Raw genomic sequence first — 57671 nt, forward strand, 5'->3', positions numbered from 1 at the left:
CTCACTCATACTGCATTTAGCCCCCCCAACCCCCCAAATTTGGGGGGAGCAGGAAGTTCAAAGTCCCCCAGAATTGGGGGATTTAGGGGGCTGAACAACCTTAAATGCTAACGGACAAGACTTGTGTGTACACTGTAGCCCTTTTGAAGGGGGACGGAAGGGGGATCAGGGGGACTTTAAACCCTCAACCCTGAACTACATAAAACTCGGTTGATGGCGAATCAAATTGAGAAACTCTTCACGAGTTTTCTGTTCCTCTTGGAACACACCCACCATGGCGCTGGTTACTGTCCAGGAACCGGGTTTCTGTACCCCCCGCATCACCATACACATGTGAGTGGCTTCCATGACTACAGCCACTCCTTGGGGTTCTAAAATGGTTTGAATGGCTTCGGCAATCTGACGGGTTAGGCGTTCCTGAACTTGTAGCCGCCGTGCATACATTTCCACAACACGCGCTAACTTACTTAGTCCCACAACTTTCTCATTAGGAATATAAGCAACATGCGCCCGTCCCATAAATGGCAACATGTGGTGTTCACACAGGCTAAAAAAGTTAATATCCCGCACTAACACCATTTCATTGTGACCTTCATCAAAAATCGCCCCATTTACTAATTCTTCTAGGGACTGATTGTAGCCACCCGTCAAGAAGCGCATGGCTTCCGCGACTCGTTTTGGGGTTTTCAGTAATCCCTCACGTTCTGGATCTTCGCCAACGCCTAAAAGTAGCGTCCGCACCGCGTCCATCATGTCTTCGGTTGAGGCTTCCCCAGGAATCTTTAACTTAGGTTCTTGACCATTCTGGGTATTGCGATCGGGTCGGGTTTCTACTTGAGGGGTGGACGGGTTAGGAGTCACAGGTGTCATAGAGTCAGAGCGATTCAAACCATTGGAGGAAGCAATAGTCATAATTGGGTAGTATTGATAATCTTGACAAGGTTGGATGGGAGAGTCGGATAGTGTCGTTCTAGAGAGTTCCGGCACTGGGCATTAGAGTCAGGGAATCGATAACAGCCGCTTGGGGGATTAAGGCGACGTGCAAAAGAGATTGGGCAACAATTTCGGGGGTTAACATGGCTGACCGATTCAAGTCGGCTTTTACGGTGTCTGTATCCCAGATTGGCGTATTCACTGCCCCTGGACATACCGTCACCACCCGAATACCATTGTCGCGTTCTTCAGCCGCTAGGGTTTTGGATAGGGCAATCAACCCGGCTTTGCTGACGCTATAAGCACCCCAACCGGGAAAGGGTTGTTGACCCGCAATGGATGCCACGTTAATAATTGTGCCGTGTTGCTGCTGACGCATGGTGGGTAAAACACCAAGAATGCATTGCCATACGCTGGTAAGATTGAGATCCATTACCTGCTGCCAGTCCGCTAAAGGGGTTTCCGTCAGCGTTCCGGTATAGCCCATACCCGCATTGTTGACCAAAATATCCAGGGAGGCAAATTCAACCGCGATCGCTTCGATCTTGGTTTTAACCTGATCGAGTTGACTCAGATCCAGGTGATAGGATTGAGCATTGACGCCAGCGTCTCGGGCGGCGGTGGCTACTGCCTCTAATTTGTCTTGGGAACGGCTGACTAATGCCAGATCAATTCCGGCTTTGGCAAAGGCTAAAGCCGTAGCTTTGCCAATACCACTACTTGCGCCAGTAATCAAGGCACGTTTTTTAACCGAAGATGTCATAAAATTTTCCAACTTGGATGCGGTAAGGGTTCCCCAGTTAACTTATATGGATTATGGATCTAACTGGATCTAACGGGAACAAAGAGTCCGCCGACAAACAATTGAATTAAGTGACAGCGAATCATTTCTTGCGGCTACATTCTCACTAAAAAACCTAGATACACCAGTTTTCCTCTGTTTGACTGAACATTTATCCCCGATGGAAGGGTGACTAGGGAAGACAATGGTATACCTCATGCGATCGCCAACCGCTATGGTAAGCGGCTAATGATTGGAATCTAAGTATTTGATTCAACGACAGCCGCCGATAGACAATATCGAACACAACAAACGTTCTCCGAGTTTCTTTGTCCCACAGACACTAAACCAGAAAGTTTGACGGTTAATCCCGAATGGCTAGGTTTAGATTTGGATCAAACTAGGGTTGACTTGTCGATGGATTAACGTCCTGACGCTAAGTTGTGAAGAATTGTTACAGATCTAATTATACGACTATCTGGGTTCCATTGACAAAAGGGCAGAAGTCGGAAGGATAATTCAGCCCTTATCCTTCTTACTTAAGTTAGATGCCAAATTCCCCTTAATTATTGTAGCGCTCAAACCGTCTTCAGGCATTTAGCTCAGTAAAAACCCCAATATGGCGAAACTTCTGATAGCGTAACTCCCGACGTTCCTTGGGACTCAACCGAGATAAATCTTCCAGATTTTGCAGGAGGGCAGCTTTAAGGGTTGCGGCAGCAGTTAAGGGGTCAGAATGAGCGCTGCCTAAGGGTTCAGGCACTAATTGATCCAAAATTCCTAAATCTTTGAGATCCCAGGCGGTTATCCGCAGCGCAGTGGCAGCTTGGGGGGCTTTTGCCGCATCTTTCCAGAGAATCGCGGCACAGGCTTCGGGAGTAGCCACCGTATAAACGGCTTGTTCTAGCATGAGAATGCGATCGCCTACGCCAATCCCCAAAGCACCACCCGATCCGCCTTCGCCAATCACCGTACAGATAATTGGCACATCCAGGCGAAACATTTCCCGCAGATTATAGGCGATCGCTTCCCCTTGACCTAATTTTTCCGCATCAACACCAGCCCAAGCCCCCGGTGTATCAATAAACGTTAAAATCGGCATCCCGAAGCGATTCGCATGGTCCATCAGCCGCATCGCCTTACGGTAACCACCGGGCGACGCCATGCCAAAGTTCCGCGCCACATTATCTTTGGTATCCCGTCCCTTTTGATGCCCTAACATCACCACCGGACGTCCCCCTAAGCGCCCAATCCCACCGACTAATGCTGGATCATCATAGCCGCCGCGATCGCCGTGTAATTCCATCCATTCATCACTAATCGCCTGAATATAATCCAGCGTACTCGGACGCCGGGGATGACGGGCTAACTGAAGCCGTTGGGCTGGCGATAAACTACTAAAAATTTCTTGACGTAGTTGTACCGCCCGTGCTTCTAACTGGCGAATTTGGTCAGAGACATCGACATTGTTTTCCTGGGCGAGTTCGCGAATTTGGTTAATTCGGGTCTCTAATTCATACAGGGGCTTCTCAAAGTCCAGCAGAAAAATCCGGTTTGCAGTGGTCATGGGTCAGTCGTTTTATCCCTTAAACGTTCAGCAGCGGTCTAAATCCATGTTTAATTGACACCTGTCCAATTTTGTCCATCTTTTCTACCGTAATCTGATTCCGTCCCCAGGAAAAGTTGGTATACCATTTTTCAAATTCTAAGAGCATCGACTCGGCGAAGCAGGCAAATAGCTGACGCCCTGGATCTTTCATTTCCACGATTTGCATAATTTTCCAGTCGATATCCAATGAATGCTCAACAATGCCTCCATTGAGAACATAAATGTCGGGATGTTGTAACTTAGTGGCTAAATTCTTGGGATACCCCCCATCAATCAGCAGACAGGGCTTCTTTAACACCGAGGCATCAATGTCAATGCCCTTGGACATACTCGCTACCCAGACAATAATATCCGCTTGGGGTAGCGCCTCCTCCAATCCCATGATCTTGCCGCGCCCTAATTGATCTTGTAAGGCTTGCAATCGTTCCTGGTTACGGGCGGTTAAGAGAATCTCGGCGACATCGGTGCGGGTATTGAGCCAACGACAAACGGCACTACCAATATCGCCGGTTGCCCCACAAACCGCCACAGTAGCTTTTGACAGGTCAATCCCTAGCTTTTGCGCCCCTTGTTCGACTTGGGCGCACAGGATGTATGCTGTGTGGGTGTTACCTGTGGTGAAGCGCTCAAACTCTAACTTGATATTGCGAACCTGGCTTTTCTCATATAAGTGGAATTCTTCAAAAATAATTGACGAAAAGCCACCTAATGCGGTAATGTCAATACCGTTTTTTTGGGCATGAGCCATCGCATTGAGAACTTTACGGATAGCGGCTTTGATGCGGCGCGTGGCTAGCATCTCTGGCAAAAAACACGATTCCACATACCGTCCTTCTATCGTCTCCCCGGTTAGGCTAGTCACCTTAATGGTGTCCACGATTTGGGGAGGGGCGCTGCACCAAAAATCTAACCCTTGGTCAGCATATTCTGGGTAGCCTAGATCTCTGGCGACGGCTTGGGCGTGTTGCAAACTGGTGAGGTGACCGATAAGACCAAACATTTACTGCTCGCTGGTAAGGCTGTTAATCAGGGGAAAATGGGAAATTAGGCTAAGAATTTGTTAAGGACATTTAAAAATATTATCAGGAAGATAGGGAAGATGGGGGTGATGGTTTAAGTTTTGACCCTTCGCTTTGCTTGAGGGCATGGCGCGTGATGTTTGTAGGGGCGGGTTTCACTACTATCGTTTCTTGCCTCACCCGGATGTGACTAAACCCGCCCTGACTGAGGTGTAGAGACGCGCCATGGCGCGTCTCTACATTCGACGATTACATCTAGGTGGAGCTAGGCTGCTGTCAATCCGTAGGCGGACATCCGCATGATGTCACGGGTGGTAAAGCCGATGTTGCTGAGGGCTTCACCGTAGGCGATCATGAAGTCTTCGACGAGAGCATCTTTTTCCATTCCCAGGATATGAGCATCCTTCTCAACTTGGTTGAGCATCCGCCAAACTAGGGGCAAGTTTTGCTTATTGGCTTGTTCGAGTTCGGTTTTCGAGGCTTCAAAGTTCTCCTTGAGCCACTCTTCGCCAAAATTCAGGTGGGTGTACTCGTCTTTGACCACACCTTCGGTGATTTTTCGGGCAAATGGATCAGCGACGGGAATGTAAATGTTGTAAGCAGCGATCGCGAAACATTCAATAATCAACGATTGGATCAGCAAGCAGGTGACGATATTCCCTGAGGCGGCGGCGGTTTGGAAGTTTTGGTGTAAATCGCTGAAATACTCCTTGGCAAACTCCATATCCGCTGTGACACTCAAGTTACGACCACAGGCTTGAAACCCCTTCTTATGGCGGTTTTCCATCTTTGCTAGGCTGGTTAGCTCATCCTTTTGGTCGGGTAGCAGTTCAGCCAGTTGGATGTAGTTCTGATGAGCTTCTTGTTCCCCTTCGATCACGATCGCGTTGATGCGGCTATAGGCGTCCTTGTACGTTTCACTGTTGAAATCTAGCTCTTGACTGACTGTAAGCTGCTGCATCAGTAGATTTTCTCCTGTTTGCATGAGTAGACGTGTTTCAAAAAAGCTTTGAACCTAATCCTAGACCGTTGGCTCAAAACCGCTATATCAAACTTAACCCATCAATGATATATGGTGAGAGGTATTGCCCAATAGTGCTTTAGACAGAAAATTTTTCCCTCAATCATCAGTATTCACTTATTAAAAGCATAGGATTAAACAAAGATAAATGTCTAAATCGCTACAGATTGTATGGTCATTTGTCATTTGTCATTTGTCCTTTGCTCCCCCAGCTTCCCCAGCTCCCTCTGCTCCCCCAGCTTCCCCAGCTCCCCATCACGACGGAACGAAACGCTAGAATGTGGAATCGAATGCTTATTCATCTCTTACTTGCTTATCCATGTTTGATTGGATCTGGTTATCTCGCGTCGCAGGGCTAGGATTAGTAGGAACCGCTGCTGGATCTGCCTTATTCTTTGGTATATTAGGGCGAACCTTCCTCTTGGAACCCAATACTCGTCACCTGAACTCAGAAGCCGCGATCGCACCGGGTAAGACTCAAGCTGTAACGTTACCCCCGCAACCGTTACCCTTGCTAACTTTACCCAAATCCCCTCCCGCCTCGGAGGTATCCCAGAAATCTCTTCCGGTTCTTTCGCGTCCATTCGATCTCAAGCAAAGCCTCAGCACCTATCAGCCTCTGTTTGCGGCACCAACCTCTTTAGGAATGGTGGCTATTGGGGTAGCCGAGGGGAATTATCGCCTGTTTATTGAAAATGGCAATCTCTATGTTCAGCAAACCCGGTTCTACTTTGGACATACTGATCCGGGTAACTTATCCTGGGGGGATGTAGTCACGAATTATGGACCCTGTAGTGATCAAGGACGCAGTAAGGGAGATATTACCTTAGCCGAACAACTGTGTTTAGAGCGATCGCGATCGCGACTACCCACTCATCTAGTTGATTTGAATGCGGCAGGTATTGACCCAGAACGGGATTTAGAGGCTTTACTCAATGTAGCTGATTTATACAATCAGGCAATGCCTATCCATTCTCGCCACTTTCCCCAAGCCCTCGCCATCGCTAAAAAAGGCGGGTTAAAGGGTATTGATGCCCTAGCATGGGCAAGAACAGCATCCTTTTACCTTAATGTCAATAACGAGTTGGATTTAGAAACAGGTTCCAACAAAGCCACAGGACTCTTAGGCATCTGCGCTAGAGAAAACCTACCCATAACTGAATGGGATTGTGTCTACAAAGATCAATTGCGACGAGTCAAAGCCATTGCCTCGGTTGTTGATAAATATCGCCAAATCTATCAATCAAACGCGAATTAGGGGTTGCTGAATTGGTGACGATAGGCAACGGGGAACAGGGATCGATTGTTGTAGTGCGAGCGTCTCGCTCGCTATTTTGTATGAGTTTTTATCTATCGAGGCAAATTTGCTGGCACTAAATGAACTTGAGTTTCTAGCGGATGAGTTTGCCTATAAGTCTAAGCTTTCAATCGTTTGATGCAGCACCTGAGCCGAATGGTTAAGTTGCTTTTTTTCATCCGGGGTTAGTTCTAAATTTAATATCCGAGTGACACCTTGACGGTTAACTACCGCAGGCGAACTCAAACAGACATCGTGGATATCATAGCGCCCATCTAGCAAAGTGCTGACCGTCAAAACTTGGTTTTGATCGCGCAACACTGCCTGCACAATCTGAGTTACACCCAAACCAATAGCATAGCAAGTTGCTCCCTTGCGCTGGATGATTTCGTAAGCCGCATTCTTAACTTGTTCAAAAATGTGTTTAGGATAGTCACTATTGCTTACATTTCCATCCTCTAAGTATTCCTCAAACAAGTGCATACCCGATATATTTACCTTACTCCACACCGGAACTTCACTATCGCCATGCTCACCAATAATATAAGCATGAATACTGCGAGGATCAAGTTTAATTTTATCAGCTAATAAGGAAAGAAAACGAGCAGTGTCTAGCACCGTTCCTGAGCCAAATACGCGATTTTTAGGCAATCCAGATAGCTTTAATGTCACGTAAGTCATAATATCTACTGGGTTAGTAACCACTAGTAAAATTGCATTCGGACAATGTTCCACGACTTCCGGAATTAAATCCTTGAAAATCTTAACATTACGATGAACCAAATCTAAACGACTTTCCCCAGGTTTTTGTTTTGATCCAGCCGTAATAACTACAATATCTGGATCATTACTATCTTTTAGTGTTCCGGCACGTACTCCTGTTGGTTCAACGAAGGGTAATCCATGGTTTAAATCCATCACTTCTCCTTTCAGTTTCTCCTGATTTTTATCAACAATCAGCAAGTCATTCAAGGTATTTTGAATCACCATGGAGTACGCACAAGCCATACCAACTTGACCTGCACCAATCACTACACCCTTAAGAGGAGGACGTTTTTCCAGAGAAGCATAATTAGTTTCACTGATAGTTGTAAAGAATTGTTCCAGCATTGGTGGTGTTCACAAATTCAAATCTCTTGAGAGAATAATAAGGGGTTGATCAAGAAACACCATCCCTATCTAGACATAAATAGAGCTGGAATTGATTATGTCTTAAGGTAGAACCAATGAATTTTAGATTTAAGAGTTTTCAGGATTTGAGCGGTAGCTCTACGGTAAAAGTAGCTCCCTTTCCGTCTCCATCGCTTTCGCACCACACAGTTCCCCCATGCAGTTCAACTAAGTGACGCACAATTGCCAATCCTAGTCCTAATCCGCCATGGGAACGAGTTATTGAGCCTTCGGCTTGGCGAAAGCGGTCAAAAATGTAAGGCGCAATGTCAACAGACACACCCTTACCCGTGTCTTGCACCCGAATTTTTACCGCATTTTCTAACCATTCCAAATAAATCTTGACTTGTCCGTGAGTTGGGGTAAACTTAATCGCATTAGACAAAAGATTCCATACAATTTGTTGTAAGCGATCGCTATCGCCCTTAATCACAGTCTGACTCGGTTCTAAAACTGAGTCAATCTGAATACTTTTAGCGTCTGCGGCGGGTTGTAAGGTATCAATTGCGGCGTTGATAACCTGCTGCAAGTCAACCGGGATCACAGTTAAGCGCAAGTTACCCCGAATAATCCGCGATACATCCAGCAAGTCATCAATAAGCTGGGCTTGAGACTTAGCATTGCGTTCAATTACTTCTAACGCCCGCTCTACTTTGTCTTGACTCAGTTGCTTTCTTCGCAAGAGTCCCGCCCATCCTAGAATTGCGTTTAGGGGTGTTCTCAATTCATGGGATAGGGTGGCTAAAAATTCATCTTTTAAGCGATTCGCGGTTTCGGCTTCAGCCCGGGCGGCTTGTTCACTCTTGAGCAATTGAGTCCGTTCTGCTTCCGCTTGCTTGCGCTGGGTGACATCTTCAATCGCGCCCTCATAGTACATCACTTCGCCCTGAGCATTGCGAATAGCACGAGCATTATAGCGTACCCAAATCATGGTATTATCACACCGACGCATCGGTATTTCCAAGTTTCGGACTACTCCTTCGCAGTCTATCTGACTCTGCCATAAACGATTGGCTTGGGTATCAACAAGGTGCTTGGATATATTTGTGTCCAGCAAGGCTTTTAGACTGGGATATCCTAACAGTTGCAACAGGGTTGGATTGGCTTCAATAATTTGACCCGTTGGTGTCATCCGGTAAAGTCCAATGGGTACGCTTTCAAAGAGTTGTTGATATCGCTGTTGCATCTCTTTGAAGGCTTGATGTTGCTTAGAGCGCTCCCAGGCTGCTCGCACGGCAGCAGCAAGACGAGTATAATGCTGAGGGGATTTAATAATATAATCGTCAAGTCCTGACTTCATCGCTTCGACAGCAACTTCTTCGTTTCCTGTTCCGGTAAACATGACTACAGGGCAATCTGGATACTGTTGCTTGACTTGGTGCAGTACATTTAAACCATTGCTCCAACGCAAGCTATAATCAGTGACGACGATATCAAACTTTCGCTCGGCTAATACCTGCTGGAGTTGCTTGATATCGGTAATCTCTTTAGACTGTAATTGTTCAAACTCCTGCTCTAGTCGGCGTAGCGCTAACATGCGATCGTCGGGGTTATCGTCAATTAGCAGGATTCTTACGGGATTGTCATTTGTCATTTGTCATTTGTCATTGTTCAGGGAACAGGGAACAGGGAATTGAAAATTAAGTAATTCACAATACAATTCAGACTAACGGTTTTTCGTTGAACATTAACCAATATAGGTCAAGAGTACGAATCATTTCTAAAAAATCATGAAAGCTTACAGGTTTCACTAAATAAGAATTAGCGCCCATATCATACGCTTTATTAATGTCTGGCGTTTCTCTGGATGCCGTTAATACCACAACTAATAGACGTTTTAACTGAGATTGCTGTCGAATCCAAGCTAAAACTTCTAAACCGGATTTACGAGGCAGTTTTAAATCCAGTAAGATAAGAGTTGGAATAGGATGGGATTTTAGGTTATTATAAGGTGCTTTGCGGTCTAGGTAATTGATTGCCTCCTCTCCATTTGTGACAACTTGCAGTGAATGAGGTAAATCGAGGCGTTTAAATGCACGCTGAATTAAAAAAACGTCATTATCATCATCTTCAACGAGTAAAATATCAGCAGGTTTGCTACTCATAATCTTCTCCATAAAACTTACTCCAAACCTCAAAGACTGAGGAGAACACGTTTAGTTGCTTATCTGTTTACAGCCAAACCTGATCGGTAAAACTCGCCCCTATTCCATAACAGAGATGTCATGACACGTCTCTACTTTTTGCGCCTCAATCCAAAATCGGCTTCCCTGATGGAGTGATGATTCAACGCCCGAACGCCCTCCTAGACGTTCCATACCTTTACGGACAAGGGCTAAACCAATACCACTACCATGATAGTGTTCACGACCATGTAAGCGTTCAAATACCAGGAAAATCTTTTCTTGGTATTCCGGTTCAATGCCAATTCCATTATCCTCGATCCAGAGTCGTATCCATGTAGTACCATTAACGTCTTTTCGTTCTTCTGCCCACACCTGTATCTGAGGCTGTACTTTTTCCGGGATAAACTTGATCGCATTAGCCATCAAATTTGATACAACTTGCATAAGTGTAGCACGATGACCCAAAACCTCTGGTAGAGGTATTACCCCTTTCTCGGCTACCTTAATTTGGGTATTTGTGTTTTTAATCAGTTCTTGGAGTTGGAAGAGGACTTCTGACACAATGGAGTCTAAACTAATCGGTTTTAGGGGAAATTCTAGACGCCCTAAACGACTATATTCGAGTAAATCTTGGATCATTGTATCCAAACGCTGGGCAGCCGTAGTAATCCGTTGAGTATAGTCTAAACCGATTGAATCTAATTGGGAACCACAGTCTTCAACTAAGGCATTAGCAAACCCTTGCATTGCCCGTAACGGCGCTCTGAGATCGTGAGAAACGGTGTAGGAAAATGCTTCGAGTTCCGCATTGATGGCTTGCAATTCCTGAGTTCGTTCAGTGATCCGTTCTTCGAGTTCGATGGTATAGCGTTTAAGCTGCTGTTGTAATCGGGATTGAGCAATCGCGATCGCGAGTTGATTTGCCACTTCTTGGACAATCGTTCTATATTCCTCATTATCGTCATTTTCTCCATGACAGTCTAGGTTGATTGTCCCGATTAATTCCTGCTTACTTCTGAGTGGAAGAATCTGGAAACAGTTCGCGTTTCTTGAGAGCAATGCTTGGACAATAGGTCGCAATAAATTCACCGTTTCTGACGGTTTAAGTTGATGAATTTTACCGTCATTTAATTGGGCAATTTCTTCGGCAAAATGTTTTATGTCAATTGTTGTTCCAGCTAGGGTTTCCATCTCACCGTCAGTGGCAAGGATAGTGGCTTGCGACAAGTCCCAATCAAACACCACGACACTCAGATGGCGACACGATAGCAGGGATTTTAAACCTGTTAACGCCACTTGCGCGATCGCAGGCGGCGGTTGTTCAGCGAGAATGGCTTGGTCAAGGGTTTGTAAGGTTTGCAGGCGGTCAATCGTTTGTCGCAATTGAATTTCTAGCTGCTTGCGCTGAGTAATGTCAAACGTAAAGCCAAGGATTTGCACAATTTGCCCTAGCTCGTTCAACATCGGCACATACTTAATTACGGTGGTGAAGGGGTTAGTATTCGGTAAGGTAATTGTGGCTTCTACCGTCTGGGGAGTGCGGGTTTCTATCACCCGCTTGAGTGTCGGTAAATACCGATCAGTAACCTCCGGCGACCAGATTTCTTCATCCCTGTGTCCCAGATAATCCGTTGATGACTTGCCTGTGCGTTCAAGGGTGGTCGTATTCACAAAAATAAACCGTCGTTGAGCATCATAGATGACCAACATATCCGGACTATGATTTACCGCCAACCGGAATCGTTGTTCACTCTGACGCAGGGCTTTCTCGGTGCGTTTGTATGCGCTAATATTATGATTAACTTCTAAGATAGCTAATGGGTTACCTTGATGATCTCGCTGTAATGTCCAACGACTTGCCACGGTAATTTGAGTCCCATCCTGTGTCGTTTGAATTAACTCACCGGGCCAATATTCTTGATGCCATAATTGAGTCTGAATGTCGCTTAACGCCTGGGGAAAAATCGTGTGCAGCAATTGGTGAGCATTTTGTCCAATAACTTCCTGACTACTCCAACCATACAACCGTTGCGCTCCCTGATTCCAGTAGGTAATTCTGTCCTCCAGATCCCGCACGATAATCGCATCATTGGCTAAATCCAGTAGTTGAGCTTGTTGGCGCAGTCGTTCTAGGGCTAATTTTTGGGCGGTGACATCGGTTTGTACTCCCAGAAAGTGAGTCAATTTTCCCTGGGAATTTCGCACGGGTGAGATATAGAGATCGTTCCAGAACACAGAACCATCTTTACGATAGTTCCGCAAGGTTACTTTACACTCTCTTTGTGTTGCAATCGCCTGTCGTAATTCCTCAAGTTGGACTTGATTGGAGTCATCTCCATGCAAGAAACGACAGTTACGACCGAGTATTTCTGAAGCGCTGTAACCTGAGAGTCGTTCAAACCCAGAATTGACAAAAATAATTGGGTTATCCGATTGATGAGGATCACTAATTAAAATCCCATTGCTACTTGCATTAACTGCACTCTCCAATATCCGCAATCGTTCCGCTTGTTGACAACGGTCAATTGCTGCACCGAGAATATTCGCGATCGCTTGCAAAAAGTTAATGTCATCTTGACTAAACTGGCGGGAACCTGTACTATGAATACCCAAAATACCAAAGGGTTGACTATCGGAGGTGGGCATCGTATCCCAATGTTTAAGAGTCCCAGGCTTCGCCAATGAGAGTCCCGGAATAATCACACTCATCCCACTGACAACCCCATGGTTCCGTAATAGAGGCGGAGCCGAAAATCGCGATTCTGTTCGCAAATCTTCGACCACGATTGCTTCTTGAGACAGGAGAGTATAGCCGGCTTGAGAATTGGTTTCCGTATCCACAGTAGCTTGACCGACTAAACCAACCTGCCAACCTACACCCGCCCGTAACAATAAGGCTTTACCATGAGGAAGTAATTCCAGCACTTTGGCATAGTCTACGTCGAGAGTTTTTGCCAAAAGAGTCACCGCACAATTCATTAACGCATCAATGTCAATCCCCCTTAAGGCATATTGACTAAACCGCACAATTGTTGTTTGCTGAGTGACCCTAGCTTGGAGTGTCGCGATCAGTTGCAGGTTCTGGGAAATGGTGATCGGTGGAGTCGCTTCCAGCCGAGAAGATTTAGACTTTAGCTTAGGCGCTAACGCAGAACGAACGGCTGTCACCAATTTTTTATAATGGGACGGCGATTTGATAATATAGTCATCTATACCCGCTTTCATTGCCATTACAGCGAGTTCTACACTGTCTTGACTGGTGAACATAATAAATGGACAAGTGGGTTGCAGGCGTTTAACCTGCTTAAAGACCGCTATACCTGTTGTCCAAGGAAGTTCATCGTCCGCGATCGCGATATCGAAATGACCCTCTAAGAGTACCTGATTTAGGTCTTTAGCATTGGTCGGCTGGGCGACGTGCAGTGCGGAAAACTCTTGCTGCAATTGACGAATGATTAAGGCTCGTTCATCTGGGTCCTCATCAATGAGGAGCAGATGCACAGGAGTGTTAATCACAATTTGTCTAACTTTATTTAGAGTAGAGACGTACCATGGCACGTCTGGGAGCAGGAGAGATATATTATATATTACTATAGAGGAACCCTGTCGCCACTGGAAACTAAAGAGACTCTCATCGCCGCATCGCATTATCATCTCAGTCTTAACCAGCAAAGCATTGAGTTCACCCACCAGGAAAATCGATAAAATCAGCCCGTGTTTGACTTATGAATAAGGGCGGGTTTTGTTGTTCGGTTATCGGCTTCTTATTGAGTTTTAGTCCCTAAACCCGCCCCTACAATTGACAGACGTGCCATGTCGCGTCTCTACTTCCCCTACTCCTGTGTATGTAAGAAAAAGCATGATCTATCCCAAGTAGGAGAATTCCCCGGAAAAGTTTAGGTAAACTTCACAGCAGACGAATACCGCTACCAACGCCAGTCAAAATTTCCAAATTTCCTGTAATTTGAATTTTATAAATTATGACAATAACCACTTCAACACCCAAAGCGTCCTTCTCTCAACCGGACATTCCCGTTACCCAAGTCCGGCAAAATCAGGGATCAGAACTTGACGCGATCGCAAAATATCGCCGTGCGGCTAACTACCTAGCCGCGACTCAAATTTATCTCAAAGATAATGTTCTCTTACGCGAACCCTTAAAACCGGAACATATCAAAGATCGTTTACTCGGTCATTGGGGGACTTGTCCCGGCATTAACCTAGTCTATGCCCATCTCAACCGACTAATCCGGCGTTACGATGCCAATATGTTTCTGGTGACTGGACCCGGACATGGTGCGCCCGCGAACCTGGCTAACCTTTACCTGGAAGGATCGTTACAGGATTACTATGATGACCTTAGCTTCGATGAAGCTGGGGTATATCGGTTAGTCAAGCAATTTTCTTGGCCCGGTGGCTTTCCCTCTCACCTGTATCCGGGGATTCCTGGCACCATTCACGAAGGCGGAGAATTGGGCTACGCCTTGGCGACAGCGTTTGGGGCGGTAATGGATAACCCGGATCTAGTCGTCGCTTGTATCGTTGGCGATGGCGAGTCAGAAACTGGACCTACCGCTACAGCATGGCATGGGACAAAATTCATTGATCCGGCTGAATCTGGCGCAGTTTTACCGATTTTGCATCTGAATGGGTACAAAATTGCCAGCCCCTCTATTTTTGGCACGATGAGTGATGAAGAATTACTGCATTTGTTTACCGGGTACGGCTACCAAGTGCGAATTGTCGAAGATGTGGACTTGGATGCTGATATGTATGCTTCCATGGATTGGGCATATCAAGAAATCTGTCGGATTCAACAAGCCGCCCGTTCCGGGAACCGCCTCAGTAAACCCCGTTGGCCCCTACTCATCTTGCGATCGCCAAAAGGATGGACAGGGATTAAAGAAGCTGACGGCGTACCGATTGAAGGGAATTTCCGGTCTCACCAAGTTCCCCTCAAAGGGGTTAAAAGTAATCCCGAACATCTAGAACTGCTAGAAAATTGGTTCCGTTCCTACCATCCAGAGGAACTCTTTGACGAACAAGGGCAACCCTTACCCGACATTTTAGACCAATGTCCCCAAGGGGAACGGCGCATGGGCAGCAATCCTCACACCTTCGGTGGGCGTATGCGTCAACCCTTGGAGTTACCGAATATTTTTAACTATGCGGTTCCCGTAGAACATCCCGAAGCTGGCGAAGGGTGTAAACGGGGTGAAAGGAGTGTGAGTAATACCTACAGAGTCGGAGAATACCTGCGGGATGTGATTCAGGAAAATCCCAGCAACTTCCGTATTTTCTGCCCCGACGAACTCGAATCCAACCGTCTTTACAAAGTCCTCGACGTGACTCAGCGTAACTATCAGTGGCCCACCGAAGCCTTTGATGGCGAGATTGGACCCGATGGGGGACGGATTATTGAATTGCTGAGTGAACATACTTGTCAGGCATTCTTACAAGGGTATCTCCTCACCGGACGACATGGTTTATTCCCCTCCTACGAGGCATTTTTGGGCATTGTCACCACGATGATGGATCAATATGCCAAGTTCTTAAAATACTCCAAAGAATTCCCTTGGCGTTCGCCTGTATCGTCCCTGAATTACTTAGAGACTTCAACCCTGTGGCGACAGGAACATAATGGGTTTTCTCACCAAAATCCGGGCTTTATTAATAGTGTCTTAGATCAGCAAGCCGACTATGCGCGGGTGTATTTACCCCCCGATGCCAACTGTCTTTTAAGTACAATTGACCACTGCTTGCAGAGTACAGGCTATGTCAATTTAGTCATCGCCAACAAAAATCCTCTGCCGCAATGGTTATCCATGGAAGACGCGATCGCACATTGTCGGGCAGGGGGTTCAGTGTGGCAATGGGCAAGTATCGATGATGGGGTTGATCCGGATGTGGTAATCGTGGGAATTGGCGATTGTCCCATGTTAGAAGTCATGGCAGCCGCGCAAATCCTCAGACAGGAATTACCGGAGTTACGGGTGCGAGTGGTTAATGTGACGGATTTATTAATTCTCGAACAAAATTCCACTCATCCCCATGGGTTAGATGATGATATGTTTACTGCCCTATTCACCCCGGATAAACCCGTGATTATCAACTTCCATGGTTATCCATCGTTGATTAAACAAATGCTGTTTGGGCGTCCCACAATTGAGCGATTCCAGATTAATGGCTATCAGGAAGAAGGGACAACTACAACACCCTTTGATATGCAAGTCCGTAATGGTACGAGTCGGTATCATTTAATTATGCAAGCGATTCGTTTAGCGGCACAGAACAATCCGCGTGTGTCTGCACGGGCAAATGATCGGGTGCGTCATTATGAATATGTGTTAGCGGCTCATGGGCAGTATATCTGTGAAAATGGCGAAGATCCTGAAGAAATTACCAATTGGCAGTGGTGTTAATTTGGTCATTTGTCATTTGTCATTTGTCATTGGTTAGGGAATGGGGAACACCTCGGCTTCGCTCGGTGTGGAATAGGCAATAGGATTAAGATTCATCTGTAGGGGCGGGTTTCAACTTATGTTACAGCCCTCACCCCCAGCCCCTCTCCCAAGCTTGGGAGAGGGGAGCAAGAGGGAAGCTGTGTAGCAATAGGCAATAGGCAATAGGCAATAGGCAATAGGGTTAATATTCGTCTGTAGGGGCGGGTTTCACTATTATCCTTTTTGGCGCACCTAGATTGGATTAAACCCGCCCCCGTCCCACCCTCCATTTAATTTGTTATCAGAATCACCGATGAAAGTTTTAGTATTAAACGCGGGTTCTAGTACCCAAAAAAGTTGTTTGTATGAGATTGGCGAATCTTTACCCAATTCTCCGCCAGAACCAATATGGGAAGCTAAGATTGAATGGACGGGACAATCCGATACAGAACTTTTAAAGGTTAAAACGTCTCAAGGACGATCGATAGAGGAACGCCTACCCACCGATAATCGAATTAAGGCGATCGCTCAAATGTTGAATACCCTTTGGCGCGGTCAAACTCAAGTCATTTCCCAACTGAGTGATATTGATGTGGTGGGACATCGGGTGGTTCATGGCGGTGATAAATACCATCAACCGACGTTGATTAATGCTGAAGTGAAAAAGGCGATCGCGTCTCTGTCTCCATTAGCGCCATCCCACAATCCAGTCAATCTAGAAGGAATTGAGGCGATTGAGAATATCTTACCCGATATACCCCAAGTAGCGGTATTTGATACCTCATTTCATGCTCGAATGCCCTTACCTGCTGCGATTTATCCGGGTGGCAAAGATTGGCTGGATCAAGGAATACGTCGTTATGGTTTTCATGGGATAAGTCATCACTATTGCCTGGAACGAGTTGCCCAGTTATTGGCAAAAGAGGCTAAATCATTACGAGTGATTACCTGTCATTTAGGCAATGGGTGTTCCTTAGCGGCAATTCGGGATGGTATCAGTATTAATACAACCATGGGTTATACACCTTTAGAAGGATTAATGATGGGTTCACGTTCCGGTTCAATTGACCCTTCAATTCTGATTCAACTGATGCGACAGGGGTATAATGCGGATCAATTAGAGCATTTATTAAACAAAGAATCAGGATTAAAAGGGTTATCGGGTGTAAGTAGTGATATGCGCCAAATCAATGACGCGATCGCGGCGGGTAATGAACAAGCTAAACTCGCCTTGGATGTTTATATCCACCGCTTGCGCTTCTATTTAGGGGCAATGTTAACCTCCTTGGGCGGATTAGATGTATTAGTCTTTGCAGGCGGGGTTGGCGAACATCAAGCTACTGTGAGAGCCGCCGCCTGTGACGCCTTAGCGTTTTTGGGACTTAAAATCGACTCAGACAAGAATGAAACAAATCCCGTAGATACAGATATTTCCACAGAGGATTCAAGCGTGCGCGTTTTCGTGATTCATACCCAAGAAGATTGGGCGATCGCGCAATCCTGTTGGAACATGGTTAAAGCGTCGGCTAAGTAATCAAAATCTGTAGGGGCGGGTTTAGCCACTAAAACGACTTGTCACCAATAACTTCTCAACAAAACCCGCCCTGGCTTGGTATTATCTTGTAAGCGGCAACTACTTCGTTCGGGAGTGGTAAATTTAGCTTGTTAGGATTTAGCGGTCTGTCAAGCCAATTTTGACGGCTAATAGATTTGTATATCTACCAATCCATAAGCTATGCCAGCCAAGCAATATATTGTCTCCCTACTCCAGCACAATTATTGTTGCTTGAAAAAAGCAATTATCGCTCTTTTGTGCTTACCGTAACTGCTCCAACCAATCCACTAAATCCGACACCTCCGAAAAATCCAATAGCGCTTCTGCTAACGCTTCCAACTGTGCGATAGGTAATCTCCTAACTCGCTCAATCAATACTGGCTCAACCTCACCCAACCGCCGCTTAAGCTGACGGATAATCAGATTCACCTCTCCTGCTCGTGGCTGCTGCTGATCCAACCACGCCGCTAAATCAGTAGTTGCCGAAAAATCCAATAGCGCTACTCCTAACGCCTCTAACTGCTCAGGAGGTAACTCTCTAACCCGCTCAATTAATGCTGGCTCAACCTTACCCAGTCGCCGCTCAATCAAACGCCTAATCAAGCTAAATATCCCTTGTTGCAGAATATCTTGATAAATCACAGATCCGCGCATCATATCCTCCCGCAAAAACCGACGAATCAAATCTTTCTCAAACCGCAACCCCGCCAGAATTTCTGTACAACCAGAAATATTTTGTCGCTGCTCCCTATTAGGAATTCTAGCGACTTGTTCCGCTACCTGCGCCAACAATCCTTGAGGCTCCTCTGTTCGCGCCAATGTCGCCAAAGGTAATAGTGTCGGATTAGCTAGAAATGGTGCTGGTTCTTGTTCCCATAAGCGAACCACTCGATAGCGGTGAATCGTTGTGTCATCTCGATATTCCTCAGTAAAAGCCACTTCATTCGTTGTCTCCTGCAAAAAGATAACCACCTGCACTACAGCACACCGATATTGTCGCTTCAACCTTACCGAGTAATCCAGCATTCGGAATGGAATCGGTTGGTTAGAGTAGGGTAATGTTTGAAACTCAATATGCAAGATTTGATTAGCGATTCGCAAGAAGCTGACAGCATCCGCACGAATAGGCTCTAAAGTTAACTCGGTTTTGAGTACCTCAACCTCCTGATATTCAACGTCAAGTAGCCAGTCGGCAAATGCGACTGGATATTGTTCAGCCAAATACTTACATACATTGTCGTAACTCAATTTGTTGCTTTTCTCCTCACTCCAGCACAATCCACAGTTTAGCTACATCTTTCTATTTCAGGACTTACGCAGGTACATCATATATGGTGGCAATGGTGCGTTACGCTGCGCTAACGCACCCTACAGGTAGATGCTCGGCGTAAAATTAACTCTAATCATCATAACTAAACTTCAACGTTACAAACTTATCACTAGAACCTGGGCGCTGACAAAAGACTTCTTGTGACCGATCGCGTTCATCTTTTACACAACTCACCATCCGTTTAAATTGTTCGACATTATTTTTATACTGTCCTGGATTGATGCGGAGTTTTTGGCGGAATTGCCCCCAAGTAACATCAACAATATCATTTCCACATACCATTTCTACTTCACCCCGTTCTATGTCAACATCGCCCACATCTACTTCAAATTCAGCATCTTCAATTTCCAAGATGTTGCACGTCTCCAGTTGGGCGCGATCGCCACAAGCGGCTAATCCACCAACGGTGATCGTAATAACACTACTGAGAGCGAGAGAAATAATCTTATTCATATCTGTTCCCTGAATTGTGAGCATAATTATGGACAAAGGAAAAAATGACCTAAATTAACTATAAATGACTACTAAACATCATCGCTGACGCCTGATTCAGTTTTGCCACTCTTGACACCGCCTGACGCCAATTCTGTTGGTCTTGCTTCCGGGTTTCTAATTCCTTGAATTCTAACCAAACCTTTGAACGAATATCCTCATCACTCAGGAAAATTTCCCACTCCCGCTTCATGTCCCTGGCATAAATAACCAAATCGATAAATTCCTGCACCATATAATAACGAGCTTGACTGGGTGCCGTCAGCCAACTATTTAATGTTTCCTGGCAAGACGCCACCGCTTGCTCATGCAATTTTTCCAGATTCCTGAGTACCTCTGAAGCATTGGATGGATCAGGTAAAATACCGACAACTTCCGCCAGACTTAAATCAATATCTGATTGCAATATCTCATCAAGCTGTTTGCGAATTAAATGTAATAGAACACTCCCATAAGAAAACTCGAACTCCCAAAGCGTTCTAAACCCTAACTCTAGTTGATTTCCCCGTTGTCCTAATAAATCTGCCATGTCTTTGAGAAACTCAGCTCCTCTGGTTGAGGTTAATTCGCCCAACTGACCTTGAGTAACTAAAACCTCAGTCACCAACGATTTCACTTTATCAATTGATAGTCTTAAGCCTTTATCGACTTGTAAAAAATGCCGGGATAGATGAATTCGTAGTTCCCGAATGTAAACTCGGTAGATAGCTTGATAGGATTCTTTAAACTCAAATTCACAACTGCGGCTGATAATCTCCTGATCCGTCTCTGGAATCCCTTTATCCGTTTGACAGTTTTTCAATGCGGCTTGCACCGCCACCTGAAAGTCTGGATCAATGGCTTCACATTGCTCTTTCAGTTGATTTCTCAGGTCTAAAAGTCCTTGGATCAGTTCCTGAGACAGTTGCTCAAATAGTCGTCTAAATTGGCGAGATTCGCCCGAATTGTATCCCAAGGCTTGAGCCGATTTTTCCAGTGCTTGCTGAATCTGCTGATGCAATTGTTGCAGGTTACTTTGGCAACGACTCGCATATCGTTTATCCAAGTCTTGAATATTCACCGTGAGATAGTCTAAAACCTGATTAAAGACTCGGTTCGCATCATCTGGGTCAGAACAATCCGCTATTTCGGTCTGTACTACCTGAATCGTATCAATATTTTGTTTAAGACGTTGACACGCTCGGAGATTCTCTGTTCTGCGACTATAGTTTAAAATCATAAATGACCGTTTTTCTAGATCATTCAGAGCTTGTGCTGCTTTATCATATAACTGATTATCTAGGCGTTGCCATTGATAACGTTGCGGATCAGGTCGTTTGATAAACAAAACTACATCCACTTCATTACCCAAGGTTTCTAACATCAGCGTTTCATCGCCTAACTTGGAGTCGCCTAAACCCGGAACATCGACCAGCGCAATTTTGCCCACATCAGGATTTTGAAACGGACAAACTATTTTCACCTCTTTCACTGCCAAGTGTTTGAACGTAGTTAAATGATTCTGCTGAGTACCATCCCGTTTTTGCATCACATAATCGGTAATTTCTGCCGCCTGAATTTTTAGCGATCGCGGATTTCCAGATCGAATCAATGATCGATACTGACTAAGATTCCGATGGTAGTCATCACACAGGCGTTTGTACATTTCTTCATGGCTCGCTCCGGCTACTCCTTGTTCGGGAAATACCTGGCTAGCAAACTCATCTAAACTATAAGGTTTTTCCGCCAAACTCAGTTCATCGTAATAGGGATAAATGACTTCATTTAAAAAGGATGATTCTGAATGTAGCGTGACTTTGACATGAACAGATGGATTAGCTTTAGGTAAAACCATCTGCTCTTGAATGCCATATAAACTGGAACTTACACCATTAAATTGAGTCGTATTTTCCCTATAATTATTGTGATCATAGAATTGCTCTTGACGATTTTCGATTGTACTGCGAACTGCCGTACAAGCTCCTCCTTCTAATGCCGGAATTTCCTTATCGGTGAGTCCACTTAAGGTTTTCAGTAATGTACTTTTTCCCTGTCCCATCAGTCCAACAACACCAATATTTAAAGTTGGACGTGAGAATCGTTTTTGCAGACTGTTCAGATGCTCGGATTCAACTTGAAGCTGTTGCAATAAATAGGAGAGATGAATGGTATTGAATTGCTCGCGAATTTCACTCTCACCGAACGATACATCCAGCTGTTGGCGATACCGTTCTAATTCGCGCAGGGCGGTGGCAAGTTCTGCGAGATGGTTTTCTACCCGTTGTATTTCCTGGGCTAGAGGTTGACGCTGTTCGATAATATGGTCAATCCGTTGCGCTCTTGTCTGGGGGGGTTGGCTGGTATTCATGAAACCAGAAACGTTATTGTTAATCTCTTAGATTACTCCAAAGTCTAATGGCACTGAAATTATTATACTTATGTGAGCAAGTTCAAGTTGAAGGTTAATCTTAAGTAGTCGGACAAAAGACAACCACAGGCTCAAGCTTGCTTGTTTTGTCAACAAGCCTCAAACCCTTACGAATGACGAATGACGATCGTAACCGTTCACGTTAATTATGTCCACCTACTTACAGCATTGATATTGTGTAATAATTCTTAACTTTTCGAGTATTGTTTTCGGTGTTATTACCGTTCTAAACTTAAAAAGTTAAAAATAATAAATTAAGGCTTAAAAACCAGTGCTTTTACAAAAAGAAAAACTACAATACCTTAACAGCATTGCCCACGAAGGCAAAGTAGTGGTATTCGCCACTGATGCTGAAGGTCAGATCCACTACACGATTAAGCAAGATGGGTTTGAGGATAGTTACCTGAACACTCCACCAGACCAACGCACTGGCTGGGAACAGTGGAAACTCCTTGAATTTCCCAACGAGTCCACCGATGATGCATCCGTCGTCGCACTGGAAACCGAAGAATTCACCCGCCAAGATAACGGCTCCTTTTTGGTGCGATCGCGCTACCAAACCCAGGATGAAGCCGCCGTTGCCCCGGTACAGTTGGTTTCTGGAGTCGGACATATCTATGTATTTCGGCAGTCCAAAGAAAACACTCTATTGTGCGATCGCTTCGTCCTCGATGGCATGACCAACGAACTCACCCGCAAGCTAGAAGTGCGGTTTAAGCGTTCTCGCCAAAAACATAAACCCACCGAAGATATGAGAATGGGGGCATCGGGACTGCAAAACGTAGACTCTCTCGACTATCGAGACACCGATAACAACTTCTTCTACGAACCCACCACCGAACTCAAATGTATCAATAACCTTCATAACGGGTGGTTTTCCGTTGTTCAAGTTGCCACCAACGAACACGACAAATATCGCTGGCACATTTTTGCCTACAATCGCGCCACCCAAAAAGTCCAACTCATCACCATTCGCACCTCCGATGAAGGACTATTTGATCTGAAAGATTACACAGTCTTAGAACCCATCTCCGATACTGACGATACCCTTGTCCCCCGTAGCATTCCGGGCATTATTCAACGCACCTTAGATATTAATGGAGTTAGCGTTACCCACGGGTTAGCGGTCACCAAATACGACATTCAGCAGGAACAAGAAACCAAAGCCGGTCCTCAGTTGATGCGAATGTCCAGCAAAGTGATGTTGGTGATTCCCACCGATAAGGGGACAGCCGCATTAAGTTTTGGCATTGCTGGGGATGGCACGCTGTCGCAAATTGACGAACAGCCTCAAAACGATGTGTTGCGCAGCACCCAACGGGATGTGCTGTTGCCGTTGAATACCCTCGAACAAATTAAAGCCTTTGGCGATACGACCCCACCGGAAATTGGGAGTATTACGGGTTTTTCAGTGGGAACCGAGGCAGACGGCGCCGAAGATTTAGTCAAAATTACCTCCCCCGAAGCGGCTAACTTAGTCAGTGGTGACATGGTAGAAATCCAGAACACCAACGACTATAACGGTTTATACGCTGCCACTCGGATCGATGAAGATACGTTTACGATCGACCTTCCGGCCAATGAAGAGATGGGAACTTGGGAAGCTGTCGAAGAAGAAGGTGGCTTAATCTTTGATGGCATGGTGACGGGATACCAAAAAACTGCCGATGGGAAATTACAAGTTACTGCTTCCAATCATGGATTAGAAGATGGGGATGAGGTGCTATTGGTTGGCACTCAAGGCTATGACAACACCTATCAAATCCAAAAAGTTGACGATGCCAACTTTGTCATTCAACGGCAGTGGCCAGGTAGCGAAGCCGTTAATGTGAAGTTGGAGTCTCGCAAGCGTCGCGGCATTGTCCTCGATGGCAAGCAGGATTATGTTGACTGCGATCGAGAAATTAATTTGGCCGAACAGAGTTTTACCATCGAACTTTGGGCAAAACGAAATGAATTGCAACGTCAACAATGCTTAATCGGACAAGGAGAGGGAAAGCCAAACCACGCTCTGTTAATTGGCTTCCGCAGTAGCAACAACTTTTTTATGGCTTTTTGGGAAAATGCCATTGATACGCAAACCCAGTATGACGATCGCAACTGGCATCACTGGGCTTGTACCTACGACAGCGAGACCAAAACCCAAACGCTTTACTGCGATGGCAAGTTAGCGAGATCTCGGACGGCGACTTCCGATACCTTTGCGATCGGAAATTTCTATATTGGTAGCCGCTTTGATTTCCAGGATAAATTTAACGGCTGCATTGCCAATGTGCGGATTTGGGAGACTGCCCGCACGGCAAAAGAAGTCAAAGACAGTATGTATCTGCAACTAACTGGCAAAGAAGTCGGTTTAGTTGGGTATTGGCGTTTGGGTGCGATTTCTGAAGGCAAAGAACGTAAAGTTGTTGATTTCTCAGTAAATGGCAATGATGGCATTGTGTATGGTGATCCCTATGTGGGAGGTGTCACTCTCGATCACACTTTGCGCGATGGAATGCCTGCGGTGAAATATAGCAATGATGATTTGTTTGCTGTCAGTCAACGGGCAACCTATATTGAAGAGTTTGAGTTTAAGGTTAATCCGGCAGTTGATGTAAATAATGCCGATGGCAATGGCAACCAGATTTTCCAATTTTATTATTGGGGCAAAACTAGCCGCAGTGCAGACGAGAAAATTACTATTTCGGCTCAACAAGATGACTTTGAAAGTTTGGGCAATAGCTGGTATCGGGCTACTTGTCGCTTCACCATTCCCGATGGGGTGGCGATGTTACGCACTTTTGAAATTGCTGATGTTCGGGGAAACTGGACCAGTTTAGAGATTCGCAAGCATTATATTCGGATGGTGTCTGATGCGATTACGGAAGCGAAATATGGTGACTATATTTCTCTGGCAACTTTGGCTGATAATTCATCCAGTTTAAAAGATGAGTTAAGGACATTAGAAGAAAAAGAACGGCAAGAATCTATCCTTCTTGAAGAAAAATCAGAGATTGAAAAGCTACTTGCTTTACTGGCAGATGCGGCCAAACTAGATGCCGCGATCGCAGCCAAGCAATCTGAGATTAATACGCAACAAAGTAAAATCGACAACTTGCTAATAGCAGTCAATAACGCTTACAACCATTATCAAAAGGAAATCAACAATACTTTGAATTATTGGTGTAAATTCGTTTGCCGCCATCGTGAAGATTGGATTGTTCGAGTTTATACCCAGAATAATCAATTACTCTACGCAGATCTTGGTGCTAATGGCAATTCATATTACTCCAACAATAAATTCAAATTCGAGCAAGTTGATGGTGGTTATTATCGGATTGTTTGTATGTCCGGGAATAAAATTCCTATATGGACAGAGAACAAAGGTAAACTTTATGCTAAAAGTACCGCAGAGATAGAATTATTAGCTAGTCAGCCAGGTTGGGCATGGTTCATTAAAAAATGCCAAGAATGGAAGTTGAAGAAGCGGAGTGATGGGTATTATATCATCGAAAATAGATTAAATTTTGAAGTCTGGAATTGGGCAACCAGTGAACATAGTATTTTAGTTTGGCCAGAATATGGGGGAACTAATCAACACTGGAAAATTGTAAAAATAGGAGGAGAGACTAATAACAATATTTCCCAGGCTCGACAAACTTGGGAACAAAAGAAAAACGAGTTACAAAACGCTGAGAAAAAACTGGTTCAACTACAAGAAGAGTTAGAGAAACTGAAGTCACAAAAGACTAATATTTCTGGGAATAAGGCAGAACTCGAACAACGCATCCAAATTGTGATTGCCGAAATTCAACAGATTCGTAATGAGTTAAATATTGCCAATACTAACTTCATCACAGGCGTTAAACAGAACCAGCAAACTGCTCTAGCAATGAGCCAACTAGCTCAAGATAGCCGTGATTTAACCACGCAGGGGGCCCTGGTCGGTTTTGTTCATCCTGCTGGCCGACTCAATGCCATTGAAACCTGCGAAGGCAATGTGCAACTCAGCTATTTTGACGATCAAGGACGGATGCGGCAAACCCTATATGACGCCACATCTGACCGTCTGAATACGGCGTTTGAACAGTGGATACCTGATAGTCTGCGGACTTGCATCAATTTCAATAATGGCAGTAGTTTGGTCAAATTAAATGACCCACTTTACTTCTTAGGTGAGAACTTCACTGTGGAAGCGTGGTTTGCTTATCCTTTTTCCGAGAAATTACAGTGGCACGTCTTAGCCAGTTCTCAAGATAACGAACAGCAAATTGTTGTTTACAACAGCCAATATTTAGGGCTATGCATCAATGGGGTGTTCTTTGATTGCGGCTACGATTTAGAAAAGCTTTCTGATGGTTGGCATCATCTGGCCATTGCCGCCAAACGGGAACCGCAAAGCAGTGTTTTTGCCCATTTCTATATTGATGGTGAAAAAGTCGGAGAAACCCAAGCTAAACCGGCAGTGCAACTCGATGGCAATGACGACTTCATTTCATTGCCAGCGATGAATGTAGATTATTCCGTTGGCTTCACGATTGAAGCCTGGGTGCATTATGCCAGCTTTAATACTTGGTCGCGGATTATTGATTTCGGCATTGGTTTTAGTGCCGGGGATATTATTTTGGGGAATGAAGCAAATACCGATACATTATTTATCTCAGTCGGGGGAATATATCTACGCGCCCCAAATGTACTAGAAACTAAACAATGGATGCACCTAGCCGCAACAGTTGATATTGTTGGGAATGTGACCATTTATAAAAATGGTTTACCAGTTGCCACAGGGAAAGCATCAGTTCCTGCCAGTATCAATCGTACCAATAATTTTATTGGTAAGAGTAATTGGCAAAATGATGGCAATTGGGACGGTGAAATTGCTGAGGTTCGTCTCTGGAAATTGCCCCGGACTCAAACCGAGATTCAAGGGAATTTAGGCAAAACTCTGAAAGGAGAAGAAACAGGTTTAGTGGGTTACTGGCAATTGGCTGGAGGTGCGGCTAACGATAGTTCATTGAAAGGCTATAACGGTACAATTCAGGGGACACCCAAAGCCGTAACCTTACCCGCAAAAATTACCGGTGATATTTATACGATTGGCAATCTTGCTTCGGATGATAGCACCAGTTCAAACAATACAGCACTCGAATTTGATGGAACGGACGATTATATTGAATTTGCCCAGGGTCTCCCCTCAGTTCAAACTGCGATCACCATTGAATTTTGGTCAAAAGGAGCCAGCAGTTTACCAAAGGCAACCAGTATTATCGAAGGTTATAACAGCCAAAACCAGCGCGTCTTAAACATCCATTTACCCTGGATTAATCAAACTATTTACTGGGATGCGGGGAATCAAAACGGGTGCGATCGCATAGAAAAATTAGCCCAAGCCAGTGAATATAAGGATAGTTGGACACATTGGGCTTTTGTCAAAGATGCCTCTACCGGACAGATGTTAATCTACCACAATGGAGCAATCTGGTATCAGGGAAGTGGAAAAACTAAAACCTTATCTGGTATTGAGAAATTTGTGATCGGGGCTTATGTCAATAAGATCAATAAATGGAGTGGTTCTCTAGGAGAATTCCGCATCTGGAATAAAGCCCGAACTCAAGCAGAAATTCAAGGGGATATGGGCAAAACCCTCACAGGTGGCGAGTCGGGTTTAGTCGGTTATTGGCCTTTGCGGGATGGTTCTGCCAAAGACTATTCCCCGAATGGAAACAATGGCACCCTGAATGGCAATCCTCAAACGGTGCCATTTGACCAAGTACAACTGCAAAAGCAGAACACCAATCAGTTCGGCAAACTGGCAGAAGTCCGCATTTGGGGCATTAGCCTCAGCGATGAAGAAATTGCCGTCAACAGCAAAACCCTCCTCAGTGGCAACGAACCAGGGTTACTCGCTTACTACCCGATGACCGAAGCCACGGGTAATGAAGTGCGCGACTATTCTGGCAACAACCGTCATGGCACCATGCAAGGGGCATCCTGGTGGGGTTGTGCTGCACCCATCGGCAACCTGGGTCATACAGTAATGAAGTTTGACGGGAAAAATGATTATATCGCCACCGAAACACCCCTGTTGAATAATCGCTCTGCTTTTACCTTAGAAGGGTGGGTGAAAGCTTCGTCCCTTCCTGCTGGTATGATTAGTCTATTCGGACAAAATGATGTTGTTGAATTTGGCATTCACAAACAACAACTGTCTGTCTGGACTGCTGGAGGTGCAGGCGCAGCTGCTGATACTTCCTATCCTTTGCATGAGTGGCATCATGTTGCTGTTGTCGGCAATGGCAAAAATTTAATCCTTTACCTGGATGGTACAGCTATCAGAAAAGGGGGTTCTGCAACCAGTAATTATGGTAATTCCTCCGACCCATTTAAAATTGCTGCGGGAGTATGGTCTGGAGGAGCTCAGAATCCATTCTGTGGTCAAATGGCCGAAGTTCGCATTTGGAAGCAAGCCCGCACCCCTGCAGAAATCCGGGCAACCATGAACCAACGCCTAAGCGGTAATGAAGCAGGTTTATTAGGTTACTGGCCTTTGAACACCATTACACCCGAAGGTACAACAGTTAAAACCCCTGACCTCACAGGCAATTATCCTGGCACTGTCCACGAAGCCATTACGACCAAAGACAATACCCTGCCTATTGGTGGGGATGCCCTTGTCAGCAGCGAGTACAGCACTATCACTGTTGACCCAAGCACTCAGCGCAAGTCAGCCATGATGCGGCGTTTCTTTGCCAGTCCGGTTCTCAATGGTGCCGAAATGCTGCCAGAAAAACGCATCGAACAATTGCAACTGCAATGGATTGGCAATGCCCAATTTGCCCCCACCCTGCTGGGTTACATCGAAGGTGCGCCCCCCATTCCTAGCGAAAACCTGACTGAAAGCGATGATTACAATGGTGCTACCTCCGTGGAACTCGCCATGTCTGAAGATGTAGACTTTAGCTGGAGTCGCGCTCAGGATTCTGGTTTAGGAGCAAGTGCGGAAATCTTTGCTGGTATCGCTAATGAGGCGGCTGGAGGTCTGGGTTATGAGGTCAAACTAATAGAAGGAAGACTAGGATTTAAAGGTGCATTAGATTTCAGCTATCAATTTATCAACGAGAGTAACATTACCTCTAGTTCATCGAACAGTATGACTGATAGCCTACAGTTGCGAGGAACCCCTGAAAAAACACCCAAATTCCCTCATTTGGGTACACGGTTTATTCCTAAAAATGTTGGCTATGCTTTGGTGATTTCTAGTTTGGCAGATGTCTTTATCAGCAAATTGGCTCGCAGTGGCAAAATGGTGGGCTACCAAGTGCAGCCTGTGGATGGCATTCCTCCCGATGTGAATACCATCACCTTCTTGATGAATCCCGCCTACAGTATGAATGGTAGTTTAGACGGGATGACCGGAAGTTCTGCGACGAGCGATCGCTTCTTCCGCCATGTTCCAGAAATGCGCTCTCAGTATGGTTCCCTTTATCCTGCCAGTTACTACCGCTTGCAAGAAGCCTACAACCTGAAACAGGCGATCGAACGGGAAGATAAACGGCGTGAGTCTTATTTCCAACAGTTTAACGCCCGCTTATTGGATGAAGCCTCCCTCAGCCGGGAAGCAAATAGTGGTGTTGCACCGGGTAGCATATCCGTGGAACGGGAAGAAGACCAAGCCAATACCAATCTAACGGAGGAGGAACAGAAAGCTGCTGAGGAGGCGAAAATGGAGCAAATGAAAGAAGAGATAGAAGCCTCCCAAGATCAACAGTCAGCCGCCGTCAAGCAAAAACAAGCGGAAATAGACGCTAAGATTGCAGATCAAGAAAAACGCGCCCATGCCACAGAAAGTTTTGCGGGTTGGCAGAAGAAGATGGAAAATATCTTGATTCGCGCTGGCAAACGCAATATTGTCAATACCTATGTTTGGGATGCCGATGGTGGGTTACGTGCAGAAGCCCAAAGTTTCGCGACTACTGCAGAACATACCATTGGCGGTTCGTTTAGCCTGGGTGCTGGCTTAGGGGTGGACACAATGTTTATGGCGTTGGGAGGACAAGTCGAATTAACAGCCCTAGCTACAGTTAACATGACTCAAACGATGACCAAAACCGAAGCCCGTAGTAAAGGCTTTGAGTTAAATGTCGATTTGAGTGGTGTAGAGAGTATTGGCATCACCGATTACAATGACTACCCCATCATGCCAGGGGAAAAGGTTGATCGCTATCGGTTTATGAGCTTCTACCTGGAAAACAGTACCGATAATTTCTACGACTTCTTCAACTATGTGGTCGATCCAGAGTGGTTACGCAGTAACGACGAAGAAGCCCGCGCCTTACGTCAAGCAATGGGCAAAGCCAACAAGACTTGGCGAGTGCTGCACCGTGTCACCTATGTGGAACGTCCCGCATTGATGGGCTTTGGTCGGGATGTTCGCAAACTGGTGGGTGAAGAGGATGAGTTAAACCAACGGCTTTATTCCAAAGTCGAACAGTTGGAGGAAGAGAACAAACAACTGAAGCAGCAGTTAGATGAAATTATGCAATATCTGAAAACAAAATTGCCCTAATTTCCGGCTGGTTTGACAAATATTTATGCGTAGAAAAAAGGGGTGCCAAGTAGCGCCTCTTTTTTCTATAAAAATTATGGTCATTACAGCGCTTTCCTTTGCTATGAGGTACAACATGAATCTAGCCGTTTCAGGGATAGCGGGCTAATACTGTACTCCATAAGAGCGCGAAGCGCTGTATCGCGATCGCATAAAGTAACGATAGGCAATAAATCTCCTAGGACTTACGCAACCACATTATATTATGATAGGAAAGGTGCGTTACGCTTCGCTCTCCTCTCCTTACACATAGAGGCTTTGCGTAAGTCCTATCTCCAATCATCTAGAATCCTTCAGGAATAAATAGTACAGGTATCCATTCCCGCCAATGACTCCAGCGCGATCGCCTGCGAGAACTCCTGTCCCCATAAAGATATCTACTCGTCCGGGTCCTTTAATTGCACTTCCTGTATCTTGATCCAACACATAGCGACTCACCCAATGGGATTCGAGTTGTCTTTGGGCATTAGGATAGGGGATGCGAGTTTGAATCAACGCTAATGCGCCGGGAGGCATTAAGGATTTATCTGTAGCAATGGATCGTTCGGCTGTTACAGGTACACCTAGGCTTCCCGTCGCGGGTGCGCCATTGGTTTCCCGGAAGAAGACAAAACTTTGATTCCGAGGTAAATAGTGATCCAATTCACTGGGAAATTGACGGAAATAATCCATTAACACAGGTAAGGTTAACCCTTCCAGAGGCAACTTGCCATCTTTGACCAATTCTCGCCCCACACTGGTATAAGGATAATCCGTCTTCCCCGCATACCCAACCGTCATTAGACTCCCATCGGGTAATTGCAGACGGGCAGAACCCTGAACATGAATCAAAAATGCCTGAAGGCGATCGCGCAACCAGACGAGTTCTAATCCATACAGGGGGCTATTTTCACCAAACCCATCCACGCCTTCTAAATCAGCACGAGTCGGGTGAGGCGTTTTCCAGGTATTAAAGTTTGTCGGTAAACGGTAAAGAGGATACCGATACTCGGCGCTAGGGGTACGACTGGCAGGATAAATGGGTTCAAAGTAACCCGTAAATAAAACCGTTCCCTGATCATCATGTCCCACCGACTGATAAACCTCAAACTCACGATTCACCGCCGCTTGCAGTTCAGCCGGGGAATTGGAGGTGAGCAAAAGTTGACGAAATCGCACCAGGGAACGGCGCACTCGTTCCAGAGTTATCCCTGGGATGGGATAGTTTTGGTACGTCGCCGCTGCTGTCGGTGTCGCCAGATAGCGCAGGCTATGGTCAATTGACTTGAGTAAAGCTTGGCGATCGCCTGGTTGTTCAGGAGTCCCCCAGAGTTGCTCATCGAAGCCGAGGGAGTCCAGTGTCACCGCTTCAGTATCGGGATTGATTCGTTCCAGAGGAACATCGGGAACAGCCAAACTGCTGCCACTGAACAACAATATGCCTAAACTCAGGGAGAGACTCGTCAGTTGTTTTCTCATGCTTGTTCAAACTGTGACGTCGTATCATCAATCATTAGCCATTGGATGGTGTACCAATGACCAATGACAAAGACTAAAAGCGCTCGACGCTACCCCCGAAGATGGGTTCCACCCGAATCGCTAAAACGCTGGAGGGGCGTACCACCATATATTCGCCCTGAATATTTTTAATCGGGACGTTGATAAAGTCCTTAGACTCAGATTTGGGTACGAGTTCACCACTGTACCATTTCTGAAACTCTTGAATCGTGGTAAAACGCACCTCTTCTCGGTGTCCGCCAGCCATAAGAATGTGAACGGCAAACTCATCTGGAGTTCTAGGCATAAAATTTTCTCCTCAATCCATCCCAATTATTATCTGTGACGATGAGGGATAAATCACGTCCATAGATTAAACCGTTGCAGTAATGTTTCCAATACCACAGGCAAGGTCTTTTGTAAATCCTCAGGTTGACGAAATGATAGCTGCTGGTGCTGGGGAACCTCAAAGGGAAACTGTCCCGGTAAATCGGGGCGTTCCATCTGTACCAGTAAAATTTGTTCTCGGCGCTTGCTGATGAGGGCGTAACCAATTTCGACACAGACTTGGGGATTGGGGATCACGAGGGGTGTCTGTTCTCTGTCCACTTTCGCGATCGCGGTACCATCGGCGATAAATAGCAAACTCTTACGGATGCGACGCATCTGGGTACTGCTGAGGCGCATGGGTTCACCCGCAGGGCGACGAGACTGTTCTAGGGTTAGGGGAAGACGCGATCGCTGATTGAAGTCCTCCAGGGTGTTATTGAGGCTATCCCGTAGCGCTTCACTGGCACGAGAACATTCATTTTGATAACTCAAAAAGATAATTGGATCAAGTTGCGCCATCACCTCTTGCTTGGTGAAGTAAATCTCATGAGAGATCAAATCAATATTGGAAATGGCATAGCCACCACTACCTTCAATGTAAAACTCCACCGTTTCCCCATCCAGGTAGCGCCCAAACCATTCTGATTGTTTGACATCCTGACTATCGTCTAAGAAGTCAGCCCTTAACCCTGATTTGAGCAAGCTGTTTTTGCTTAACCGCAAATCGTGAGGGCGTTTCTCCAATTCTCTAATTGGTTCGTAGTCCTGGAGATACCAGGCTTTCAGAGCAATGATTGCCATGCTGTGTGATCAAGGATTCCGCACCTAACATTAAAATTCCCAGTCTTGGAATTTTAGCAGTAAGCGGAGATATCTTCACCACATTCATCGGCTAAATAGCACAACGCCCGGAAGCGTAATCCGACTACTTCGTCATAGAAGGGATTCAGCTTACACAAGGGGGGAATGTGAAACAGAGTATGCCCAAATAGGTTAATGTCTCGCTCAAAGGGGCATTGGGCGGGGATCAGATTGCAGATCAAGTGCGCCAGTTGGGGATTATGGACTTCAATCCCATCAATCCACCGTTTCATGGGTTTGAGCAAATCGAATCGTTTTTTCGGTTGGGGAGGTTGGGTTGGGGTTGAGGACGGCTGTTTCGGCTCTATCCAAAACCATTTCGTAAGAATTGGGTTCTTCGTTGTAAAATCAGATACACTCATAAATCTGTTCCTGTACTATCAACAAACCAACTAAACCACTTGTTATCCACCTACAACTACTCTGGCATTTACACCGGATGAATGTCCGTAAAGGTTTAGTGAAGTTTCAGCGTGAATCTTGCACGTTCTGTAAACTTCTTCACGAGCAAAAGCGAGTGGATTCAAGCTGTTTCGGTTCTGTTGGTGATCCCCCAGATATTAAGAAAACTGGGTTATATAGGCTGCTCTAATCAAGGAGCAGCGCATCTTAAAAGTAGAATTTATAAAACGTGACTAGATTGTCAGTCAATAGACTAAGACAATTGATAAAAAAGCTGATAATTGTTGCTTTGTCCCCATTATTAAAGCTAGAGTACTGATTTTCATGTTGCCAGAGGCTGAACTTGGGGGCATCCGTAATCTAACTGAAGTTCAGTTCACTCGCAGTAGCGGTGTCCGTGACACCACTTATAAGAATAACTCATTGAGGTGATTAAGTTAACTGATATATGAGGAAGCGATCGCAAAATCTTCGGGATTACTCTGGCTATCGGCGATTCATCGGTATCCGCTCCATGGGGTCAGGTTGTCTCTGCTCAATCCCCTGTCTGGTAGTCAGTCATCTGCGATCGGCAAAGGAATGCGATCTTTTGCATAAACCTGAAATCGAGAGGCAATAAGCACGATGGCTACACCGATACAGACACTGAGGAAGAATGAATCTAAAATCAGTAGGTTTGGATCGCCGAAACCTTTGATATACCGTAGGGTGGGCAGTGTCCACCAGCCTTAACCATGAAATCGACTAACGCCGTTGTTCTGATCACAAGTGTATTCATGTTCAGTGTCTGGGGATGGGGAATCACTCAAGCCGCCGAACCTAGTCTGGGGAGTTCTTTTCGGGATTTTTGTCTTCAGAAAACCCGATTGTCAGCCGAGACGAGAAAAACAGTAGAGGTACTGTTAGAAGCTGCAGGCACGAGTGATTGTGAGTTAGCTGCCGAGAATCTGTCAAGTCGTACTGAGCTTTACCTAGACAGAACAGGAATCAGTGACCTGAGTCCTTTATCGGGACTGACGAATCTAAATTGGCTTCAACTTATTAACAATCAAATCACCGATATCAATCCTCTAGCCAGACTCACTAACTTGGAGGTGCTTTACCTAGATTACAACCAAATTACGGATATCAATCCTCTAGCCGGACTCACTAACCTGGATACACTTGTCCTTAATCAAAACCAAATTACTGATATTAGTCCTCTCGCCGAACTCACTAACCTTCAGACACTTCAACTCATCAACAACCAAGTGAAAGATATTCGTCCTTTAGTCGGACTAACCAGCCTGAGTTGGCTTCTACTCGATGACAACCAAATCACCGACATCCATCCCCTAAAAGAACTCAAAAACCTGGAGACAGTAGTCCTTAACAACAACCAAATAGCTACCGTCCATCTCGTGAAACTCACCAACTTGAAAGAGCTTCACCTTAGCAATAACCAAATCACCGATATCACGTTAGCAGAACTTCCCAATCTTTATTGGCTTAGTCTTAATGATAATCAAATCAAATATGTTAGCTCTCTAGCGGGACTCACTAACCTTCAGACACTTCAACTTAATGATAACCAGATTGCAGATATTAACCCACTAGCGGGACTCACTAATCTCAAGTGGCTTGCTCTCAGTGGAAACCAAGTTACAGATGTTAACCCGCTAGCGGGACTCACAAATCTGGGGATGCTTCTGCTCAACAACAATCAAATTAAAGATGTCAGCCCTCTATCAGAACTAACAAATCTGACGATGCTTTTTCTTGAAGGCAATGAAATTGCTTCGGATAGCTCCGCTAATGCACAACCAACTTGCCCAGTCAGTCCCCCAGATATTTGCAAATTCTGAAAACGTAGCAAGAGTGGTATTTTGATGCAACTAATAAATTAACTATTCAATTACAAAGACTATAGCGAAATGTCTAATCAAAATGAAGTTGTTGAGAACCTGAAGGGATTTATGTTACTTCTCCTCTTTCATTTCATAGCTGGATTGATTATCTTTGCCCTTGGCTAGTTTAGCGCCGGAAACTATACCCATTTGTTCGTGTGGATAATTGGTGCGATGGGCTTCTTATTCTGGCAGTTGCTTTACGTCATCCCTCTGATTATTTGGCTCAAGCACCGGAGAAAAATGGGGATGATGAAAGGTGTGATTATTGGTGCAGTATTAACCGCACTATTGAATGTATCTTTATTGTGGTAGATGATCAAAGATTTTGCAATGGCTCTAGCGTACTTGAACAATTTAACGCAGCTTGATGGCATTCTATAAACATTGTAGAGACGTAGCATGCTACGTCTCTACAGCCGAAATAATCTAAGAAGCCGCCTTAGCTGCTGTACGCTGGCGACGACGTCCTACCCGTTTCACTTGGGGTTCCTCTGGAGTTTGTAGTAAGAATACTACGAGAGGACGACTTTGCAGTTCGCGGCGAGTTAACCGTTCTAAATCTCCCTCAATTTTCTGTTGCAATCCTGTCCAGTCAACTTCTGGTTGTTTTTTGCCATCCAATGACTTGGCAAAGTCTGTCCACTGCTCACTCAATGTCCGCTCAATCCGCTTAATCACTAATTGTTGAAGCAAGGATTTCTCCACACTAGCCACGACACCCCGCAGGTGAATTTCGGGTTGGGCGAGGAGTTTACCCTCCCAACTTACGGCGGTGGCGACAGTCACTACCCCATCTCCTGCAAGCTGCTGACGTTCTTTGAGGACTTCATGATGCACGATACCGGAGCGATCGACTAACTCAATACCGGAGGGGACTTGACCGACAACACTAATGCTATCTTCGGTTAATTCCACCACATCTCCGTTATTGGTAATCACGATATTTTCTGCCGGGATACCCATCTTTTGCGCCATTTTGCCATGTTGGATCAGCATCCGATGTTCCCCGTGAACGGGCATGAAAAACTTGGGTCGGGTTAAGGCAAGCATTAGTTTATGATCTTCTTGAGCGCCATGACCCGAAACGTGAATCCCTTGATGGCGTCCATAGATCACGTTTGCCCCTTGCATCATCAGGCGATCGATGGTGTTTACAACCGCGATCGTATTTCCGGGAATCGGATTAGCGGAGAAGACAACCGTGTCACCCTCTTGAATTTTCAGTTTCCGGTGTTCCCCTTTGGAAATCCGGGTGAGAGCAGCTAAAGGTTCACCTTGAGATCCAGTGGTGAGAATTAATACTTTTTCTGGGGGTAAACTGTTGGCGGCGTGGAGTGGCTCGAATAAGCTATCGGGACATTTTATATACCCCAGATTACGAGCTTGGGCGATAACATTGAGCATGGAACGCCCGACAACAGACACCACTCGGTTTTGTTTTTGTGCCAGATCTAAGATGAGTTGCACTCGATGAACTGATGAGGCGAATGTGGTGACCAGTATTCGTCCCGGTGCTTGAGAGAAAATACGATCCAGATTGGGATAAACAGACGCTTCAGATGGAGTGTGTCCGGGAACTTCGGCGTTGGTGGAATCGCTGAGGAGACAAAGGACACCTTTTTCCCCATGTTCGGCTAATCGTTGAAAATCAAAGTATTCACCATCGACCGGGGTATGATCGACTTTGAAGTCTCCGGTGTGGACAACGATGCCAATGGGGGTGTGAATCGCGACGGTAAAACTATCGGCAATCGAGTGAGTGTTGCGAATATATTCGACCATAAAGGACGAACCAATCCGCACCATATCGCGAGGACTCACGGAATTTAACTTCGTGCGATCGCTAACTCCAGCTTCCTCCAGTTTGCCTTTCAGCAGCGCCATCGCCAGTCTAGGGCCGTGAATGACGGGAATATCAAATTGCTTCAAGTGATAGGGAAGTCCACCAATATGATCTTCGTGACCATGGGTGACAATCATGCCCTTGATTTTATGGCGATTTTCCCGTAAATAGGTCATATCGGGCAGCACGATATTAACCCCGTGCATTTCATCATTGGGAAATCCTAATCCTGCATCCAAAAGGATGATTTCGTCATTGAACTCGAAAATGCAGGTATTTTTGCCAATTTCATGCAGCCCACCTAAGGGAATAATTTTTAGAGCGGGTGAAGATTTTTTGCTAGTCAATTTGCCTCCTTTGAGAGTTCTATTACTCATTAATTACAACGTTAAACCTGAATTGAAAATTGCCATTTCTTAGGAAATAAAATTTTGGCAATAAACTTGTCTTATTTAATCTAGACTAACTCAACTTTGTCAGAAATGGTAGCTTTTTTTATTTGAGTTATAGCGCTACGCGCTAGGCAATAGGCAGTAGGCAATGGGTAATAGTGAACAAAAAAGCTTACCTTACAAGAGCTTGAGCGATTTGAATTTTTCTTCATTTGTCCTCACTAGAGTGCGTACTGCTATATAAGTGAACCTATCGGAAAGAAAAAACATAATATGTGATCCATCATTGAGAACGGCTATAAAAATCCAGACAACAAAGACCACGAAGTTACCATTCAAAATGGTATCCTTGGCTCAATGCCTGCTGTCATTAATTCAACTTGACTCACAAGTTTTATTAAAAAACCGAGCTGGTTTCTAGAGTTTATCGATAAAAACTAGGGAATTTTCGATAAATTATCTCTCTAGCACCTCAATGGGCAAGGAGCAGATAATAGGCTACTTTAGCCCAAAAATCAAGAGTAGTTCATAGATAAATGTTTCGCTGTATTTATTTTACGGGAAATTTAACTCTCCTATACATCTACATCAACAACATGAATGGCAATTTAAAGTAAAGAAAGGTCTTGGAGAACCGTCTTGACTTGTTGTTCCAATTCCATCGGCAGCTCACTCAAGGGTGGACGCGGTGAACCGACGTCCCATCCTTGAAGTTTTAATGCGGCTTTGAGTGGAATAGGATTGGCAGTACAAAACAAGACTTTAAATAACGGAAAAAGCTTTAAGTGAATATCTCTGGCTAGGTCAGTTTGACCCGCTTGGAAAGCCTGGATCATCTGCCGGAGTTCTAGACCAACGAGATGGGAGGAAACACTGACGACTCCACTTGCCCCTAGTGCTAATAAGGCTAAGGTAAAGGAATCTTCTCCTGAGTAAATGGCAAAATCAGGTGGCGTCAGACGCCGTACTTGACTGCCTTGCTCGAAGCTACCACTCGCCTCTTTAATCGCTACAATATTGGGAATTTCCGCTAAACGGGCAACAGTTTCCGGTTGGAGGTTTTGACCCGTGCGCGTTGGTACATTGTAGAGCATCACAGGCAAGTCAGGGCTGGATTTAGCAATTGCCTGGAAATGATTATAGAGTCCCTCTTGTGGGGGTTTATTGTAATAGGGAACAACTTGTAATGAACCATCTACCCCTAGTTTAGCGACTTTTTGGGTGGCTGCGATCGCTTCTTGGGTAGAATTTGACCCTGTGCCAGCAATTACCTTGGCTTTTCCCGCCACCGCTTTTTGCACCACCTGAAATAACTGAGACTCTTCATCCCATGTCAATGTCGGGGATTCACCTGTTGTACCACAGACGACGACGGTATCGGTACCCTGTTCCACTAAATGAGCCGCTAATTTCTCAGCAACCTGATAATTCACACTGCCGTCTTCTTTAAACGGCGTAATCATTGCCGTTAATACACGTCCAAAATTGACCACCCTTATTTCACTCCTCTTTGGTCGTTAGTCATTGGTCATTGGTCATTGGTTATTAGTCATTAGGGATAGAGCTAAAATCAACTCTGAACTAACGACAATAGACACACAACAGCTTTGCCACAGGATAGAACAAAGGACATAAGACCAATGACAAATTAATAAGCCATCATTGCTGTTGCTGGCTTTAACCAATTTCGTTCCACCAACAACTCGGCAATTTGTACCGCATTCAAAGCTGCCCCTTTGCGAATTTGGTCACCACTCAACCAAATCTCTAATCCACCGGGATGAGACAAGTCTTGTCGAATTCGCCCCACCAGTACATCGTCCTTACCCGTAGCATCTATCGGCATCGGAAAATAATTTGCCTGCCAATCTTCCACCAGTTGCACTCCCGGCGCATTAGCCAGTAGATCCTTGGCTGTGGCGACAGACATGGGTTGAGCAAACTCTAGATTAATCGCTTCTGAGTGAGCTCGCAGCACAGGAACTCGAACACAAGTTGCGCTGATGCGGATCTGGGGATCGTTGAAAATCTTACGGGTTTCATTGACCATTTTCATCTCTTCCTCACAATATCCCTGATCATTCAAGGGAGAATTGTGTGGAAACAGGTTAAATGCCAAGGGGTAGGGAAAGCTTTCCGTTGGTGGTGTTTGCTCCTGCAAAATGGCTTGAGCTTGGGCTTTGAGTTCTTCCATCGCCCGTCTACCTGCACCGCTAGCTGATTGATAGGTAGCCACGACAATTCGTTGGACAGGTTGCACCTGATGCAGGGGCCAAACGGCTACTGCCATTAATATCGTCGTGCAGTTGGGATTGGCGATAATCCCTTTATGCTTCGCCGCCGCTTCCGGATTGACCTCGGGAATAACCAGGGGGACGTCAGGATTCATGCGAAAAGCGCTGGAATTGTCAACCACCACAGCTCCCTGCTCAACGGCTTTAGATGCCCAAGCTTTGGATGTTGACCCCCCAGCCGAGGCTAAAACCAAATCCACCTCTTTAAACGAATCCTCCCCCACGGCTTCCACCGGTAGGGATTCGCCTCGAAACTGGAGAGTCCGTCCCGCCGAACGGGGTGAGGCTAAAAGCTTTAAATGGGTAAGGGGAAAGTTACGGCTTTCTAATAATTCCAGTAACTCGGCGCCGACTGCACCCGTTGCGCCCAGTATAGCAACGCGAACTTGACTAGACAAACGATCTACCTCCAATTTTTTAACACATCGATTCTGTGGACAGTGACTTAACGTCGCCAAAAAAACAATTAAATTTTCTTAAGCTTAAAACATTATTTAAGGGAAATATGTAATCTATATTCTGACAAAATCCATAAGATTTGAACAAATGCAATTCTTGTCTTGTGATAACACGACGATCCTAGGTTTGCGCCAATTGACTGAGATATTACCGTTGGCTTGCCCTTAACGGGACAAATTAACGATAACAGTTCTCGTTCGGAGTTGATGAGTAGGCAGCTCAATTCATATCCTGGCTTCTAGACGTAGCTGGCTACGTCTGCTGGAACAGGCAGTCCAAGTTCTCCTGGCTTCGACAGTGGAAACCTTTTGCCTAGCCTAGCTGGTTTAGGGGTAGATTCGCTGCTGTAAACGTTCTGAATGTACTATCATCAGATACGGAAACCCCGCCCGACCGACTCAATCTATGTCTCTTTTATACCCTGAAACAATGACTAGAACTCAAAATAACTCGTTGTCAGACTAGCATATCATGAGGTGTTTGGATTACCCTCTAAAAGAACTCGATGATCACAAAGCTGTTGATCTCACGCTCTACTGTTGAGTGAGCGTGATGCATCCCCCCGAAAGAGCTAAAATTCAGTTGTCTCCAAAATAAGCGTCAATGAAAGTTACTCAGGAAAAACTCCCCAAGAGCCAACTCGGTCTGGAAATTGAAATTCCTGCCGAAACGACCAAGAAGGTCTACGAGAAGGTCGTGCAAAATCTTGCCCGCTCTGCCAACATTCCTGGGTTTCGCAAGGGAAAGGTACCGCGTCAAATTTTGCTCCAGCGTCTAGGTCCTGGACGGATCAAAGAAGCGGCGCTGGAAGATTTGGTACAAAATAGTTTACGAGACGCCCTGAGCCAAGAAACCATTGAGGCACTGGGCAACTACCAGCTAGTTTCCACCTTTGAAGAACTACTGAGTCAGTTCCAGCCGGGACAACCGTTAACATTCTCGGCATCGGTGGATGTGCCGCCAGACATCAATTTGGGAGACTACGGGAATCTCAGTGTTCAAGCTGAAGAAGTAACACCCGATCCTGACGCGGTGGATAATTTCTTAGCAGAACGCCAGGTTCAGCATGCCACGCTGATTCCCGTCGAATCGCGCCCCGCTCAAATGGGTGATGTGACGGTTGTGGATTATAAAGGTCGTTTGACACCTGAGGGAGAGGAAGCCGTTGATATTTCTGGCGGTGAGGCGACTGACTTTCAGTTAGAACTCGAAGAAGGACGATTTCTGGCTGACATTGTTCAGGGAATTGTGGGCATGACACCGGGGGAAACCAAAGAGGTGTCGGTGACATTTCCGGAGGATTATCCACGAGAGGATTTAGCCAACCAGAGTGCTGTCTTTACCCTTACCCTCAAAGAACTCAAGGAAAAAGAGTTACCGGAACTCGACGACGACTTCGCCCAAGACATTAGCGAAGAGGAAACCATCAGCGAATTGCGCGAATCCTTGGCAAAACAATTTGCTGAAAAAGCTGAGCAAGAAACCAAAACGAATAAGGAAAACGCTCTGATCGAAGCGCTGGTGGCACAAGTTGAGATTGACCTACCCGAAACCCTGATTGGGCAGGAAATTCAAACGATATTAACCCAGACGGCGATCCAGATGGAAAACTATGGGATGGATCTGCAGAAAGTGTTCACAGCGGAAATGATGCCCCAACTGCGTCAGCGTTCCCGCCCTGATGCGATCGCCCGCCTGCGCCAATCCCTTGCTCTTGAAGAACTGGCGAAACGGGAATCCCTGACCGTGGATGATGAACAGATGGATGCCAAATGTCAGGAAGTGATGAAACAATTGGCAGGGCAAGATGTCGATCCACAACGCTTGCGGGAGTTCGTCAAGTCGGATTTGCTCAAAGAGAAAGCGATTCAATGGTTGGAAGAACACGCTACCATTGAACTGGTTCCGGAAGGCTCACTAGAGACCGAAGAAACAACGGATACACCGGAAACTGGCTCTGAGGCAAGTGAAGAGACCGCCGCTCAACCTGAAGCCACGGCTGATCAGGAAAGCGAGGAACCATCACCCACCCCTGATGCTTCTGAGCAAACGGCAGCGAACGAATAAACGTGGGGGTTGGGGAGTTAACCCAGAACAAGCCGGAGCGATCAGTCTTGGGCAAAAGATTTAATCGCCATCTTCAGCACTTATTGATGTTGCTAAGGCATAATGGTAACTAGAAGTTAACGTGGGTAACTCCCGCCCAAGGCTTCCGGAGAACATCTGTGTTCAAACCTGCCGGGAAAACCATTCATTTGTTGACACAAATACTTTAATCCTTGTTCTATGCTGCAATCCCAGTTCCCTGACTACTCATTTACAAGCTGGAGTTCCCCGGAAATTTACTCTGTTAGTACAAATAGTCATTCAAATTCAAGCAACATCGTCCCGATGGTGGTTGAACAGTCTGGCGTAGGGGAACGGGCGTTTGATATCTACTCGCGGCTGCTGCGGGAGCGGATTGTGTTTCTGGGAACAAGAATCAATGATGTAGTGGCTGACTCGATCATTGCCCAGCTTTTGTATTTAGAAGCCGAAGATCCAACCAAGGATATCCAGCTTTACATTCACTCCCCCGGTGGTCCCATTCTTGGACTTGGGGGAGTGATTGCAGGAATGGCGATCTACGACACGATGCAACAGATTCGCCCCGATATTGTCACCATCTGTTTTGGTGCGGCGACGGATATGGGCGTGATTCTACTAACCGGGGGAACCCCTGGAAAACGCATGTCCCTGCCCAATGCCCGGATTATGATGAGTCAACCCCTAGGCGGTGCCCAGGGACAAGCCGTTGACATCGAAATCCAAGCCAAGGAAATTTTATATCATAAGAATCAGCTCAATGAGCTAATGGCGTATCATACGGGTCAACCTTATGAAAGAATCGCCACGGATACTGAGCGCGACTTTTTTCTGTCAGCAGCGGAAGCCAAAGAGTATGGTTTAGTAGACCAAGTTATCTCGCGAGAAAATCTCAAGAGCGAAGCCACCGTCACTTCTATTAAGTAAGAGGCTCCTTATGTCTAAATACGACTCCCATCTAAAATGTTCATTTTGTGGCAAGTCTCAAGAGCAGGTTCGCAAGCTAATTGCGGGACCGGGAGTCTACATTTGCGACGAATGTGTAGATTTATGTAACGAAATTTTAGATGAGGAGTTGCTTGATTCCAGCGCTCCGGCTCCCCAGCAAGTCCCCCGCTCGGAACCCCCACAAAAACGTCGCACTCGGGCATCCGGTTTGTCACTGAATCAGATTCCTAAACCTCGGGAACTGAAAAACTATCTTGACGAACATGTCATCGGTCAGGACGATGCGAAAAAAGTCCTCTCCGTGGCTGTTTATAACCACTATAAGCGCCTAAGTTTTCTTGAAGCCAAGGCAAAGGGCAAAGCTGGGGCAGATGATGCGGTGGAACTGCAAAAGTCTAATATTTTGCTCCTCGGACCTACGGGTTGTGGTAAAACCTTACTGGCGCAAACATTAGCGGCTGTACTCGATGTCCCCTTTGCCGTTGCCGATGCGACAACGCTGACGGAAGCGGGTTATGTGGGTGAAGATGTTGAGAACATCTTACTGCGGCTGTTGCAGGTAGCAGATTTGGATGTTGAAGAAGCGCAACGGGGAATTATTTATATCGATGAAATTGATAAAATTGCCCGCAAGAGCGAAAACCCTTCGATTACGCGAGATGTTTCTGGGGAAGGGGTTCAGCAAGCGTTACTGAAGATGCTTGAGGGAACCGTTGCCAATGTGCCACCTCAGGGCGGACGAAAGCATCCCTATCAAGACTGCATTCAGATTGATACAGGCAATATATTATTCATTTGTGGTGGTGCCTTTGTCGGTTTAGAGAAGGTGATTGAACAGCGTTTTGGTAAGCGCTCAATCGGCTTTATTCAGCCGGGAGAAGGTCAGTCCAAAGAAAAACGGGCGGCGGATTTACTGCGGCATTTAGAACCCGATGACTTAGTGAAGTTCGGGATGATTCCGGAATTTATCGGTCGTATCCCCATCGCGGCGGTGGTTGATCCCTTGGATGAAGAAGCTCTGATCGCGATTTTGACCCAGCCGCGCAATGCTTTGGTGAAGCAATATCAGAAGTTGTTGAAGATGGACAATGTGCAGCTTGGGTTTACCGAAGACTCGCTGCGAGCCATTGCCCAAGAAGCTTATCGGCGGAAAACAGGAGCGCGAGCGCTGCGGGGTATTGTGGAAGAGTTGATGCTAGAGGTGATGTACGAGTTACCTTCGCGCAAGGATGTGACTCGCTGTACGATTACGCGGGAAATGGTAGAGAAACGCTCGACAGCCGAACTGTTGCTGCATCCGTCATCCTTACCCAAACCAGAATCGGCATAAACTTTTATCAGTGGTGGTATCAAAACGAATCAAGAATGCCTCTAGTTAACGTTCGCGGCGTCGATCATTACTACGAGTGGATTGCTACGTCTCAGCCCTTGGATGATAAGCCTGTCATGGTGTTCATTCATGGGTGGGGCGGTTCTGCTCGGTATTGGCAAAGTACGGCTGAAGCGCTGTCGGATCAGTTTAATTGTTTGCTTTACGATTTGCGCGGATTTGGGCGATCGCGACTTCCTGCAGAACCGGTTGGGTTACTCTATGAAATGGAGGACTATGCCGAAGATTTGGCGATATTGTTAGAGAAACTCGCCCTCAAGCGCGTCTATATTAATGCTCATTCCCTGGGCGCGTCTGTGGCGACAATGTTTCTCAACCGCTATCCGGAGCAAGTGGAACGGGCAATTTTAACTTGTAGCGGTATTTTTGAATACGAGGAAAAATCCTTTGCCGCGTTTCATAAGTTTGGCGGTTATGTGGTAAAATATCGCCCCCGTTGGTTTTTACGCATTCCCTTTGCCGGGGCGTTGTTTATGGCGCGATTTTTACATCGTCCCCTACCGGATACCATAAGTCGGGCATTTTTAGAAGATTTTATCATAGCGGATTATGATGCTGCATTGGGGACGATGTTAACGTCGGTGAGTAAGTATGCGGCGGAGGTAATGCCATCGGAATTTGCCCAGTTAACGGTACCAACGTTATTAGTGGCGGGGGAATATGATCAGATTATCCCCTCTGTGTTGGGACAACGGGCAGCCGCGTTGAGTGAAAAGGTGGAGTATTGGGAAATCCCCGATACGGCTCATTTCCCGATGTTGGAAGCCCCTGATGTTTATCTTCAAGGGGTGCGGCAATTTTTAAAGTTAAGCCGATGACGATTTAAGGGCGTTGCGAAACTCTTTGGCTGCCTCCAACCGAGAAGTCTGAGCCATCAACACGCAACGGGTGAGCAAGTCAATACTCAGCGTTGCCAGTTCGGGAATTTCGCTGCGGGTGATTTTTTCGTACTGATTATTCCGTAGGCGATAGAGGCTAAATAAACCATCTTGCCAAAACCAGACTTCTGGTACTCCTAATGCCTGATATCGCTTCAGTTTGTTCGTATCCCCACTGGTGACTACAACTTCGATAACGAGATCGGGAATGGGTTTGGATGAACCAAAACAGTAAGATTCATCGGCTTGAGCAGAAACGACTCCTTCTCGCTCTTGAGTCATGGAACCCGTGGGTTCAAATTCAATGGCGTTTTCTAGGCAAAATAACCCGATTAAAAAGCCAATGAGCCGACTAAACATTTCATGTTCGCGTCCCGGCATAATAATTTCAATCGTGCTGTTATAGTAAGCCAGTCGAATACCCGGAGAGTTGGCAAAACCAGCCTGAATTAGCTTGAACTGTTCCCAGGTAATGCTGGAATACACAATACGTTGATCGGTGGAAGGTGGAGTAAGTAGGGAAGCTTGGGTCATAGACGTACTATCACCGGGCGAACATTGTATGATTTTATGATAACCAAGGAAGGATGTTGGACTGGAATAGAAACGTGCGATCGCACTTCAATCACTCCATTGGTGAACTCGTAGGGTGCGTTAACGAAGTAACGCACCGAACCAACCATCAGAACTCCTAGGGTATGTTAACGAAGAACCCCTTTTTTGCCCTGGCGACTAGAAGTCGCAGCTACACAAACAAAGTCCGCCTGCGCGGACTATCTTAGCTTACTCCCTTCCCACTATAAGATTAGGTACTGTTAAGGGCTGAAATACCTATTCAGGGAGAATGGCGTAATTTATCGCGCAGGAGTTGCAGATTCTTACGGAAAGTGACAGTATTGGGATGATTAGAGCCTAACGTGCGATCGACAATGGCTAAAGCGTCTAGATAAAGAGGTTCAGCTTCCTCATAGCGTCCTTGAGATTTGTAAAGTGCTGCTAAATTATTCAGACTAGAAGCAACATCGGGATGATTATCTCCCAGCAGGCGTTTTCTCAGGGCTAAAGCTTCTAGAAAAAGAGGTTCAGCTTCCTCGTAGCGTCCTTGAGAATCGTAGAGAAATGCTAAATTATTCAGGCTAGTGGCGACATCGGGATGATTTTCTCCCAGCAGGCGTTTTCTCAGGGCTAAAGCCTCTAGGCAAAGAGATGCAGCTTCCTGGTAGCGTCCTTGAGAATCGTAGAGAAATGCTAAACCACTCAGGCTAGTAGCAACATCGGGATGATTTTCTCCCAGCAGGCGTTGTTTCAGTGCTAAAGCCTCTAGGCAAAGAGATGCAGCTTCCTGGTAGCGTCCTTGAGAATAGTAGAGTCCTGCTAAATTATTCAGGCTAGTAGCAACATAGGGATGATTATCTCCCAGCAGGCGTTTTGTCAGTGCTAAAGCCTCTAGATAAACAGGTTCAGCTTCCTGGTAGCGTCCTTGAGAATAGTAGAGTCCTGCTAAATTATTCAGGCTTTGTGCGATATCTGGATGATTATCTCCCAGCAGGCATTTCCTCAGTGCTAAAGCATCTAGAAAAAGAGGTTCAGCTTCCTGGTAGCGTCCTTGAGATTTGTAGAGTCCTGCTAAATTATTCAGGCTTTGTGCGATATCTGGATGATTATCTCCCAGCAGGCGTTTGTACAGCGCTAAAGCTTCTAGATAAACAGGTTCAGCTTCCTGGTAGCGTCCTTGAGATTTGTAGAGTCCTGCTAAATTATTCAGGCTAGCAGCAACATGGGGATGATTGTCTCCCAAACGTTGGCGAATGACTGATACACAATCCTTACACCAAGGTTCAGCTTGATTATAGAGTCCTTGACCTTTATAAAAACAAACCAAACCAACAAAAGGCACAATTAAATCATTATCCGTCAACCAGTCTTGTTGACTCGTCGCCGCTTCTGCAATATGAGGAATAACCGGATTGACTGCTTTAATCTCTGCCAATGTCGGCGTCTCTGGAATTCCCTTAGCTTCCCCTACCATCACCCGACAAAATTCCCGCTTCAACTTATCCGCTATCTCTGACGCTTCCCGCTTACTGATCAAAAATTCCCGAATTAACGGATGTAATTGATACAACTCCTTCCCTTGACGCTGCACTAAATGCAGATTCACCAAGCCATAATCCCTAATTTCCTCCAACTCCTCCTCATCCATTTCCGCCAAACACCCCTCCACCAATCGCCAGGGAATTGGCGTAGCTGCAAATAAACTTAACCCTATCCCCAATTCCCGCGCTGACTCATCTAATTCTTGCCAACTCAACTCAAACGCATCTCTTACCCCCAATTGCGCCGTCATATCAGCCTCTGACTTCGGCTTTTTCAGCGCTAACTGTTCCAACCGTTTCGCCTGCAACCGAGATAACATTTCCTGTAACGATAAATCCGGTTTTCGTCCCAAATATCGCCCCACCAACTCCAAACCTAAAGGCAAATAGCCCAACCAGCGACAAAGTTTCCGCCCTTCCCAGGGTTCCTGTTGCAGCCGTTCTCGTCCAATCAGCGATTCTAACAACGCCAGTGCTGCTCTCGGTTTCAGCACATCCAGGGGTAACTGACGAATCGACGCCCCCAAATCTAACCGCGTCGTGATGAGCATCCTAAACCGAGAAGCATCCGAGGGCAAATACTGCCGCACCTGCTGATAATCCGTGACATCATCAATAATAATCAGCACCTGTCCCAGCGGTACCCAATTTCGCCAGCAGTACCCCACCTGAAGCGGTAACTCTAACCCCTCTGGAATCGATAAAGGTAAATAAGTTCTGGCAAATTGGACAATCTGAATCCCTAAATCCACACCTCGCCCATCCAACCAGCACACCCCACCCTCATACACCGATTCCGGCGGAACATTTTCCCGATGGGAATAGCGCCTAGCATATTGCAGCGCCAACTCCGTTTTCCCCACACCTCCCATCCCCGCCACCGCAGAAATAGCAACCTGCTGATTATCCTGTAACTGTTGATGTAGCGTAGCCAGGGCGGATTCTCGTCCCACAAACTGAACCACACCACTGAGAGGAAGATTCTGGGGAATGCCTGTGGGTTGAGGCTGAAGCTCTGATATTATTTCTTGTAAGATTGCCTTAATCGTCTCGGCATCAGCACCGTAATAGGTAGGATTAATTTGAATATCCCCAGCCTGACCAATGTGACCGATATTAATATTGTGATCCCCCTCTTGCGCCACAATCTGGTCACCGCGAACAATCACCGCATCCCGCAGCGCGACAATATCGGCTTCAGTGTAGGAATGGGTAGCGACTCGATTAAGAATAGCCTGTAATTGCTCAATCTTAGTCATCAGAACTCGTAGAACCCGTAGAACCGTAGAACCGTAGGGTGCGTTAGCGACAGCGTAACGCACCGAACCCACCATCAACCATCAAAACCCGTCGGATACCTTAACAAAATAACGCACCGAACCAATTACCAGAACCCGTCGGGTACCTTAACAAAATAACGCACCGAACCAACCATCAGAACTTGTCGGGTACGTTAACAAAATCACACACCGAACCAACCATCAACCATCAAAACCCGTCGGATACCTTAACAAAATAACGCACCGAACCAATTACCAGAACCCGTCGGGTACCTTAACAAAATTACACACCGAACCAACCATCAGAACTCGTGGGGTACGTTAACAAAATTACACACCGAACCAACCATCAGAACTCGTGGGGTGCGTTAACAAAATCACACACCGAACCAACCATCAGAACTCGTGGGGTGCGTTAACAAAATCACACACCAATGATGGGTGTACAGGTGCGTTACGCTGTCGCTAACGCACCCTACAAACCTACAAACCCTACAAACCCTACAAATAGATATCATCGGTGGTATTTTAAAACAAACAACTCACCCCAGAATACCCATGCCTAACTACCGCCGAACCAAACATCCTGGTGGTACTTATTTTCTCACCCAAGTCACACATCATCGTCAACCTTGGCTAATCAGCGATATCGCACGACTTGCACTCCGCACGGCAATCACCCATGTTCGTCAAAATCATCCCTTCACCATCAACGCCTTTGTACTTTTACCTGATCATTTTCATTGTTTATGGACATTACCAGCAGGAGATAGCGATTTATCAACTCGACTGCGATTAATTAAAACCTTTGTGACTAAACGATACGGCAACCAATTGGAAATTTATGCCGATATTTCTGCCTCTCGACAAAAACGACAAGAATGCAATCTATGGCAAAGGCGATTTTGGGAACATCTGATTCGGGATGATAGGGATTTTGCTAATCATTGCGATTATATCCATTACAATCCGGTGCGACATCAATTATGCCAGAGTCCGCAGGAGTGGCAATTTTCAACGATTCATCGATTTGTCACTCAAGGTGTTTATCCGCCTAATTGGGGGATGAGTGAAGTTCCAGAGATGTTTAACAGTATTTGGGATATATAGTTACGCTGCTAAAAATGGTGCGTTACGCTGTCGCTAACGCACCCTACGATTTTACAATTTTACTTAAAAACGGTGCGTTACGCTGTCGCTAACGCACCCTACGATTTTGCGATTTTGCGATTTTGCGATTTTGCGATTTTGCGATTTTGCGATTTTACGATTTTACGATTTTACGATTTTACGATTTTACGATTTTACGATTCTACGAATTACGAAGTCTTCTCTATCTTAATCTCTCCTGCACGGGCAATATTCCCGAAATTAATAGTACCTGAACCCGAACTATCAACGGTTTGAGTTCCTGACGCTATAGCCACATCTCTACCTGCGATAACTCTGCCCATCGTCTCAGCCACATCCGCTTCTACCGCTTCCCATCCATTCTCCGGTAAACCTTTACCTCCCCGCAATAATGACACGGCAAAATCCTCGGTGGCTAAATCAAAGAAAGGGATTTGTTCTTGCTGATACTCGTACTGCACCGTTTCGGGAACCGCTTTCCCCAAATAATTCATCAAATTCGACACCCGCACCACTGTATCTCCCGGTTGATTCCCCGCCCCTTGCAGCGCTTCAATTAAATGATAGGTGTAGACACTCATCGCCCCATCCCCACGAATCCAAGACGACTGTGTGCCTCTCGACGACGTAAAAACTACCCGCCCTTCCCCCTGTTTCAGTTCCGCAATAAACTGTTTCGGTAACGCCGTCTGTGTAAAATGTGTGGGCAGTTTAATTGGTACAATTTTATCCTTTGCTGTCGCCATCCCTTGAGCATGACAACTATCAATAATCACCAGCAATCGTTTGGCAGAAATCTGGCGTAGTGCTTCCGTAAAGGCTTGAGCAGACACCGCCGAGTCTGGGATATCCACGGCTTCAATATCATGTTGAATTAAGTAGTATTCACCCGTCGATTGATCCAGCCACCCATGACCAGAATAATAGATAATAATTGTCGCCTCAGTATCCGCCGCCGCTTGTTCTTTCAGCCAGGTTAATCCATCAACTATTGCCTGACGGGTTGCCCCAGCATCATACAATAAACGGATATGCTGTTCATCATTCAGATACCCACAAAGATTCGCGTCAGTGAGAATTGAGTGAATGGCGTGCATATCCTTTACCGTCACCGGGAGTGACCATTTCGGGTAAGCGGATTCACCTACACCAATGAGTAAAGCGTAACCATGAGAGAATATATTGGTCATTGATTAGTTGTTGAAGTACCTGGATATTCCATTTATTTACAGTTTAAAAGAGATTATTGCCAAAGGAACGGTTTTATGTCTCAATGGCTTGACCAATGCGCTTTAAAATTCTCAGCACATCATACAGACGATTGCGTAACGGTACAGGCGAAAATATATCCGAAACATCATATTGCGGCGTACTTTGTCGAGATGCCTTCACAAACATAATCTCATTCCCGTTTGTTACCATGCCAAATACGGCTTTATCCGACTGGGGATTTGCCATCATATAGGCTAGGGTTTGAGGAATGGCTGACATCACCGAAATCGTTGTCCGTTTTGACTCCAACAGCGTTACCCAAAACCGATTTTGCACGACTAATATATCAATTCGACCCCGTAAGGTTTCAATCTCTTTATCTTCTTCATCTAAAACAATCTCAACTGATGCCTCGCCCCGCATTTTGAAAGGAGGATCGTAAAAATTTGCTTTTTCTAATAACGGCGAACCCAGCAACAGCGTTACCGTTCCTTCAGTGAGATGTCCATCGGTTAGATGATAAAGGTATCGGCGTCGAATTAAATCCAGAGATTCTTGTTCCACATCGTTAATCTCTGGCAAATCCTCATACCATTCGGTGAAAAATTGCTCATCTTCCGTGCGCCGGAGATGAAAGCGATTTTCTACATCGGCTAAGGTTTTAATTGCATCAGTAATGGCTCGTTGTTGTACCATGTTTTAACGAATTGACTCCATCTCCCAAGGATAGCAAAAGGCAAAAGTCACTTGTGGGGGTGGATGCGAGCCACTAACGTAATCACAATCATCTAAAATCTAGATAAAGCAGTGCTGGCGATCGCAGGGTTCGGTTGCCGGAACAAGATTAGGTTAAGTATCCTATCTATCACGTTTTCAACCCATATTGACATAGCGGCGAGGAGAGTGAATCAATGAGTTTAGTGATTCCCGATGATTTTCTGCAAGTGGCACGTATGTCTGAAGCGGATCTTAAGTTAGAAATTGCTATCTTGCTCTTTCGACAGGACAAGATTACGCTGGGTACAGCGAGTCAATTTGTGGGGATGAATCAACTCGAATTTCAGCGAATTTTAGGTCGCCGCCAAATTCCGATTCATTATGGTGTTGAGGACTTTAGGCAAGATTTGAGAACTTTGGAGGCAAACGACTGGCGATGATTGTTGTCAGTAATACCTCGCCTATTTTTTATCTTTCTACTATTGGTCAGCTTGATTTGCTGCGTCAACTTTACAATGAAGTCGTGATTCCCATAACAGCTAGTGTTGGTGCGTTACGCTTCGCTAACGCACCCTACAATCTACAATTTTACTTAAAAACGGTGCGTTACGCTGTCGCTAACGCACCCTACAATTAAGGTGGAATTAAGGTGGAATTAAGGTAGAATTAAGCGCTGAAATATTTGGCTACGGGGTGATAGGTAACGATCGCGGTGGTTGATTGTTCGGGATACAGTTGTTCACTTTCATCCATGTACAGGTTGATGCGATCGCACTTCAGTAACTCCAGTTGCTTGTACTGATCCTCGATATTCGGACAAGCGGGATAGCCGAAGCTATAGCGCGAACCTTGATATCGTTGCGCTAAGACATCCCGAATCGTGTCTGGTTCCTCCCCAGCCAAGCCTAACTCCCGGCGAATTCGGGCGTGTATCCATTCGGCTAAGGCTTCTGCCATTTGCACCGCTAACCCATGATAGTAGAGATAATCGGTATATTGATCCGATTCAAATAACTGCTTGGCGTATCGGGTAGCGACTTCCCCCACTGTTACCGCCTGCATCGGGAAGACATCGATAATTCCCGAATCTTTAGGCGCGAAGAAATCAGCAATACATAGACGCCGCCCCGATTTTTGGCGCGGGAATTTGAATGTGGCAATGGGTTCCCATTTCTCTGGATGTTTCTCACCCTCTTGATTCATCAACTCCGGATCGAATAGATGCAGAGAGTTTCCTTCCGATTGGCAAGGAAAATAGCCATAAATAATTTGCGAGTGCAACAAGTTTTCCGCCACAACCCGCTGTTTCCAGTCGTCGAGAATCGGATACACCGTCTCTTCCAGAAACTGATTATACTCCTCACGGGATTGGTCTTTCGGTTTGCGGAACTGCCATTGTCCGGCAATTAGCGCCTGCAAGTCTAGATACCAAAATACCTCATCGATGGGAATATCTTCCGGTTCCAGAATCCGAGTTCCCCAAAAGGGCGGCGTTGGGCGATTAATCTCTACGGTGATATGTTCAGAACGGCGGGTATCTTCTACCTCTGGAACCGATTGTTTCGCCGATGACTGCGGCTTCTCTTTCTTCTGATCAGATTTACCGTTTTCTGAGGGCTGATTGCTGCCATTGGGACTGTCATCTACTTCATCTAAGAAGCCTTTTAAATCATCCCACTTTTCACCAGCTTTAGCGGGCATTAGTTTATCCATGAAGTGTAAGTCGGAAAACGCATCTTTGCCATACACGACTTTGCCTTGATAGGTATTCTGACAATCCTGATAGACGAACTTCGGCGTTAATGCTGCACCGCCTAAAATAACCGGAACCGTGATTCCCTTTTCGTTAAACGTCTCCAGGTTATCTTTCATAAATGCCGTAGATTTGACCAAGAGTCCACTCATAGCAATACAATCGGCATTATGCTCTTTATACGCCTCGATGATATTGTCTACGGGTTGCTTAATTCCCAGATTCACCACCTTATACCCATTATTGGTGAGGATGATATCCACCAGGTTTTTACCAATATCGTGAACATCCCCTTTCACCGTAGCAATTACCATGATTCCCTTGGCATTATTTTCCCCGTCTTCTTTTTCCATATACGGTTCTAAATACGCCACCGCTGCTTTCATGGTTTCGGCGGATTGTAAGACAAAGGGGAGTTGCATTTGTCCGGAACCAAAGAGTTCCCCGACAACTTTCATTCCATCTAAGAGGAAGGTATTGATAATGTCTAAGGGTGCGTAGGTTTCTAAGGCTTTTTCTAGACTCTTATCCAAGCCAATCCGTTCTCCGTCGATGATGTGGCGCTTGAGGCGTTCTTCAATTGGCAGATTTTCATCCACTGTGCGATCGCGCTTCGTGGTTTTGCCTTCAAATAGCTGAGTAATCTCCCCTAACGGATCATAGGTGCAAATGTCGCCATCAAATTCCCGTTGATCATAAATCAGTTTCCGGCAAATCTCTTGATGATCGGGTTCAATTTTGGCTACGGGTAAAATCTTACTGGCGCTAACAATCGCCGCATCTAACCCTACCGCCATGGCTTCATGGAGGAACATGGAGTTCAATACCACCCTCGCGGCGGGATTCAGTCCAAAGGAGATATTAGACACCCCCAAAATAATATGACATCCGGGTAATTCTTCCCGCATCCGGCGAATGGATTCAATGGTGGCTTTCCCGTTGCTTCTGTCTTCTTCAATCCCCGTCGAAATCGGTAACGCCAGGGGGTCAAAAAAGATTTCATGGGCGGGAATTCCATAGTCTATGGCTTGATGATACGCCCGTTGTGCGATCGCGAATTTTCGGTCAGCGGTTCGCGCCATCCCCTCTTCGTCTATCGTCCCGACAATCACACCCGCGCCATACTGTTTCGCTAAGTCTAAGACTTTCAGGAACCGTTCCTCCCCATCTTCATAGTTGGTGGAATTGAGGATACATTTCCCTCCGGCGACTTTTAACCCCGCCTCCATCTTTTGCCATTCCGTGGAATCCAAAACTAGGGGTAAGGTAACATTGGTGACTAAACGGGAGACCAATTCATGCATATCATGTTCGCCATCCCGTCCCACATAGTCCACATTCACATCCAGAACATGGGCACCTTCGCGTACCTGCGCCCTAGCTAAGGCGACTAATCCATCCCAGTCTTCTTCATTTAATAAAGTACGGCATTTTTTCGAGCCACTGGCATTTAAGCGTTCACCGACAATTAAGAAGGAGTTATCTTGTTCGTAGGGTTGGGTGGAATAAATCGAAGCAGCGGCGGGTTCGTATTCGGGATGACGTTCTTTTGGCGTCAGGGTTTGGGCAATTTCGGCTAATTGTTGAATATGTTCCGGGCGAGTACCGCAACAGCCGCCAATTACCTGTACTCCCAAATCTTCAATAAAATGCATTAACGCCATCCGCAGTTCCATCGGCGTTAACTTATAATGGGCTTTCCCACCGACATTTTCCGGTAACCCCGCATTGGGGATACACGACACCACAAACGGCGAATGCTGGGACAAATATTTGATATGATCCTTCATGCGATCGGGTCCCGTGGCGCAGTTGAGACCGAGAATATCAATGGGATAGCGTTCCAAAATCGCCAGGGCTGCACCAATTTCGGTTCCCACCAGCATCGTTCCCTGAACTTCCACGGTTACCGATACCATAATCGGACGGCGTTCCCCTTTTTTACGAAACACCTCTTCCACCCCATTCAGTGCGGCTTTAATTTGCAGCACATCCTGACAGGTTTCAATAATGATTAAATCGACACCGCCATCGTAGAGTCCTTCAGCTTGTTCAGCAAAGGCGGCTTGGATTGTGTCAAAATCAATATGCCCTAATGTGGGGAGTTTCGTTGTGGGTCCGATGGAACCCGCGACAAATCGGGGTTTTTCGGGTGTGGAGAATTCCGCCGCCACTTTTTTGGCGAGTTCGGCTGCGGCTTTATTCAGGGAATAGGCTTGATCCGCTAAATCATATTCTGCCAGAACAATCGACGCCCCCCCAAAGGTATCCGTTTCAATCACATCCGCCCCGGCTTCCAGGAAACGACGATGCACTGTCGCCACGGCTTCGGGTTTGGTGTGAACCAGATACTCATTACATCCTTCATATTTCGCCCCACCAAAGTCTTCAGCGGTGAGGTTTTGGGTTTGCAGGTTTGTCCCCATGGCACCATCGAAGACGAGAACCGGGCGTTGGGGACTATGAAGGCGAGTTAGGAAGGCACTGTTCATAACTGTCTTGGCAATCTGGATATAGATATTAGTGTAGGTGCAATGTCTGCCACACACAACCTGGGGTGAGGGGGCGCGATCGCACGATTAGACCCCATTCCTACTCTACCTTGCCTCTACATACAGACTAAAAGCTCGTGAACATCTGCCAGCATCTGCAACTGTGACAACATTTAGATTAGCATTCCGCAAAGCTTTGACCAACGCCGCGTTAATGGTGTCTTCATCCAGATAGAAACCAATCTGACTCATGATCGCCTTCGAGCTAAATAGTCTGCTTCGAGGCGATCGCATTCTTGATCATAAGCGGCAAATTCCACATCGAGCAATTCTTTATTGGCGTAGTAGTAAGCTATAGCTGCATAACACCTTTCTTGCTCCCCTCTCCCCAGAGTGGGAGAGGGGCTGGGGGTGAGGGGTTTTTAGCTTAAGTTGACACGGATTCACACTTTTACCACTGACGTGCGCCCGATTCAATCGTAAAATTTATCCCACAATTTTAGCTAGATCCATCCAGTAATTTTGTGATTGGTGGGTTACGGCGGATATCAAATTAAAGGGTAACAATTAAAATGGTATAACCGCCTAACCCACCCTACTGGCGTGGCACACCTTATTTGATGAATTAGAATTACGCCCGGAAACCGTAGGGGCGCATGGCGTGCGCCCGATTCAATGGTAAAATCTATTCCATCATTTTAGCTGTGCCACGCCATTACTGGTGATTTTTTTTGAGGAGTTTAGGTTGGGTTTGTTAGCGCTCGTGTCGCGTTTCCAAAGGTAGCGTCACACATTCTGTCGTCAAACGTTAGACATCGGCAAGTTATCACACCGCTGCAAACTCAGCAAATACTTGCTCAATCACCTTTTGCGCTTTAGTATCCAGAGAATGCCAATCCACTTCACCGTCTTCATCAATTAGGCTAGTATCAATCTCAACCTCCTGGCTTTCTACTTCAGAATGAACCGGGGC

The 57671-nt window shown here is 45.9% G+C and carries 38 protein-coding genes and 1 pseudogene (1 of these 39 running past the window's edge); 12 read left to right on the forward strand and 27 right to left on the reverse strand.

From position 1 onward, the window contains the following. Positions 1-195: 195 nt before the first annotated feature. The 5 genes from folE to RIG66_RS16100 form a co-directional block, all read right to left on the reverse strand. Positions 196-912 carry a GTP cyclohydrolase I FolE gene (gene folE, locus RIG66_RS16080; RefSeq protein WP_446379687.1) on the reverse strand — a complete coding sequence of 239 codons (717 nt, stop codon included), beginning with the start codon at positions 910-912 and terminating at the stop codon, positions 196-198. Positions 913-970: 58 nt separating this feature from the next. Continuing rightward, positions 971-1696, reverse strand: a complete 726-nt coding sequence (locus RIG66_RS16085) for an SDR family oxidoreductase (protein WP_446379689.1) — start codon at positions 1694-1696, stop codon at positions 971-973. Positions 1697-2303: 607 nt separating this feature from the next. After that, positions 2304-3281: an acetyl-CoA carboxylase carboxyl transferase subunit alpha gene (accA, locus tag RIG66_RS16090; RefSeq protein ID WP_446379691.1), complete on the reverse strand. Its 978-nt coding sequence runs from the start codon at positions 3279-3281 to the stop codon at positions 2304-2306. Between the two features lie 19 nt (positions 3282-3300). Beyond that, on the reverse strand, positions 3301-4323 hold the full coding sequence (locus RIG66_RS16095; RefSeq protein WP_446379693.1) for a long-chain acyl-[acyl-carrier-protein] reductase: 1023 nt from the start codon (positions 4321-4323) through the stop codon (positions 3301-3303). A 284-nt stretch (positions 4324-4607) separates the two neighbouring features. Beyond that, complete coding sequence (locus RIG66_RS16100; RefSeq protein WP_446379695.1) at positions 4608-5303, reverse strand: aldehyde oxygenase (deformylating); 696 nt, start codon at positions 5301-5303, stop codon at positions 4608-4610. 379 nt (positions 5304-5682) lie between these two features. Here RIG66_RS16100 and RIG66_RS16105 point away from each other — a divergent pair, with 379 nt between their 5' ends. Next, positions 5683-6621 (forward strand): hypothetical protein, encoded by a 939-nt coding sequence (locus RIG66_RS16105; protein ID WP_446379697.1) that lies wholly within the window; start codon positions 5683-5685, stop codon positions 6619-6621. A 150-nt stretch (positions 6622-6771) separates the two neighbouring features. Here RIG66_RS16105 and RIG66_RS16110 read toward each other — a convergent pair whose 3' ends face one another. The 4 genes from RIG66_RS16110 to RIG66_RS16125 form a co-directional block, all read right to left on the reverse strand. After that, positions 6772-7770, reverse strand: coding sequence for an L-lactate dehydrogenase (locus RIG66_RS16110; RefSeq protein WP_446379699.1), 999 nt, complete (start codon positions 7768-7770; stop codon positions 6772-6774). Between the two features lie 139 nt (positions 7771-7909). Further along, entirely contained in the window at positions 7910-9424 is a 1515-nt protein-coding gene (locus RIG66_RS16115; protein WP_446379701.1) for an ATP-binding protein, read from the reverse strand. Positions 9425-9491: 67 nt separating this feature from the next. Next, positions 9492-9935, reverse strand: coding sequence for a response regulator (locus RIG66_RS16120; RefSeq protein WP_446341889.1), 444 nt, complete (start codon positions 9933-9935; stop codon positions 9492-9494). A gap of 99 nt (positions 9936-10034) precedes the next feature. Beyond that, complete coding sequence (locus tag RIG66_RS16125; protein WP_446379703.1) at positions 10035-13472, reverse strand: PAS domain S-box protein; 3438 nt, start codon at positions 13470-13472, stop codon at positions 10035-10037. Between the two features lie 464 nt (positions 13473-13936). Here RIG66_RS16125 and RIG66_RS16130 point away from each other — a divergent pair, with 464 nt between their 5' ends. Together RIG66_RS16130 and RIG66_RS16135 are read left to right on the forward strand one after the other, a co-directional pair. Beyond that, complete coding sequence (locus tag RIG66_RS16130) at positions 13937-16378, forward strand: phosphoketolase family protein (protein WP_446379705.1); 2442 nt, start codon at positions 13937-13939, stop codon at positions 16376-16378. A 334-nt stretch (positions 16379-16712) separates the two neighbouring features. After that, positions 16713-17933 (forward strand): acetate kinase, encoded by a 1221-nt coding sequence (locus RIG66_RS16135; protein ID WP_446379707.1) that lies wholly within the window; start codon positions 16713-16715, stop codon positions 17931-17933. A gap of 282 nt (positions 17934-18215) precedes the next feature. Here the strand turns inward: RIG66_RS16135 and RIG66_RS16140 are convergent, their stop codons facing one another. The 4 genes and pseudogenes from RIG66_RS16140 to RIG66_RS16155 form a co-directional block, all read right to left on the reverse strand. Next, positions 18216-18413 (reverse strand): DUF4351 domain-containing protein, encoded by a 198-nt coding sequence (locus tag RIG66_RS16140; RefSeq protein WP_446379789.1) that lies wholly within the window; start codon positions 18411-18413, stop codon positions 18216-18218. Then, positions 18405-19202, reverse strand: a pseudogene (locus tag RIG66_RS16145) (Rpn family recombination-promoting nuclease/putative transposase); the annotation flags it as partial. The pseudogene RIG66_RS16145 and the gene RIG66_RS16140, both read right to left, overlap by 9 nt. Positions 19203-19353: 151 nt before the next feature. Continuing rightward, complete coding sequence (locus RIG66_RS16150; RefSeq protein ID WP_446379709.1) at positions 19354-19737, reverse strand: hypothetical protein; 384 nt, start codon at positions 19735-19737, stop codon at positions 19354-19356. A gap of 58 nt (positions 19738-19795) precedes the next feature. Next, positions 19796-22123: a hypothetical protein gene (locus tag RIG66_RS16155; protein WP_446379711.1), complete on the reverse strand. Its 2328-nt coding sequence runs from the start codon at positions 22121-22123 to the stop codon at positions 19796-19798. 331 nt (positions 22124-22454) lie between these two features. Here RIG66_RS16155 and RIG66_RS16160 point away from each other — a divergent pair, with 331 nt between their 5' ends. Then, complete coding sequence (locus tag RIG66_RS16160; RefSeq protein ID WP_446379713.1) at positions 22455-30731, forward strand: LamG-like jellyroll fold domain-containing protein; 8277 nt, start codon at positions 22455-22457, stop codon at positions 30729-30731. Between the two features lie 318 nt (positions 30732-31049). Here RIG66_RS16160 and mltA read toward each other — a convergent pair whose 3' ends face one another. The 4 genes from mltA to RIG66_RS16180 form a co-directional block, all read right to left on the reverse strand. After that, positions 31050-32228 carry a murein transglycosylase A gene (gene mltA, locus RIG66_RS16165; RefSeq protein ID WP_446379715.1) on the reverse strand — a complete coding sequence of 393 codons (1179 nt, stop codon included), beginning with the start codon at positions 32226-32228 and terminating at the stop codon, positions 31050-31052. Positions 32229-32301: 73 nt separating this feature from the next. Then, entirely contained in the window at positions 32302-32553 is a 252-nt protein-coding gene (locus RIG66_RS16170; protein ID WP_006106003.1) for a hypothetical protein, read from the reverse strand. Positions 32554-32606: 53 nt separating this feature from the next. Then, positions 32607-33377 carry a hypothetical protein gene (locus tag RIG66_RS16175; protein ID WP_446379717.1) on the reverse strand — a complete coding sequence of 257 codons (771 nt, stop codon included), beginning with the start codon at positions 33375-33377 and terminating at the stop codon, positions 32607-32609. Positions 33378-33430: 53 nt separating this feature from the next. Then, positions 33431-33799 (reverse strand): Mo-dependent nitrogenase C-terminal domain-containing protein, encoded by a 369-nt coding sequence (locus RIG66_RS16180; RefSeq protein WP_446379719.1) that lies wholly within the window; start codon positions 33797-33799, stop codon positions 33431-33433. A gap of 774 nt (positions 33800-34573) precedes the next feature. Between RIG66_RS16180 and RIG66_RS16185 the strand changes: the two genes are divergently transcribed. After that, on the forward strand, positions 34574-35683 hold the full coding sequence (locus RIG66_RS16185) for a leucine-rich repeat domain-containing protein (protein WP_446379721.1): 1110 nt from the start codon (positions 34574-34576) through the stop codon (positions 35681-35683). Positions 35684-36154: 471 nt separating this feature from the next. Here RIG66_RS16185 and RIG66_RS16190 read toward each other — a convergent pair whose 3' ends face one another. The 3 genes from RIG66_RS16190 to RIG66_RS16200 all read right to left on the reverse strand — a co-directional run bounded on the left by RIG66_RS16190 (position 36155) and on the right by RIG66_RS16200 (position 40655). Beyond that, positions 36155-37948, reverse strand: coding sequence for a ribonuclease J (locus tag RIG66_RS16190; protein ID WP_446379723.1), 1794 nt, complete (start codon positions 37946-37948; stop codon positions 36155-36157). 623 nt (positions 37949-38571) lie between these two features. After that, complete coding sequence (gene dapA / locus RIG66_RS16195; RefSeq protein WP_446379725.1) at positions 38572-39456, reverse strand: 4-hydroxy-tetrahydrodipicolinate synthase; 885 nt, start codon at positions 39454-39456, stop codon at positions 38572-38574. Between the two features lie 155 nt (positions 39457-39611). Continuing rightward, positions 39612-40655: an aspartate-semialdehyde dehydrogenase gene (locus RIG66_RS16200; protein ID WP_446379727.1), complete on the reverse strand. Its 1044-nt coding sequence runs from the start codon at positions 40653-40655 to the stop codon at positions 39612-39614. Between the two features lie 664 nt (positions 40656-41319). Between RIG66_RS16200 and tig the strand changes: the two genes are divergently transcribed. The 4 genes from tig to RIG66_RS16220 all read left to right on the forward strand — a co-directional run bounded on the left by tig (position 41320) and on the right by RIG66_RS16220 (position 45957). Next, positions 41320-42783, forward strand: a complete 1464-nt coding sequence (gene tig / locus RIG66_RS16205; RefSeq protein WP_446379729.1) for a trigger factor — start codon at positions 41320-41322, stop codon at positions 42781-42783. Between the two features lie 219 nt (positions 42784-43002). After that, a complete protein-coding gene (clpP, locus tag RIG66_RS16210) occupies positions 43003-43728 on the forward strand; it encodes an ATP-dependent Clp endopeptidase proteolytic subunit ClpP (protein WP_446379731.1) in 726 nt (241 codons plus the stop codon). A 10-nt stretch (positions 43729-43738) separates the two neighbouring features. Further along, on the forward strand, positions 43739-45079 hold the full coding sequence (gene clpX / locus RIG66_RS16215) for an ATP-dependent protease ATP-binding subunit ClpX (protein ID WP_446373989.1): 1341 nt from the start codon (positions 43739-43741) through the stop codon (positions 45077-45079). 35 nt (positions 45080-45114) lie between these two features. After that, a complete protein-coding gene (locus RIG66_RS16220) occupies positions 45115-45957 on the forward strand; it encodes an alpha/beta fold hydrolase (RefSeq protein ID WP_446379733.1) in 843 nt (280 codons plus the stop codon). Here the strand turns inward: RIG66_RS16220 and RIG66_RS16225 are convergent. Together RIG66_RS16225 and RIG66_RS16230 are read right to left on the reverse strand one after the other, a co-directional pair. Continuing rightward, complete coding sequence (locus RIG66_RS16225) at positions 45946-46551, reverse strand: Uma2 family endonuclease (RefSeq protein ID WP_446379735.1); 606 nt, start codon at positions 46549-46551, stop codon at positions 45946-45948. The two genes, RIG66_RS16220 and RIG66_RS16225, sit on opposite strands and share 12 nt — an antisense overlap. Before the next feature lie 301 nt (positions 46552-46852). Next, positions 46853-49372 (reverse strand): tetratricopeptide repeat protein, encoded by a 2520-nt coding sequence (locus tag RIG66_RS16230; protein WP_446379791.1) that lies wholly within the window; start codon positions 49370-49372, stop codon positions 46853-46855. Positions 49373-49951: 579 nt separating this feature from the next. On the opposite strand from RIG66_RS16230, the gene RIG66_RS16235 reads away from it, so the two are divergent. Beyond that, positions 49952-50503 (forward strand): REP-associated tyrosine transposase, encoded by a 552-nt coding sequence (locus tag RIG66_RS16235; protein ID WP_446379737.1) that lies wholly within the window; start codon positions 49952-49954, stop codon positions 50501-50503. A 209-nt stretch (positions 50504-50712) separates the two neighbouring features. Here RIG66_RS16235 and RIG66_RS16240 read toward each other — a convergent pair whose 3' ends face one another. Together RIG66_RS16240 and RIG66_RS16245 are read right to left on the reverse strand one after the other, a co-directional pair. Then, entirely contained in the window at positions 50713-51714 is a 1002-nt protein-coding gene (locus tag RIG66_RS16240; RefSeq protein ID WP_446379739.1) for a caspase family protein, read from the reverse strand. A 73-nt stretch (positions 51715-51787) separates the two neighbouring features. Continuing rightward, positions 51788-52432, reverse strand: coding sequence for a type I restriction endonuclease (locus tag RIG66_RS16245; protein ID WP_446379741.1), 645 nt, complete (start codon positions 52430-52432; stop codon positions 51788-51790). Between the two features lie 215 nt (positions 52433-52647). Here RIG66_RS16245 and RIG66_RS16250 point away from each other — a divergent pair, with 215 nt between their 5' ends. Together RIG66_RS16250 and RIG66_RS16255 are read left to right on the forward strand one after the other, a co-directional pair. Beyond that, the gene (locus tag RIG66_RS16250) at positions 52648-52893 is read left to right on the forward strand and encodes a UPF0175 family protein (protein WP_446379743.1); all 246 of its coding nucleotides are present in this window, start codon (positions 52648-52650) and stop codon (positions 52891-52893) included. After that, the gene (locus RIG66_RS16255; protein WP_446379745.1) at positions 52890-53090 is read left to right on the forward strand and encodes a hypothetical protein; all 201 of its coding nucleotides are present in this window, start codon (positions 52890-52892) and stop codon (positions 53088-53090) included. Before RIG66_RS16250 ends, RIG66_RS16255 begins: the two co-directional genes overlap by 4 nt. A gap of 29 nt (positions 53091-53119) precedes the next feature. On the opposite strand, the gene metH is transcribed toward RIG66_RS16255, so the two are convergent. The 3 genes from metH to RIG66_RS16270 form a co-directional block, all read right to left on the reverse strand. Then, positions 53120-56698, reverse strand: coding sequence for a methionine synthase (gene metH / locus RIG66_RS16260; protein WP_446379747.1), 3579 nt, complete (start codon positions 56696-56698; stop codon positions 53120-53122). Between the two features lie 105 nt (positions 56699-56803). Next, positions 56804-56950, reverse strand: coding sequence for a hypothetical protein (locus RIG66_RS16265; protein WP_446379749.1), 147 nt, complete (start codon positions 56948-56950; stop codon positions 56804-56806). A 574-nt stretch (positions 56951-57524) separates the two neighbouring features. Then, positions 57525-57671 carry the 3' end of a hypothetical protein gene (locus tag RIG66_RS16270; RefSeq protein WP_446379751.1) on the reverse strand. Its footprint extends 237 nt past the window's final position, so only the last 147 of its 384 coding nucleotides appear in the window; the start codon falls outside the window, past its right edge; its stop codon occupies positions 57525-57527.

It is taken from the genome of Coleofasciculus sp. E2-BRE-01, assembly GCF_040221695.1.
Classification (GTDB): domain Bacteria; phylum Cyanobacteriota; class Cyanobacteriia; order Cyanobacteriales; family Coleofasciculaceae; genus Coleofasciculus.

Bases quoted from the DNA above. Each gene is read 5' to 3' on its own strand.
- folE (WP_446379687.1), bottom strand. From the start codon at position 912: ATGACTATTGCTTCCTCCAATGGTTTGAATCGCTCTGACTCTATGACA.
- RIG66_RS16085 (WP_446379689.1), bottom strand. From the start codon at position 1,696: ATGACATCTTCGGTTAAAAAACGTGCCTTGATTACTGGCGCAAGTAGT.
- accA (WP_446379691.1), bottom strand. From the start codon at position 3,281: ATGACCACTGCAAACCGGATTTTTCTGCTGGACTTTGAGAAGCCCCTG.
- RIG66_RS16095 (WP_446379693.1), bottom strand. From the start codon at position 4,323: ATGTTTGGTCTTATCGGTCACCTCACCAGTTTGCAACACGCCCAAGCC.
- RIG66_RS16100 (WP_446379695.1), bottom strand. From the start codon at position 5,303: ATGCAGCAGCTTACAGTCAGTCAAGAGCTAGATTTCAACAGTGAAACG.
- RIG66_RS16105 (WP_446379697.1), top strand. From the start codon at position 5,683: ATGTTTGATTGGATCTGGTTATCTCGCGTCGCAGGGCTAGGATTAGTA.
- RIG66_RS16110 (WP_446379699.1), bottom strand. From the start codon at position 7,770: ATGCTGGAACAATTCTTTACAACTATCAGTGAAACTAATTATGCTTCT.
- RIG66_RS16115 (WP_446379701.1), bottom strand. From the start codon at position 9,424: ATGACAAATGACAATCCCGTAAGAATCCTGCTAATTGACGATAACCCC.
- RIG66_RS16120 (WP_446341889.1), bottom strand. From the start codon at position 9,935: ATGAGTAGCAAACCTGCTGATATTTTACTCGTTGAAGATGATGATAAT.
- RIG66_RS16130 (WP_446379705.1), top strand. From the start codon at position 13,937: ATGACAATAACCACTTCAACACCCAAAGCGTCCTTCTCTCAACCGGAC.
- RIG66_RS16135 (WP_446379707.1), top strand. From the start codon at position 16,713: ATGAAAGTTTTAGTATTAAACGCGGGTTCTAGTACCCAAAAAAGTTGT.
- RIG66_RS16150 (WP_446379709.1), bottom strand. From the start codon at position 19,737: ATGAATAAGATTATTTCTCTCGCTCTCAGTAGTGTTATTACGATCACC.
- RIG66_RS16155 (WP_446379711.1), bottom strand. From the start codon at position 22,123: ATGAATACCAGCCAACCCCCCCAGACAAGAGCGCAACGGATTGACCAT.
- mltA (WP_446379715.1), bottom strand. From the start codon at position 32,228: ATGAGAAAACAACTGACGAGTCTCTCCCTGAGTTTAGGCATATTGTTG.
- RIG66_RS16170 (WP_006106003.1), bottom strand. From the start codon at position 32,553: ATGCCTAGAACTCCAGATGAGTTTGCCGTTCACATTCTTATGGCTGGC.
- RIG66_RS16175 (WP_446379717.1), bottom strand. From the start codon at position 33,377: ATGGCAATCATTGCTCTGAAAGCCTGGTATCTCCAGGACTACGAACCA.
- RIG66_RS16180 (WP_446379719.1), bottom strand. From the start codon at position 33,799: ATGAGTGTATCTGATTTTACAACGAAGAACCCAATTCTTACGAAATGG.
- RIG66_RS16185 (WP_446379721.1), top strand. From the start codon at position 34,574: ATGAAATCGACTAACGCCGTTGTTCTGATCACAAGTGTATTCATGTTC.
- RIG66_RS16190 (WP_446379723.1), bottom strand. From the start codon at position 37,948: ATGAGTAATAGAACTCTCAAAGGAGGCAAATTGACTAGCAAAAAATCT.
- tig (WP_446379729.1), top strand. From the start codon at position 41,320: ATGAAAGTTACTCAGGAAAAACTCCCCAAGAGCCAACTCGGTCTGGAA.
- clpP (WP_446379731.1), top strand. From the start codon at position 43,003: ATGCTGCAATCCCAGTTCCCTGACTACTCATTTACAAGCTGGAGTTCC.
- clpX (WP_446373989.1), top strand. From the start codon at position 43,739: ATGTCTAAATACGACTCCCATCTAAAATGTTCATTTTGTGGCAAGTCT.
- RIG66_RS16220 (WP_446379733.1), top strand. From the start codon at position 45,115: ATGCCTCTAGTTAACGTTCGCGGCGTCGATCATTACTACGAGTGGATT.
- RIG66_RS16225 (WP_446379735.1), bottom strand. From the start codon at position 46,551: ATGACCCAAGCTTCCCTACTTACTCCACCTTCCACCGATCAACGTATT.
- RIG66_RS16230 (WP_446379791.1), bottom strand. From the start codon at position 49,372: ATGACTAAGATTGAGCAATTACAGGCTATTCTTAATCGAGTCGCTACC.
- RIG66_RS16235 (WP_446379737.1), top strand. From the start codon at position 49,952: ATGCCTAACTACCGCCGAACCAAACATCCTGGTGGTACTTATTTTCTC.
- RIG66_RS16240 (WP_446379739.1), bottom strand. From the start codon at position 51,714: ATGACCAATATATTCTCTCATGGTTACGCTTTACTCATTGGTGTAGGT.
- RIG66_RS16245 (WP_446379741.1), bottom strand. From the start codon at position 52,432: ATGGTACAACAACGAGCCATTACTGATGCAATTAAAACCTTAGCCGAT.
- RIG66_RS16250 (WP_446379743.1), top strand. From the start codon at position 52,648: ATGAGTTTAGTGATTCCCGATGATTTTCTGCAAGTGGCACGTATGTCT.
- RIG66_RS16255 (WP_446379745.1), top strand. From the start codon at position 52,890: ATGATTGTTGTCAGTAATACCTCGCCTATTTTTTATCTTTCTACTATT.
- metH (WP_446379747.1), bottom strand. From the start codon at position 56,698: ATGAACAGTGCCTTCCTAACTCGCCTTCATAGTCCCCAACGCCCGGTT.
- RIG66_RS16265 (WP_446379749.1), bottom strand. From the start codon at position 56,950: ATGAGTCAGATTGGTTTCTATCTGGATGAAGACACCATTAACGCGGCG.